The organism is Hoeflea sp. IMCC20628 (genome assembly GCF_001011155.1).
Classification (GTDB): domain Bacteria; phylum Pseudomonadota; class Alphaproteobacteria; order Rhizobiales; family Rhizobiaceae; genus Hoeflea.
On the sequence record NZ_CP011479.1, the window covers coordinates 3,112,075 to 3,169,745 of the forward strand.

At 59.2% G+C, this 57,671-nt stretch carries 51 protein-coding genes and 1 pseudogene (2 of these 52 only partly in view); 26 read left to right on the forward strand and 26 right to left on the reverse strand.

Annotated elements, in window-relative coordinates; genetic code table 11:
* Positions 1-697, reverse strand: the 5' portion of a protein-coding gene (locus tag IMCC20628_RS14750) for a sugar ABC transporter permease (protein WP_047032606.1). Its footprint begins 575 nt before the window's first position; only the first 697 of its 1,272 coding nucleotides appear in the window; the start codon lies at positions 695-697; its stop codon lies off the left edge, out of view.
* Between the two features lie 211 nt (positions 698-908).
* Positions 909-1,937 carry a substrate-binding domain-containing protein gene (locus tag IMCC20628_RS14755; RefSeq protein WP_047030853.1) on the reverse strand — a complete coding sequence of 343 codons (1,029 nt, stop codon included), beginning with the start codon at positions 1,935-1,937 and terminating at the stop codon, positions 909-911.
* 351 nt (positions 1,938-2,288) lie between these two features.
* Here IMCC20628_RS14755 and IMCC20628_RS14760 point away from each other — a divergent pair, with 351 nt between their 5' ends.
* The 5 genes from IMCC20628_RS14760 to IMCC20628_RS14780 all read left to right on the forward strand — a co-directional run bounded on the left by IMCC20628_RS14760 (position 2,289) and on the right by IMCC20628_RS14780 (position 8,929).
* On the forward strand, positions 2,289-2,714 hold the full coding sequence (locus tag IMCC20628_RS14760) for a hypothetical protein (protein ID WP_047030854.1): 426 nt from the start codon (positions 2,289-2,291) through the stop codon (positions 2,712-2,714).
* A 103-nt stretch (positions 2,715-2,817) separates the two neighbouring features.
* Complete coding sequence (locus tag IMCC20628_RS14765; protein ID WP_047030855.1) at positions 2,818-4,050, forward strand: ROK family protein; 1,233 nt, start codon at positions 2,818-2,820, stop codon at positions 4,048-4,050.
* Positions 4,047-5,498, forward strand: a complete 1,452-nt coding sequence (locus IMCC20628_RS14770) for a di-heme oxidoredictase family protein (protein ID WP_156174525.1) — start codon at positions 4,047-4,049, stop codon at positions 5,496-5,498. The genes IMCC20628_RS14765 and IMCC20628_RS14770 overlap by 4 nt, the downstream gene beginning before the upstream one ends.
* Positions 5,495-7,138 carry an ASPIC/UnbV domain-containing protein gene (locus IMCC20628_RS14775; protein ID WP_082128151.1) on the forward strand — a complete coding sequence of 548 codons (1,644 nt, stop codon included), beginning with the start codon at positions 5,495-5,497 and terminating at the stop codon, positions 7,136-7,138. Before IMCC20628_RS14770 ends, IMCC20628_RS14775 begins: the two co-directional genes overlap by 4 nt.
* A gap of 162 nt (positions 7,139-7,300) precedes the next feature.
* Positions 7,301-8,929, forward strand: coding sequence for a long-chain-fatty-acid--CoA ligase (locus IMCC20628_RS14780; protein WP_047030857.1), 1,629 nt, complete (start codon positions 7,301-7,303; stop codon positions 8,927-8,929).
* 74 nt (positions 8,930-9,003) lie between these two features.
* Here the strand turns inward: IMCC20628_RS14780 and ugpC are convergent, their stop codons facing one another.
* Together ugpC and IMCC20628_RS14790 are read right to left on the reverse strand one after the other, a co-directional pair.
* Positions 9,004-10,089, reverse strand: a complete 1,086-nt coding sequence (gene ugpC, locus IMCC20628_RS14785; protein ID WP_047030858.1) for a sn-glycerol-3-phosphate ABC transporter ATP-binding protein UgpC — start codon at positions 10,087-10,089, stop codon at positions 9,004-9,006.
* Between the two features lie 65 nt (positions 10,090-10,154).
* A complete protein-coding gene (locus IMCC20628_RS14790) occupies positions 10,155-10,925 on the reverse strand; it encodes an IclR family transcriptional regulator (RefSeq protein WP_047032608.1) in 771 nt (256 codons plus the stop codon).
* A gap of 432 nt (positions 10,926-11,357) precedes the next feature.
* Here IMCC20628_RS14790 and IMCC20628_RS14795 point away from each other — a divergent pair, with 432 nt between their 5' ends.
* From IMCC20628_RS14795 to IMCC20628_RS14835, 9 genes are all read left to right on the forward strand, one after another.
* Entirely contained in the window at positions 11,358-12,548 is a 1,191-nt protein-coding gene (locus IMCC20628_RS14795) for an extracellular solute-binding protein (RefSeq protein ID WP_245307949.1), read from the forward strand.
* Between the two features lie 109 nt (positions 12,549-12,657).
* Positions 12,658-13,590 carry a sugar ABC transporter permease gene (locus IMCC20628_RS14800; RefSeq protein ID WP_245307785.1) on the forward strand — a complete coding sequence of 311 codons (933 nt, stop codon included), beginning with the start codon at positions 12,658-12,660 and terminating at the stop codon, positions 13,588-13,590.
* Positions 13,590-14,438 carry a carbohydrate ABC transporter permease gene (locus IMCC20628_RS14805; RefSeq protein WP_047030860.1) on the forward strand — a complete coding sequence of 283 codons (849 nt, stop codon included), beginning with the start codon at positions 13,590-13,592 and terminating at the stop codon, positions 14,436-14,438. Before IMCC20628_RS14800 ends, IMCC20628_RS14805 begins: the two co-directional genes overlap by 1 nt.
* A 1-nt stretch (position 14,439) precedes the next feature.
* Positions 14,440-16,584: an alpha-galactosidase gene (locus IMCC20628_RS14810; RefSeq protein ID WP_197078307.1), complete on the forward strand. Its 2,145-nt coding sequence runs from the start codon at positions 14,440-14,442 to the stop codon at positions 16,582-16,584.
* A 1-nt stretch (position 16,585) separates the two neighbouring features.
* Positions 16,586-17,356 (forward strand): SDR family oxidoreductase, encoded by a 771-nt coding sequence (locus IMCC20628_RS14815; RefSeq protein WP_047030861.1) that lies wholly within the window; start codon positions 16,586-16,588, stop codon positions 17,354-17,356.
* Positions 17,353-18,285 (forward strand): 2-dehydro-3-deoxygalactonokinase, encoded by a 933-nt coding sequence (locus IMCC20628_RS14820; RefSeq protein WP_280949418.1) that lies wholly within the window; start codon positions 17,353-17,355, stop codon positions 18,283-18,285. Before IMCC20628_RS14815 ends, IMCC20628_RS14820 begins: the two co-directional genes overlap by 4 nt.
* Positions 18,282-18,920 carry a 2-dehydro-3-deoxy-6-phosphogalactonate aldolase gene (locus IMCC20628_RS14825; RefSeq protein ID WP_047030863.1) on the forward strand — a complete coding sequence of 213 codons (639 nt, stop codon included), beginning with the start codon at positions 18,282-18,284 and terminating at the stop codon, positions 18,918-18,920. The genes IMCC20628_RS14820 and IMCC20628_RS14825 overlap by 4 nt, the downstream gene beginning before the upstream one ends.
* A complete protein-coding gene (locus tag IMCC20628_RS14830) occupies positions 18,917-19,807 on the forward strand; it encodes an SMP-30/gluconolactonase/LRE family protein (protein ID WP_156174526.1) in 891 nt (296 codons plus the stop codon). Before IMCC20628_RS14825 ends, IMCC20628_RS14830 begins: the two co-directional genes overlap by 4 nt.
* A gap of 19 nt (positions 19,808-19,826) precedes the next feature.
* Complete coding sequence (locus IMCC20628_RS14835) at positions 19,827-21,800, forward strand: beta-galactosidase (RefSeq protein WP_047030864.1); 1,974 nt, start codon at positions 19,827-19,829, stop codon at positions 21,798-21,800.
* A gap of 26 nt (positions 21,801-21,826) precedes the next feature.
* On the opposite strand, the gene IMCC20628_RS14840 is transcribed toward IMCC20628_RS14835, so the two are convergent.
* From IMCC20628_RS14840 to IMCC20628_RS14850, 3 genes are all read right to left on the reverse strand, one after another.
* A complete protein-coding gene (locus IMCC20628_RS14840; protein ID WP_047030865.1) occupies positions 21,827-23,893 on the reverse strand; it encodes an NADH:flavin oxidoreductase in 2,067 nt (688 codons plus the stop codon).
* A gap of 66 nt (positions 23,894-23,959) precedes the next feature.
* Positions 23,960-24,400, reverse strand: coding sequence for a hypothetical protein (locus IMCC20628_RS14845; RefSeq protein WP_052766441.1), 441 nt, complete (start codon positions 24,398-24,400; stop codon positions 23,960-23,962).
* A 30-nt stretch (positions 24,401-24,430) separates the two neighbouring features.
* Positions 24,431-26,002 carry a trimethylamine methyltransferase family protein gene (locus IMCC20628_RS14850; protein ID WP_047030866.1) on the reverse strand — a complete coding sequence of 524 codons (1,572 nt, stop codon included), beginning with the start codon at positions 26,000-26,002 and terminating at the stop codon, positions 24,431-24,433.
* A gap of 85 nt (positions 26,003-26,087) precedes the next feature.
* On the opposite strand from IMCC20628_RS14850, the gene IMCC20628_RS14855 reads away from it, so the two are divergent.
* Positions 26,088-27,005 carry a LysR substrate-binding domain-containing protein gene (locus IMCC20628_RS14855; RefSeq protein WP_047030867.1) on the forward strand — a complete coding sequence of 306 codons (918 nt, stop codon included), beginning with the start codon at positions 26,088-26,090 and terminating at the stop codon, positions 27,003-27,005.
* Here the strand turns inward: IMCC20628_RS14855 and IMCC20628_RS14860 are convergent.
* Positions 26,995-28,362 (reverse strand): EAL domain-containing protein, encoded by a 1,368-nt coding sequence (locus IMCC20628_RS14860; RefSeq protein ID WP_047030868.1) that lies wholly within the window; start codon positions 28,360-28,362, stop codon positions 26,995-26,997. The two genes, IMCC20628_RS14855 and IMCC20628_RS14860, sit on opposite strands and share 11 nt — an antisense overlap.
* 115 nt (positions 28,363-28,477) lie before the next feature.
* On the reverse strand, positions 28,478-30,196 hold the full coding sequence (locus IMCC20628_RS14865) for a response regulator (RefSeq protein ID WP_047030869.1): 1,719 nt from the start codon (positions 30,194-30,196) through the stop codon (positions 28,478-28,480).
* 282 nt (positions 30,197-30,478) lie between these two features.
* Between IMCC20628_RS14865 and mutL the strand changes: the two genes are divergently transcribed.
* Both mutL and IMCC20628_RS14875 read left to right on the forward strand, forming a co-directional pair.
* A complete protein-coding gene (gene mutL / locus IMCC20628_RS14870; protein WP_047030870.1) occupies positions 30,479-32,320 on the forward strand; it encodes a DNA mismatch repair endonuclease MutL in 1,842 nt (613 codons plus the stop codon).
* Between the two features lie 104 nt (positions 32,321-32,424).
* Positions 32,425-32,652, forward strand: a complete 228-nt coding sequence (locus tag IMCC20628_RS14875) for a DUF2093 domain-containing protein (protein WP_047030871.1) — start codon at positions 32,425-32,427, stop codon at positions 32,650-32,652.
* A 5-nt stretch (positions 32,653-32,657) separates the two neighbouring features.
* Here the strand turns inward: IMCC20628_RS14875 and lpxK are convergent, their stop codons facing one another.
* The 6 genes from lpxK to IMCC20628_RS14905 all read right to left on the reverse strand — a co-directional run bounded on the left by lpxK (position 32,658) and on the right by IMCC20628_RS14905 (position 38,249).
* On the reverse strand, positions 32,658-33,686 hold the full coding sequence (lpxK, locus tag IMCC20628_RS14880) for a tetraacyldisaccharide 4'-kinase (protein ID WP_047030872.1): 1,029 nt from the start codon (positions 33,684-33,686) through the stop codon (positions 32,658-32,660).
* Complete coding sequence (gene waaA, locus IMCC20628_RS14885; protein ID WP_047030873.1) at positions 33,680-35,023, reverse strand: lipid IV(A) 3-deoxy-D-manno-octulosonic acid transferase; 1,344 nt, start codon at positions 35,021-35,023, stop codon at positions 33,680-33,682. Before waaA ends, lpxK begins: the two co-directional genes overlap by 7 nt.
* On the reverse strand, positions 35,020-35,733 hold the full coding sequence (locus IMCC20628_RS14890) for a lysophospholipid acyltransferase family protein (protein WP_245307786.1): 714 nt from the start codon (positions 35,731-35,733) through the stop codon (positions 35,020-35,022). The genes waaA and IMCC20628_RS14890 overlap by 4 nt, the downstream gene beginning before the upstream one ends.
* Before the next feature lie 73 nt (positions 35,734-35,806).
* Positions 35,807-36,055: a DUF4170 domain-containing protein gene (locus IMCC20628_RS14895; RefSeq protein ID WP_047030875.1), complete on the reverse strand. Its 249-nt coding sequence runs from the start codon at positions 36,053-36,055 to the stop codon at positions 35,807-35,809.
* 66 nt (positions 36,056-36,121) lie between these two features.
* Positions 36,122-36,928 carry a 3'(2'),5'-bisphosphate nucleotidase CysQ gene (locus IMCC20628_RS14900; protein WP_052766442.1) on the reverse strand — a complete coding sequence of 269 codons (807 nt, stop codon included), beginning with the start codon at positions 36,926-36,928 and terminating at the stop codon, positions 36,122-36,124.
* The gene (locus tag IMCC20628_RS14905; RefSeq protein ID WP_047030877.1) at positions 36,915-38,249 is read right to left on the reverse strand and encodes a TldD/PmbA family protein; all 1,335 of its coding nucleotides are present in this window, start codon (positions 38,247-38,249) and stop codon (positions 36,915-36,917) included. The genes IMCC20628_RS14900 and IMCC20628_RS14905 overlap by 14 nt, the downstream gene beginning before the upstream one ends.
* Positions 38,250-38,350: 101 nt before the next feature.
* On the opposite strand from IMCC20628_RS14905, the gene IMCC20628_RS14910 reads away from it, so the two are divergent.
* From IMCC20628_RS14910 to IMCC20628_RS14920, 3 genes are read left to right on the forward strand one after another with little or no spacing between them, the layout of a single operon-like run.
* On the forward strand, positions 38,351-40,168 hold the full coding sequence (locus IMCC20628_RS14910; protein ID WP_047030878.1) for a monovalent cation:proton antiporter-2 (CPA2) family protein: 1,818 nt from the start codon (positions 38,351-38,353) through the stop codon (positions 40,166-40,168).
* A 25-nt stretch (positions 40,169-40,193) separates the two neighbouring features.
* Complete coding sequence (locus tag IMCC20628_RS14915; RefSeq protein ID WP_047030879.1) at positions 40,194-40,613, forward strand: VOC family protein; 420 nt, start codon at positions 40,194-40,196, stop codon at positions 40,611-40,613.
* A gap of 23 nt (positions 40,614-40,636) precedes the next feature.
* Positions 40,637-42,061 (forward strand): MATE family efflux transporter, encoded by a 1,425-nt coding sequence (locus IMCC20628_RS14920; protein ID WP_047032613.1) that lies wholly within the window; start codon positions 40,637-40,639, stop codon positions 42,059-42,061.
* A gap of 11 nt (positions 42,062-42,072) precedes the next feature.
* On the opposite strand, the gene IMCC20628_RS14925 is transcribed toward IMCC20628_RS14920, so the two are convergent.
* The 3 genes and pseudogenes from IMCC20628_RS14925 to IMCC20628_RS14935 all read right to left on the reverse strand — a co-directional run bounded on the left by IMCC20628_RS14925 (position 42,073) and on the right by IMCC20628_RS14935 (position 45,101).
* A complete protein-coding gene (locus IMCC20628_RS14925) occupies positions 42,073-42,957 on the reverse strand; it encodes a patatin-like phospholipase family protein (RefSeq protein ID WP_047032614.1) in 885 nt (294 codons plus the stop codon).
* A 79-nt stretch (positions 42,958-43,036) separates the two neighbouring features.
* Positions 43,037-43,570, reverse strand: a pseudogene (rsmD, locus tag IMCC20628_RS14930) (16S rRNA (guanine(966)-N(2))-methyltransferase RsmD); the annotation flags it as partial.
* The gene (locus IMCC20628_RS14935) at positions 43,551-45,101 is read right to left on the reverse strand and encodes a pseudouridine synthase (protein ID WP_047030880.1); all 1,551 of its coding nucleotides are present in this window, start codon (positions 45,099-45,101) and stop codon (positions 43,551-43,553) included. The pseudogene rsmD and the gene IMCC20628_RS14935, both read right to left, overlap by 20 nt.
* Positions 45,102-45,272: 171 nt before the next feature.
* On the opposite strand from IMCC20628_RS14935, the gene IMCC20628_RS14940 reads away from it, so the two are divergent.
* Positions 45,273-45,749 carry a nucleoside deaminase gene (locus IMCC20628_RS14940; RefSeq protein WP_047030881.1) on the forward strand — a complete coding sequence of 159 codons (477 nt, stop codon included), beginning with the start codon at positions 45,273-45,275 and terminating at the stop codon, positions 45,747-45,749.
* Between the two features lie 9 nt (positions 45,750-45,758).
* Here IMCC20628_RS14940 and IMCC20628_RS14945 read toward each other — a convergent pair whose 3' ends face one another.
* The 6 genes from IMCC20628_RS14945 to IMCC20628_RS14970 form a co-directional block, all read right to left on the reverse strand.
* Entirely contained in the window at positions 45,759-46,412 is a 654-nt protein-coding gene (locus IMCC20628_RS14945; protein ID WP_052766443.1) for a hypothetical protein, read from the reverse strand.
* A 192-nt stretch (positions 46,413-46,604) separates the two neighbouring features.
* A complete protein-coding gene (ileS, locus tag IMCC20628_RS14950; protein WP_047030883.1) occupies positions 46,605-49,538 on the reverse strand; it encodes an isoleucine--tRNA ligase in 2,934 nt (977 codons plus the stop codon).
* A 253-nt stretch (positions 49,539-49,791) separates the two neighbouring features.
* Complete coding sequence (locus IMCC20628_RS14955) at positions 49,792-50,544, reverse strand: SDR family NAD(P)-dependent oxidoreductase (protein ID WP_047030884.1); 753 nt, start codon at positions 50,542-50,544, stop codon at positions 49,792-49,794.
* Complete coding sequence (locus IMCC20628_RS14960) at positions 50,541-51,260, reverse strand: SDR family oxidoreductase (protein ID WP_047030885.1); 720 nt, start codon at positions 51,258-51,260, stop codon at positions 50,541-50,543. The genes IMCC20628_RS14955 and IMCC20628_RS14960 overlap by 4 nt, the downstream gene beginning before the upstream one ends.
* Complete coding sequence (locus IMCC20628_RS14965; RefSeq protein WP_047030886.1) at positions 51,257-52,246, reverse strand: bifunctional riboflavin kinase/FAD synthetase; 990 nt, start codon at positions 52,244-52,246, stop codon at positions 51,257-51,259. The genes IMCC20628_RS14960 and IMCC20628_RS14965 overlap by 4 nt, the downstream gene beginning before the upstream one ends.
* A gap of 22 nt (positions 52,247-52,268) precedes the next feature.
* Positions 52,269-53,117, reverse strand: a complete 849-nt coding sequence (locus IMCC20628_RS14970; protein WP_047030887.1) for a TIGR01459 family HAD-type hydrolase — start codon at positions 53,115-53,117, stop codon at positions 52,269-52,271.
* A 246-nt stretch (positions 53,118-53,363) separates the two neighbouring features.
* On the opposite strand from IMCC20628_RS14970, the gene groES reads away from it, so the two are divergent.
* The 5 genes from groES (at position 53,364) to IMCC20628_RS14990 (ending at position 56,951) form a co-directional block, all read left to right on the forward strand.
* The gene (gene groES, locus IMCC20628_RS14975; protein WP_047030888.1) at positions 53,364-53,660 is read left to right on the forward strand and encodes a co-chaperone GroES; all 297 of its coding nucleotides are present in this window, start codon (positions 53,364-53,366) and stop codon (positions 53,658-53,660) included.
* A gap of 70 nt (positions 53,661-53,730) precedes the next feature.
* Positions 53,731-55,377, forward strand: coding sequence for a chaperonin GroEL (gene groL / locus IMCC20628_RS14980; protein WP_047030889.1), 1,647 nt, complete (start codon positions 53,731-53,733; stop codon positions 55,375-55,377).
* 85 nt (positions 55,378-55,462) lie between these two features.
* On the forward strand, positions 55,463-55,639 hold the full coding sequence (locus IMCC20628_RS25150) for a hypothetical protein (protein WP_156174527.1): 177 nt from the start codon (positions 55,463-55,465) through the stop codon (positions 55,637-55,639).
* A 235-nt stretch (positions 55,640-55,874) separates the two neighbouring features.
* Positions 55,875-56,321, forward strand: a complete 447-nt coding sequence (locus IMCC20628_RS14985; protein ID WP_052766444.1) for a hypothetical protein — start codon at positions 55,875-55,877, stop codon at positions 56,319-56,321.
* A gap of 201 nt (positions 56,322-56,522) precedes the next feature.
* Positions 56,523-56,951: a DoxX family protein gene (locus IMCC20628_RS14990; RefSeq protein WP_047030890.1), complete on the forward strand. Its 429-nt coding sequence runs from the start codon at positions 56,523-56,525 to the stop codon at positions 56,949-56,951.
* Between the two features lie 64 nt (positions 56,952-57,015).
* Here the strand turns inward: IMCC20628_RS14990 and IMCC20628_RS14995 are convergent, their stop codons facing one another.
* Both IMCC20628_RS14995 and hisG read right to left on the reverse strand, forming a co-directional pair.
* A complete protein-coding gene (locus tag IMCC20628_RS14995; RefSeq protein WP_047030891.1) occupies positions 57,016-57,333 on the reverse strand; it encodes a hypothetical protein in 318 nt (105 codons plus the stop codon).
* 266 nt (positions 57,334-57,599) lie between these two features.
* Positions 57,600-57,671: the end of an ATP phosphoribosyltransferase gene (gene hisG / locus IMCC20628_RS15000; protein ID WP_047030892.1), read on the reverse strand. Its footprint extends 627 nt past the window's final position; the window shows 72 of its 699 coding nt (coding positions 628-699); its start codon lies beyond the right edge, outside the window; the stop codon is at positions 57,600-57,602.

Here is a 57,671-nt window from a genome sequence, read left to right on the forward strand (position 1 = left end):
CGATGGTGACGCCACAGCCGACCAGTCCCAGAAAGACTTCTGCCCACATCGGTCGCAGCGGAAAGGCGTAGTGATTGCGCTGACGCCGACCAACAACCAACAGGGCGATGATGCCAATACAAATCAGAATGCCGACAACCCAGCTGCCTGTCGATCCGATGGCGCCATAGGGGCCACCACCCAGCAGCGTAAAGGTGCTGTCTACCGGTGAAATTGTTTCGCCGCGGGCCAGCAAAAAGGCGGCGCCGCGCCAGACCAGCAAACCACCGAGAGTGACGATGAAGGCCGGTATGCCAAGATAGGCAATCAGGTAGCCGTGAAATGCGCCGATTGCAGCGCCGATGAGCAATCCGCAGATCACCGTGATGATCCAGATCATCGGATGCCCGAGACCGAGATATTCCGGCAGGATCCAGACCTGGATGATGGCCATCATCATGGCACAGAATCCAAGGATCGAACCGACGGAAAGGTCAATGTGGCGTGTGACAATCACCAGCACCATGCCGGTCGCCATCACGCCGATGGACGCTGTTTGAACCGAGAGATTCCAGAGGTTTCGTGCCGAAAGAAAGGATCCACGTCCGAGAACGATCTCGCCATAGAGATGAAATCCAACCCAGATCGTGATCAAGGCCGCTATCATGCCAAGCAGCCGCACATCGACTTCGGTGGCACGCAGGAACTTGGAAAAAATCCCCTCGTTCTCAACGCGACCGGCGCCTACAGTTGTCTTTGTCGTTGATTGGCTCACCGGGACTCCCCCATCCTCAAGCAATTGTTCTCCCGCGGGCGGCTAAAATACCCATCCGACGCGGTCAACTCCCCTGCCCCAAACCTTGCCGGTAAAGAGCAACCTGCGCCGGCGAAGCTCGCCGACGCAGGACAGTGTCAGTACTGATGATTGATCAGCAGCCGTTTACGCCGTCCATGGCGCCTTCGCAGACCTTGTCCTTGGCAATATGTCCGGCTTCGATGACAACGTTGATGTTGTCCTTGGTGACCGGTGTTGGCGCAAGGAAGATGGCGTTCATCTCAACGCCATTGGCGCCGCCGGACCACTTAACAGCACCCGGAATTTCGGTCATGGACTTGCCCTCAGCAAGCATGCCTGCGATGTCGCCAGCGGCTTTGCCGAGTGCGCGTGCATCCTTCCAGACCGAAACGGTCTGAGTGCCACGGGCAACGCGGTTGAGCGCAGCATGGTCACCATCCTGGCCACCGACCGGGATGTTGAGACCCTGTGCGGCAAGCGCTGCGATAACGCCACCGGCCATGCCGTCGTTTTCCGACAGAACCGCGTCAACATTGTTGTCGGCTGCGGTCAGGATCTGCTCCATGTTCTTCTGAGCATTGTCCGGCTTCCAGCCATCGGTGAAAGCTTCTCCGACGATCTTGATCTTGCCGGCTTCGACATCCGCGCCAATGACTTCCATCATGCCTTCAAGCAAGAAGAGTGCGTTCGGATCACCCTTGTCGCCCTTGATGATGGCATAGTTGCCTTCAGGCTGCTGAGCCTTGACGGTTTCGGCAATGATGCGGCCGACGCCCTTGTTGTCGAAAGTCAGGTAGAAAGCGCGATCATCTTCGATCAGACGGTCGTAGCCAAGCACCGGGATACCTTCGGCATCGGCTTTGTCGACAGCAGCGCCAACGGCGCCGGAGTCAACGGACAAGATCACGAGGGCGTTTGCGCCCTGGGCGATGAGGCTTTCCACATCGGTCAACTGCTTGGCGGCCGAAGCCTGCGCATCAGCAGAGATATAGGTGTCGCCATTGGCTTCGATAGCTGCCTTCATGGCGCCTTCGTCAGTCTTCCAACGCTCTTCCTGGAAGTTCGACCAGGAAACGCCGATTACCATATCCTTGGCAAAAGTTGCCGTCGACATGGTGAGCGCGATAGCCGATCCGGCCATCAGATAAATAATGGATTTCATGTTGTCCTCCCAAGGAAAATACCTGCCGGACGGAGCCTCCCCTGCCCGGTCAATGCTCAACTGCACGAGCGCCAAACAAAAGGCAAGCTTTTTCTCGACACTCGAGAAAATAAGTGGCAGGGTTTTTCTGCGCTGTCAACTTGACTCGATGGAGGTGAGCAACGAGACGCAACAGTGCAAGGGAGAGAGGTGGCGAGACAGCATGGTACATGCGCTCGCCCGAGGGAGAAGGCATGGTGGAATTCCTCAATCTGGAAAACGCCGTGACAAAACGGGACACCACTTATGTGTAGTGCGTCGACGCACATGTCAGGCAGCAAAGAGCCAGGCAAACGATCTGCAATTGGTTGCATGGCAGCCGTAGTTTCGTGCCTGACCCTTTGTGCCGGCGCAACGGCGGGCCATGCACAAACCGGGTTGAATGAATATGCGGACAGACCAGGTCTCGCCGGGCCAGAGATGCGCCCGGATGATGTTGCGACCTGTCGGACCCTCGGTGCATCCCTGGAAGGATTTGATACACCGGAAACGCGCACGGACCTCTGGGTATCGGGACCGCTGACCCTGATCCAGACCGATGAGGTATTATGGTATCTCGTTATCTGTGATGAGCCTGGCATCCGGGTTATGTGCGTAACCTACTCCGACAACGACATGCAGCTTGGCGACACGGTGGTGCTCGCCGGCGCGCTGGAAATCCAGGATGAAACCCACGTCGTTCTCGATCCCTGCCTTGCCTCACCAGGCACGGGCGAGCACGGAACGGCAGAACAATGAGGCTGCTGTCTGCGCCTTGCCGCGAATGCCCGAGCGCACAATGGCGGGGATGGGGGCATTGGAGTCCCCGGATTGAAAGCAATGACGATCGAGTTCGCCACCAATGCTGACCAAGTCCAGCACCGAGCTCATACGCCAGCAGAACCGTGCACTCGTACTGGAAGCTCTGCGCCGGCAGAGCGGACAGGCCCACACTGATCTGGCACTTGCGACGGGGCTCGCCTCCGCGACTGTCTCGGCGATAACCCAGGGGCTCGAGAACGAGCGCGTGATCGAGCGGTCCGAGGCGCCGCCCGCCGGCGGGCGCGGACGGCCGCGCATTCTGTTCCGGCAGCGCCGCGCCGCAGCCTTTGCCGCCTTTGTCCGGATTTCCTCGGATATGTTTCAGTATTCCATGGTGGACTATTCGGGGACGCTGATCGACCGGATCGAGGAAAAACGCGACGAGACCGGTCAGAGCGTGGAAGCCTTTGCTGACGACATTCGCGCAGCCCTTCAGCGTCTGACCAAACGAACCGGGGTTTCGCGCGACGACCTGAAAGCCATATCGGTGTCATCAAAAGGCCTGGTGGCGGACGACAATACCTCCTTGCTGTGGTCACCGGTGCTCGGCGGTCAACAGGTCGACATGCGCAAAATGCTGGAAACCGATTGGCGCGCCAAGATCACGCTAAGCCACGAGAGCCTGTTGGTGGCCAGTGCCCTGCACACTTCGCTGAGCCAGGAAGCCAGCCATCCGATCCCGCGTCTCGCCGCATTGTCGCTGGGTCACTCCATCGGCCTTGGTGTCGTGCACGCCGAGACGTCCGTGGCGCCGCTGACCCGAGCCCCAGGATTTGGCCACATGATCCACACCCATGGCGGCGCACTGTGCCGCTGCGGATCGCTCGGCTGCATCGAGGCCTATGCCGGATTCTACGCGATACTGCGGACCGCGTTCGAGGTGCCGCCCAATACCATCCCGGCGAGCTTCGTGCCGTTCAGCGAAGTCCAGAAAATTGCCGTGCTGGCCCGCCGGGGCGACCGGATGGCGGAATTCGCCTTCCGTCAGGCAGGGACCGCGCTCGGCAATGGACTGGCCCGGCTGATCAGCCTTCACGGCAAGATGCCGATTGTGTTCACAGGTCCTGGAATACGCTTTCTCGACCTGATGCGACCGGGCATTGATCTGGGTCTGTCGGCATCTCTGGGGGTGCGGATTGAAGGTCCGCCCGAGATTTCAGTTTCAGCCGACGAAGAGCGACTGGTCTTCGAAGGCCATCTTAATCACACAATGGCGGCGATTGACCGCGATGTAATTGCGCCCAAAATATCGGGGCAAGGGGGAGCCGAATGACGAATTCGAGAATGCGAGGACGATGGGGAGGTCAGCTTGCTGGGGTCCTGGCGTTGAATATCGGTCTGATCGGGGCCTCAATCGCGCCAGCGCCTGCAAACGAGCCGTGGGCTGAACGGACTCAGGCACTCGGCGTGATCGGGGACATGCCGACCGGCGTCCTCTCAGAACAGGATCTGACAGCGCTCAGAACAGCTGGCGAAGCGCTGTTTGGCGCGCACTTCACCACGCTGGACGGCGTCGGCCGACCACAGGCGACCCAGGCAATCGACCCCACCCGAAGAAAGCACCCGCGCGAACAGATCTTCATGCGCACGGCCGGTCCTGATGCCGGATCCTGCTTCTCGTGCCACAACCAGCCCGCGATTGGCGGCGCCGGTGATTTCGTTGCCAATGTCTTTGCTTCGGAAGGTTTTGAGAGCGCCGATTTCGATTCGCTTGACCCTCAATTCTCCAGCGAACGCGGCACCAACCATATTTTTGGCGCCGGACTGGTGGAACTGCTGGCGCGCGAAATGAGCCTCGAACTTCAGTCCGCCCGCAATGAGGCGCTTTCGCAAGCGCGTGCAGGCGGCACCACTGTGCGGCTTCAACTGGTTTCCAAAGGGGTGGAGTTCGGCTTCATTTCCGCGGACGCGGATGGCTCCGTCAACCTCGATGAACTCGATGGCGTCGACACCGATCTGGTCATTCGCCCCTTCAGCCAGAAGGGCGTGATGACCTCGCTGAGGCAATTCACCATCAATGCGCTCAACCAGCATCACGGCATGCAATCTGACGAACGCTTCGGTGCGCGCTGGACCGGGTCGGATGATTTCGATGGCGACAACAAAACCTCCGAAATTTCCGCCGCCGATGTTTCGGCGCTGGTGGCCTGGCAGGCGACACTGCCGGTCCCGGTCCGCAAGCTTCCCGAAGTGGATGGCTGGGCCGAGGCCGCAGCCCATGGCGAAGCTGTCTTCGATGATCTGAGCTGCACCACCTGCCACCGCCCTGCCCTGCCGCTGGAAAACCTTTCATTTGCTGACCCGGGACCGTTTGATCTGGCAGGCACGCTGAACGACCGGCAGGTAGGTGCAGCAGCGGTCTACGATATTGCCTTGATGGATTGGGCCGAGGGCCTGCCCCGCGACGATCAAGGCCGCGTCCTTGTACCCTTGTTCGGCGACCTCAAGCGCCACGTCATGACCGACAACCAGATCGATGCGCTTGGCAATGAAATTCTGTCGCAACGTTTTGTCGACAGGAATATTTTCCAGACCGCTGAACTGTGGGGGATCGGTTCAACCCAGCCCTACGGGCACCGAAATGATTTCAGCAGTCTCGCTGACATCATTCTCGCCCATGGTGGATCCGGACGGGTTGCCCGCGATGCCTATGCTGCCGCCCCCGACGCCGACAAATCGGCACTGATCGCGTTTTTGAAAACCCTGGTGATTGTCCCATGATGCACACACGCACACTCCTGACCCTGGGCCTCCTCTGGCTCTCGGCCTCACCGGTTTTGGCGGGCGCCAGCTTTACCGCCGATGTGCCGATCCTGCACGAGGAAGCCGCCGCCGCTGGCATCATCCACAGCTACACCGGAGGCTGGGAATTCTTCGTCGGCGGTGGCGCCGCCAGTTTTGACTGCAATGGCGACCGCCTTCCCGACCTGGTGTTGGCCGGCGGAGCCAGCCCGGCCCAGTTTTTTGTCAATGAGAGCAAAGCCGGCGGGGCGCTGGCCTTCAAGCCGATCGAGACCGGGCTGGAGCCGGAAGACCTCACCGGCGTGCTCGGCACCTATCCGCTGGATATCGACAATGACCGGCACATGGACCTGGTGCTGCTGCGGCTGGGTCGCAATCTGGTACTCAAGGGCGGCGCTGATTGCCACTTCGAAAAGGCCAACCGTGCGTTCGGATTTGACGGCGGGCGGGCATGGTCGACGGGGTTGGCGGCGACATGGGAAAAAGACAGCACGTTCCCCACAATCGCCATCGGTAATTATGTCGACCGGTCGGCCCCGGGAACACCGTTTGGAACCTGCGAACCCAACCAGTTGCTGCGTCCTCGGCCGGTTGCCGAGCCCGACTATTCAGAGCCGTTGCGTCTGGAGCCGGGCTATTGTGCCTTGTCAGTGCTGTTTACCGACTGGAACCGCACCGGGCGGCCTGATCTGAGGATCACCAATGACAGGCAATATTACCGTGGCGGCGAAGAGCAATTGTGGGAGATGACCGAGGGACGGCCGCCCCGGCTTTACACCGCATCTCAAGGCTGGCAACGGCTGACAATCTGGGGAATGGGAATCGCCGAAACCGATTTCGACGCCGATGGCCTGCCAGAATATGCGCTGACATCCATGGGTGACACCAAGCTTCAGAAGCTGGATGACGAGGGCGGCGAGGACCGCCCGACCTATCGCGACATCGCCTTTGAAATGGGCGCCACTGCACAGCGGCCCTACACCGGCGGAGATCCGAAACCATCGACCGGCTGGCACAGCCAGTTCGCCGACATCAACAATGACACCATCACGGATCTGTTCATCGCCAAGGGCAATGTGCAGGCGATGCCGGATTTCGCCCAGTTCGATCCGGACAATCTGCTAATGGGCGGATTTGACGGCGTCTTTCACGAAAAGGGCGCGGAAGCCGGAATCGCGCTCGATACCCGTGGGCGCGGTGCGGTTGTGGATGATTTCAACATGGACGGCATGCTTGATCTGCTGGTTGTCAACCGCGAGCACCCGGCAAGCCTGTTCCGCAACCTCGGCGCCAAAACGGCTTGGGGCAACCGGTCCATGGGCAATTGGGTGAAAATCGAGCTGGACAACGGCAAGATCAATCCATCCGCAGTCGGATCGCTGATCTCCGTGCGCACCGGAACGCGCACCCAGACCCGCCGCATTCAGATCGGTGGCGGCCATGCCTCGGGCCAGGCCGGCTTCACTCATGTCGGGCTTGGCGTCGCCGAACGCGCAACCATCCGGGTGCAATGGCCGGACGGTGAGTGGAGCCATCCCTACCGGGTGTTCGCCGACCAGCATGTCCGAATAATCCGTGGCGAAGCCAATGCCCGCTACTGGTACCCGGCGCCACAATGACGCCGGTCGCTTTTGCAACTCGACAATCACCCGGAGAAGAGTTGCCCGGCCGCGCCGGGCAAACATCAAAACCCGCCTGTCCTATAGTTTCGAGTTGTCGCAGCCCTTGATAAAGCCCTATTGTTTCAGACGAGGAAGAGGACGAAATCAAAGGGGAGTAATATGCTTGGAATGATGCAGGACTGGCCGCTGCTTTGCCACAAGGTGATCGACCATGCCGCAACCTATCACGGCCAGAGGGAGGTTGTGTCGCGTTCGGTGGAAGGTCCCTTCCACAGGACCAATTATGCAGAGGTTCGCGGCCGCTCGCTGAAACTTGCGCAACGGCTGGACCGGGATGGCTACGGCGTCGGCGACCGAATTGCGACGATGGCCTGGAACACCTGGCGGCATCTGGAGAGCTGGTACGGAATCCTGGGAATCGGGGCGATCTATCACACGCTCAATCCAAGGCTTTTTCCCGATCAGATCGCCTGGATCATGAACGACGCCGAAGACAAGATGCTGTTTGTCGATCTCACCTTTGTCAAACTGGTCGAGATGATCGCACCGAAAGTGCCGAGCCTTGAGCGGATTGTGATCCTGACGGATGATGCGCATATGCCGGAAACCTCGCTCAAGAACGTGGTGTCTTACGAGAGCTACATTGCCGAGGCAGACGGCGATTTCGCCTGGGTGGACTTCGACGAGAGGACCGCTGCAGGCATGTGCTATACATCCGGCACCACCGGCGATCCAAAGGGCGTGGTCTATACCCACCGGTCCAATGTGCTGCATGCCATGGCAGCGCTTCAGCCCGACATGCTGAACCTGTCGTCGCGTGACCGGCTGATGCCGGTTGTCCCGCTGTTTCACGCCAATGGCTGGTCCACGGCCTTCTCCGCTCCGATGGCCGGCTGTGCAATGGTGATGCCGGGCGCCGGGATGGACGGGGCCTCGATCTACGAAATTCTCACCAAAGAGAAAGTCACGATCACCGCAGCGGTGCCCACCATCTGGCTCATGCTGCTCCAGCACATGGAAAAACATGGCGGTGACCTGCCTGATCTGACTCGCGTGGTGATTGGCGGCTCGGCTTGTCCGCGCGCGATCACCCAGGCGTTCCAGGATACCTACGGGGTTGAGGTGATCCACGCCTGGGGTATGACGGAAATGAGTCCGCTTGGAACAGTATGCTCGGTAAAGCCGGACTATGCCCATCTTGAAGGCGAAGACAAACTTGACCTTCAGGCCAAGCAGGGCCATCCGCCGTTCACTGTCGAGATGAAGATCACCGATGACGAGAACCAGGAACTGCCTTGGGACGCAAAGACCTTCGGCCGGCTCAAGGTTCGCGGCCCGGCGGTCTCATCAGCCTACTACAAGGGACGCGGGGCCGAGCAGTTTGACGCGGACAACTGGTTTGATACTGGCGATGTTGCCCATGTTGACCAGCATGGCTACATGCAGATCACCGATCGGGCCAAGGACGTGATCAAGTCAGGCGGCGAATGGATTTCCTCCATCGAAATCGAGAACCACGCGGTCGGACACCCCGAGGTGGCCGAAGCCGCCGTCATTGGCGTGGCTCACCCGAAATGGGATGAACGTCCGCTGCTGGTAATCGTGGTCAAGGAGGGGCTGTCTCCCTCCAAACAATCGCTTCTGGACTTTCTTGAGGGAAAAATCGCCAAATGGTGGATGCCCAACGACGTGGTGTTCGTGGATGAAATCCCGCACACCGCCACCGGCAAGATTTTGAAGACTGCGCTGCGCGATCAGCTCAAGGGCTACGCTCTGCCGATAGATTGACCGGAACAAGTTACAACGAACTGGGCCCGAGAGCAGTTGTGCTTTCGGGCCTTTGTTGTGTGGAACCGGAGCGCTCAGCGCAGACGCAGGCCTGTTCCGGCTTCGAAAAGAAAAGCGCGCGCCGGATCAAAGCCGGTCTTGAGCACCTCACCTTCGCGCGCATCGCGGTTCTCGCGGATTTCGATGGTCAGCGGCTGCTCGAGGTGCGACCGCGAATAGGCAAAGGATGATCCGCCAAGATGCTCGATGACATCAATCGGCATCGACACCTGGACGCTGGCTGCAGCGTCAAAATGCTCCGGACGGATGCCGAGTTGCAACGCGGCCCCCACTTTCGGGTGTGTGTCGCGAACCGTCATCGGTACGTCAATCGCATCGAGATCATCAAGCCGTACGGTCAGCGTTTCATCGTTTGAACCGGTAACGGTGGCGGGCAGGAAATTCATCCGCGGCGAGCCGATGAAACCGGCCACAAAGGCATTGTCGGGATCATCATACAGTGCCAGAGGCGAGCCTGTCTGCTCGATGATACCGGCGCGCAGCACGACGATCTTGTCGGCCAGCGTCATGGCTTCGACCTGGTCATGGGTCACGTAGATCATGGTGGCGCCGAGCTCCTTGTGCAGCTTGGCGATTTCAAGCCGCATCTGCACGCGGAGTTCGGCATCGAGATTGGACAGAGGCTCATCGAACAGGAACACTTCCGGCTGGCGGACGATGGCGCGACCGATGGCGACGCGCTGGCGCTGACCGCCGGACAAGGCCTTGGGCTTGCGCTTGAGCAACTCGTCGAGATGCAGAATGGATGAGGCGCGACTGACGCGCTCCTTGATCTCTGCTGCCGGATGGCCGGTCATCTTCAGGCCGAAGCCCATGTTCTCCTCGACCGTCATGTGCGGGTAGAGTGCATAGGACTGGAACACCATGGCCACGCCGCGATCAGCCGGTTCGACATGGGTGACGTCCTTGCCGCCGATCGACAGATTTCCACCGGTCGTTGCCTCCAGTCCCGCCACTAGCCGCAGCAAGGTCGACTTGCCGCAGCCCGAGGGGCCGACAAAGACGGTGAATTCGCCGTCCTCGATGGTCAGATCCACACCGTGGATGACATCGACATTGCCGAAGGATTTCTTCACCTGATGCAGTTCAAGTCCAGCCATGACACTCCCTTTCACAACCCCGGCATGTGCCGGCTCCCGCGACCATTCGGCCGCCCATTCAATAATCAGGTACGCGGTCCCAACCGCGCGCCCATATCGTCCATGATCGCCCCGGCGGCATCGCGCACCAGAACGGCCCAGCTTTCGAGCAAATCCGTGGAAATCCGGTAAGCCGGACCGGTGACCGACAGGCCACCGACGAAACTTCTGTCGGCCGAATAAATTGGCGCGGCCACACAGCGGATGCCGGGCTCGTGCTCTTCGCGGTCATAGGCGTTGCCACTGGCGCGAATTTCCTCGATCTCGCTCAACAGCGCTTCCGGTGTGACCAGGGTCGATTCGGTGAAGCGGCGAAACTTTATGGTGGCGACGACGGCGCGCAGATCGGCGTCAGGCAAAGCCGACAGCCCCGCCTTGCCGACGCCGGTGCAAAAGACCGGTGAAGCGTTGCCGATCTGCGAATACATGCGCACTGCCTGGCGGCTTTCGACCTTGTCGAGATAGATCACCTCGCTGCCGCGCAGCACGCCCAGATGGACGGTCTCGCCAGTGAGTTCGTGCAGCACACGCAGATGCGGTTCGGCGATGACGCGGAACTGGTTACCGGCCCAGGCCTTGGCGGCAAATTTCAAAAGTCGGATGCCGACGGAATAGGAATGATCGCGGCCGAGTGACAGCAAGCCCTCTTCGACCAGATTGGAGAGCTGGCGGTGCAGGGTGCCGCGGGGCTGGTTCGACACGGCAAGAATGTCGGTGAAGCGCATCGGCTCATCAGCGGACGCGACAATGTCGAGCACATCGATGGCTTTGCCGAGCGTGCCGGTATCGACACGAATCCGGACCGGATCACCATCGGTGGTACCGGCGACGCCTCTGTGTGTGCTCTGTTCCACGTGCTTCACGCCCTCCCGGCTTTGTGCGGCCCGCCCTGCGAGTGCGGATTTACGCCTTTTGCCAAATTCCCGACTCCTCCACCGGGCTTTCGCCTGTCCAAACCTGAGGCCAGCTGATGTGGCAGCCGGTTTTTCCACCTTGACAAGCTCTACACCATAAGATGATAATTCTAAATAGTCAAATTGAGTTCCGAATATTGGAACTTATATTGACGCTGTCGGGGCGATCTTGGAGGATTGCCTACCCGGCGGGTGCAGCGGCCGGTGTTCACACCCCGCCACCAAGGGAACGGCAGTCTGGTCAACACTTGGGAGGTTATTCATATGAAGCATTCACTCAAAACAACGCTGCTGTGCTCAGCCGCGATCGCCTTGATGGCGACGCAGGCAATGGCCGAACAGCGCACGCTGAAATATTACGCCGATTTCGATCCGGCGCCGCTGGCTGCCTTCGAAGCCGTGATCGCGGAATTCGAAGCTGCCAATCCCGACGTCGATGTGGTGCTGCAGAATTTCGACCACGAGGGCTACAAGACCTCGATCCGCAACTTCCTGTCGGCTGATTCACCGGATCTGGCCAACTGGTATGCCGGCAACCGCATGGCGCCCTTCGTCAATTCCGGCCAGTTTCAGGACGTTTCCGATGTCTGGGCCGACAACAATCTCGGCGAGAGCCTGGCTTCGGCCAAGGGCTCGATGACCATCGACGGCAAGCAGTGGGGCGTGCCCTACACCTATTACCAGTGGGGCATCTACTACAACAAGGACGTCTACAAGCAGGTCGGCGTTGACGTTCCCGCAACCTGGGCCGAGTTCCTCGACAACTGCGCCAAGTTCAAGGAAGCCGGTATCGACTGCGTGACCACAGGCACCAAGGCGTTGTGGCCTGGAGCCGGCATCTTCGACTACATGAACCTGCGCACCAACGGCTATGACTTCCACATGGAACTCACCGCAGGCAAGGTTGCCTGGACCGATGACCGGGTGAAGAACACGTTTGCCGAATGGGCCAAGCTGGTCGAACCTGGTTACCTGACTGCCAACCACGCCGCACTCGAGTGGCAGGATGCAGCATCGCTGCTAGTACAGGGCAAGGCTGCCAACTACGTCATGGGCAACTTTGCCGTGGCCGTGTTCAAGGACGGCGGCATGACCAATGACACCCTGGGCTTCATGACCTTCCCGGAAATCACCCCTGGCATTCCGCGCGGCGAAGAAGCACCGACCGACACCATCCATATCCCGGCCGGTGCCAAGAATGTCGATGACGCCAAGAAGTTCCTGGCTTATGTCGCCACTGCGGACGTGCAGACCAAGCTCAACGAAGCACTCGGCCAGTTGCCGATCAACAACCAGTCGAAGGTCGGCGACGATCCGTTCCTGCAGGCCGGTTTCGAGATGCTTTCGACGGCTGACGGCGGCATCGCCCAGTTCTTCGACCGTGACGCCCCTGCCGAAATGGCCAAGATGGGCATGGAAGGCTTCCAGGAATTCATGGTCAAGCCAGAGAATGTCGATGCGATCCTCGCGCGCCTCGAAAAGGCACGCGCACGCATCTACAAGTAAGCCAATCGACCGGGCGGCATCATCTCTGCCGCCCGGTTTCACTGTTACCGCCTGAGACGTCCGGCAACGCCGGTATTGTTGTGAAGGCGGGCGGCACTGGGAGGCAGCCATGACAGGTTCAGCGACACCGGCATTCGCCGGACCGCAAAGCGACACGCGCGGATTTTGGAAACGAAACCAGCGCGCACTGGCACCGTGGATCTTTCTCGCTCCCGGCATCGCGATGTTCTCGCTCTATGTCGTCTATCCGATCATCGCCTCGATGTGGCTGAGCTTCTACGACTGGGATGGCCTTGGCACCAAGGCCTGGCTCGGCTTTCAAAATTACATCGAACTCTTCGATGACGACGCTTTCTACACCTCGCTCTACAACAACATCATCTGGCTGGTTCTCTACATGCTGGCGGTTCCGGCGGGGCTGTTCGTGGCGCTGTTTCTCAACCAGACCGTCACCGGCATACGCATCTACAAATCGCTGTTCTTCTTTCCCTTCGTCATCAGCCAGGTCGTAGTAGGTCTGATCTTCTCTTGGTTTTATGCGCCTAATTTCGGCCTGTTCTACAATCTGATCGAATGGATCACAGGCACCGGCCTCGCCGTGCTCGCCGACGACCGCTACGTCACCTACGGCATCATCGCCGCCGGTCTGTGGCCGCAGATCGCCTATTGCATGATCCTGTATCTGACAGGCCTCAACACTGTTGCGCCCGACCAGGTGGAGGCCGCACGGCTCGACGGCGCCAGGGGTTGGAAAATGCTCTGGCATGTCATCCTGCCGCAACTCAGGCCCGCCACTTTCATTGCTGTCGTCGTCACCGTCATCGGTGCGCTCAGGTCCTTCGACCTCGTGTCGATCATGACCGATGGCGGTCCCTATGGCTCATCCCGCGTGCTCTCGTTCTACATGTATGAACAGGCGCTGTCGGAATATGGCTACCGGATGGGCTACGGCGCCGCGATCGCGGTCATTCTCTTTGCCATCATGATGATCTTCATCTCTGGTTTCATCTGGAAGATGGTCCGCGACGAAAGGGGCGTGTGATGTTTCCCATTGCCATCGAAAAGGCCTCCCCCGCCACGCAAATTCTCTACAAGCTGGCATTGCCTGTCGCGCTGATCCTCTGGCTGTTGCCGCTGCTGGGTGTCGCCATGACCTCGCTGAAACCGTCGAGCGACCTGGCTGCGGGCAATTATTTCGGGCTGCCGAGCTATCTCGCCTTCTCCAACTATGCCGACGTGTTCACCAATTCGCCGATCGCCAGCTACATCCTCAATTCCTTCAAGGTGACGATCCCGACCGTGATCGGCGCGGTGGCCATCGCCTGCCTGTCTGGCTTCGCGCTGGCCGTCTACCGCTTCAAGATGAACCTGGTGATCTTCTTCCTGTTCGTGGCCGGAAATTTCGTGCCGTTCCAGATCCTGATGGTGCCGGTGCGAGATCTCACGGTGTCGACAGGGCTCTACAACACCATCACCGGCCTGGCACTGTTCCACATCGCCTTTCAGTCGGGATTCTGCACGCTGTTCATGCGCAATTTCATCAAGGGGCTGCCTTTCGAGCTGATCGAATCCGCCCGTGTGGAAGGCGTCTCCGAATTCCGGATATTCTGGTACATCGTGCTGCCGCTGATGCGGCCTGCCATCGCTGCCTTGTCGGTTCTGGTCTTCACCTTCATCTGGAACGATTATTTCTGGGCCACGGTGCTGACCACCAGCGCCGAAACGCAGCCTGTCACTGCCGGGCTCTATTCGCTCAATGGGCAATGGATCGCGCAATGGCAACTGGTTTCGGCCGGCTCGATCATCGCCGCGATGCCGCCGGTGCTGATGTTCTTTCTGATGCAGAAGCATTTTATTGCCGGGCTGACGCTCGGGGCGACAAAGGGATAAAATGAGCAGCGCAGACATGCCAGGCTTCGCGGTCACTCAGGTGTACCGGCTAGATGGACGCGACCGCACGGCCGCCTTCGCCAGCTTTGACAACGGCGTGCCGTGCCTTGTGCATTTCGGCGCGGCGCTGCCGGAGCGCGATGACATCGCTTCGCTGGCGATTGCCACCATCCCCAATGTCGGCGCCGGACAGATCGATCCGTTCCAGCCGCTGACGCTGTGCCCGCTGGCGATCACCGGCTGGCAGGGCCATCCCGGCATGATCCTGCAGAACGCCGATGGTCGTGACTACCTGGCCAATCCGAAGCTGGTTTCGACAGAAGCCGACGGCAGCCATGGAGTTCGTTTCACGCTTGCCGATCGCGGCAAGGCCGCCGGTGTGAAGCTTGTGATCTCGGCCCGGCTCGATCCTGGGACCGGCATTCTGCATCTGCAACAGACGCTGAGCCTGCCGGAAGGGATGAGCTGCAGCTGGCTGGCGGCCCCTGCAGTCCCCGCCCCCACCGGCATGGGGCGCATCATCGATCATTCCGGACGCTGGTGCGGCGAGTTCCAGCGTCAGGAAACCCAATTCCGCACCGGAGCGCATAGCCGTGAAAGCCGCGAGGGCCGTACCGGCCACGCGCATTTTCCCGGCGTCACTCTGGCCTCTACCGCTACCGGCGAAAATGCGGGGGCCTGCCTTGCGGCAACGCTAGCCTGGAGCGGTGGCCACAGGATGCTGGCCGAGGAACTGCCCGACGGGCGCAGACAGGTGCAGTTCGGTGTGCTCGACGATGCTCTGGCGTGCGGCGAAATCATCTCGCCTGAACTGATGCTGGCCTGGTCAGGTGACGGTCTGAACGAGGTCTCCCGGTCATTCCACCGGCATCTGCGCGCCATCCAGGCTCCGGTCAATGCGCGGCGCGGACGTGAACCGCATCCAGTGCATTACAATTGCTGGGAGGCTGTCTATTTCCGCCATTACCTCAGCGAACTCAAAGCCATCGCCTCGCTGGCTGCTGGTCTCGGCGCCGAACGTTTCGTGCTCGATGACGGCTGGTTCCGGGGCCGCAACGACGACACCTCTAGCCTGGGCGACTGGGAGATTGACCGAACAAAATTCCCCGACGGGCTTACCCCGCTGATCGATCATGTTCACAGTGAAGGCATGCGCTTCGGTCTGTGGTTCGAACCCGAAATGGTCAATCGTGACAGCGATCTGTTCCGCGCCTATCCTGGCTACATGCTCGGCCCCGACGACCAGCCCAGCGGCCGCAACCAGCATGTGCTCGACATGGCCAATCCGGCCGTGCGGGCGCATCTGTTTGGCCAGATCGATGCGATCCTGTCGTCGCACGCCATCGACTATGTCAAATGGGACCACAATCGGCCACTGACCGGTGGCGGACCGGAGCAGGCGCGCGGATTCCTCACATTGCTTGGCGATCTGGTCCGCGCCCACCCGGATGTCGATTTCGAAAGCTGCTCCTCTGGCGGTGGTCGCATCGATTTCGGCGTGCTGGAGTTCGCCAGCCGGGTCTGGCTGTCGGATTCCAACGACGCGCTGGAACGGCTTCGCATGCAGCATGAGGCGAGCCGCTGGATTGCACCGGAGGTACAAGGTTCGCATGTCGGCCCGCGCCATTGCCATACTTCAGGTCGGGTGCTGTCGATGTCGTTTAGGGCCTGGGTGGCGGCGCAACGCCACATGGGCTTCGAGATGGACCCGCGCGAATTGACGCCCGAGGAGGCGGCGACCCTCGCGCGCGTCACCGCATGGTGGAAGCTGAACCGCGACTTTCTGTTTTCGGGAGCCCTGTACCGGCTTGAAAGCGACGAGGTGGAAGTGTTCGCGGAGATGACGGTGGACGCTGGCGCGGACCGGTTCATCCTGTTTGCAGGACAGGCGGGAGCATCGGCGCAGATATTCCAGCGGCCATTGATTGCTGCAGGGCTTGACCCGGACGCGGTCTACGAGATCAAACTGGTCAATCCCGAGGATGTGAGCCGCCGCGCCAACCGTCGCATTGTCAACGCTCTACCGGATGGTGGAACAGTGCAGCTGTCTGGCGCATTCCTGATGAACCAGGGGCTCCGCTTGCCAAATGCACAACCAGCCTCGATGACCGTGATTGAAGGCCACCGGATTGGCGCAGGAGATTGAAATGACTGAACAGACGACGGTATATCCCGACCTGAAGGGCGCCTCGGTGCTGATCACCGGCGGCGGCTCCGGCATCGGTGCGGCGCTGACCGAGGGCTTTGCCCGGCAGGGTGCGCGCGTCGCCTTTATCGACATCGCTAGTGAAGTCAGCCAGGCGCTGGTGGAACGGCTCGCCGGTCAGGTCGACCACGCGCCGCTGTTCCTCCACGCCGACCTTAGCGACCTCGACCAGTTGCGCAATGCCTGCGCCAAGGCCGACGAAGCCCATGGTGCGGTCACCGTGCTGGTGTCCAATGCCGCACTCGACGACCGCCATGATCTCCTGGAGATGAGCGGCGACTATTGGGACGCCAACCAGGCGATCAATCTCAGGCCCGCAGCCTTTGCCGCCCAGGCGGTGGCGCCGGGGATGATTGCAGCCGGTAACGGTGCCATCGTCAATTTCACCTCGACGTCCTACATGCTCAATATCGGCGCCATGCCGTCTTACACCGCGGCAAAGGCGGGTATTGTCGGGTTGACCAAGGGACTTGCCGGCCGGCTTGGCCCGCACGGCATCCGCGTCAACGCGATTGCGCCGGGCTGGGTGATGACCGAGCGGCAGAAGAAACTGTGGGTGACCGAGGAAGGTCTGAACGCGATGATCGACCGCCAGTGCCTGAAGGAAGCTATCCAGCCCGAAGACATGGTCGGCCCCTGCCTCTTCCTTTCCTCCAATGCCGCACGCATGATCACCGCCCAGGTGCTGATTGCCGACGGGGGTATGATGTGAGCACATCACCCTGCCTTGTTGCCGTTGACTGGGGAACCTCGAGTTTCCGGCTCTGGCTGATGTCCCGGGACGGCACGGTTCTGGCCGAACATCGAAGTAAAGAGGGCATGAGTGAGGTTGCGGAACGCGGCTTTGAACTGGTTCTGGAAAGCCATTTGAGCACTTTGGCCGTTCCCCAGGATATTCCCGTTGTGATTTGCGGCATGGCCGGATCCCGGCAGGGATGGGTCGAAGCCGGTTACATCGACATCCCGGCAGACCTCACCATCATCGGCCAGAATGCGACGATTGTGCCCGGTACAGCGCGCCGGATCATCATTCTTCCGGGCCTGGCGGTGCGCAGCCTGAGCGAGCCAGATGTGATGCGCGGCGAGGAAACGCAGTTGCTTGGCGCTCACTTCGAGATGCCGAGTGGGACCTGCTACTGCATGCCGGGGACGCACTCGAAATGGGTCAGCATGGACGGGGCAACAGTCTCCGGATTTGAGACCTTCATGACCGGCGAGCTGTTTGCCACCATCAACGCCAAAACAATTCTGGCTCATTCGACCGGCGGCAAAGGCGATGTCGACGCTCATGATCCGGCCTTCCTCACAGGTGTGCGCGATGGCTGGACCCGGCCTGAGAAAACCACACATCATCTGTTTTCGATCCGGGCCGGACAATTGCTGTACGGTCACGGCCTTGATGAGAGTCGGGCGCGGCTTTCCGGATTGCTGATCGGTGCAGAACTTGCTGGCGCAGGCATAAATGGCGGTGAACAGATAGGCCTGGTGGCAAGCGGCGTGCTGCAACGGCTTTATCACGCAGCACTGTCGGAATGCGGCGTCAATGTTCGCGACATCGATGCAGATGTTGCAGTTCGACGCGGCCTGATCGAATCCTGGCAGCATTTTTCCAACACGAGCGGAGATCAAAAACGCCCATGATACGGATCAAATTTCCCTCCATGAAACGCAGCCTTGTGGCGATCCTGCGCGGCATCAAGCCAGAAGAAACCGCCGATATCGTCGACGGTCTGATGGCCGCCGGGTTCACGGCTATCGAGATTCCGCTCAATTCGCCAGACCCATTCCGCTCCATCGAGATCGCCGTCAAACGCGCTCCGAAAGATGTGCTGATCGGCGCGGGGACCGTGCTGAGCGTCGAAGACGTCGAACGGCTCAACAGCGTCGGCGGCCGGCTGATGGTCAGTCCGAATGTCGACAGGGAGGTGATTGCACATGCCGCCTCGCACGGGATGGTGACGATGCCGGGCGTTTTCACGCCGACCGAAGCGTTGGCCGCCTGCGCTGCCGGGGCCTCGGCGCTCAAATTCTTTCCGGCAAGTGTGCTTGGGCCATCAGGCATCAACGCCATCAGGGCGATCCTGCCGAAGGATGTTCCTGTTGGCGCTGTGGGCGGCGTGTCCAATGATGATTTTGCCGCTTACGCCAAGGTCGGCGTCAAGACTTTCGGCCTCGGCTCGAGCCTTTACAAAGCCGGGATGGATGCAGCAGAAGTGTCGCGGCGCGGCCAAGCTGCGATTACGGCCTTTGACGCGCTGGCGGAGGCTGGGCTGTGACCGTGGAGACCGTAGCCTATTCGGGGGCCATCTTGAACACGCCGGCCTGCATTCTGGGCGAAGGCCCTACCTACGATCCGCACACCGGCACGGCGTGGTGGTTTGATATCCTTGGGTGCAAGCTTGTTGAATATGTGCTCGCATCGGATACCGCCACAATCCACGATCTGCCGGAGATGGGCAGCGTTCTGGCGCGGGTTGATGGCGAGCGGCAGGTCATAGCCACTGAGACCGGCCTGCATCTGCGCGATATCGCGTCGGGTAAACTGGAGCTGATCACGCCGATTGAGGCGGACAACACCATCACCAGGTCCAATGACGGGCGGGTTCACGCCTGCGGGGCTCTCTGGTTCGGTACCATGGGCAAGAAAGCCGAACCCGGCGCAGGCGCGATCTATCATGTGGCGCGCGGCGTGGTGGCGACGCTGTTCCCGGATATCTCCATCCCCAACGCGATCTGCTTCTCGCCAGACGGCAGCATCGCCTATTTCACGGACACGGCTGATGGCAGGCTGATGCGCGTGGCCATCGACCCGGCAACCGCACTGCCCGTGAGCGAGCCAATGGTGTTTTTTGATCATCGCGGTGGTGACGGTGGGCTTGATGGTGCGGTGTGCGACCAGGACGGCGTGATCTGGAACGCCCGCTGGGGTCCTGGCTGCGTCGATGCCTATTCGCCCGAGGGCAAGCGGATCATCTCGCTTAAAGTACCTGCCGGCAAGACAACCTGCCCTGCCTTTGTCGGTCCGAATGCTGATCGTCTGCTTGTCACATCCGCCAGTGAGGGTATGTCCGCAGAACAACTCGCCTCAGATCCCGGTGCCGGCTCGACGTTCCTGCTTGAGCATCCGGTCAAGGGCCGCTTCGAGCCTGACTATATCCTCTGATCCTGAAGAGAGTGCCGCGATGCAACGCACACTTGGTGTTTGCTATTACCCTGAACATTGGCCCGAAACACAGTGGGCTGAAGACGCAGCGCGCATGGCGGCGCTCGGCCTGACTTTCGTGCGCATCGGTGAATTCGCCTGGTCGCGGCTTGAGCCTAAACGCGGCGCCTATGATTTCGACTGGCTGGAGCGTTCCATCAACACGCTGCATGCGGCAGGTTTGAAGGTAGTTCTGGGAACGCCGACGGCGACGCCACCGAAATGGCTGGTGGATGAAATGCCCGACATGCTGCCGGTTGGCGCTGACGGGCTGGTGCGGAAATTCGGCTCACGCCGTCATTATGATTTTTCCCATGACGGCTATCTTGAAGAATGCAAGCGGATCACGCTGGCACTGGCCAAGGCATTTGGCGCGCATCCGGGCGTGGCCGCCTGGCAGACCGACAATGAGTATGATTGCCACAACACCACGCTGTCCTATTCGCCTGCTGCCCGCGCCGGATTCCAAGCTTGGCTGCAGCAGAAATACCAATCCCCGAATGCGCTCAACCGCGCCTGGGGCAATGTGTTCTGGTCGATGGAGTTGTCGGACTTTGGCGAAATCGACCTGCCCAACCTGACCGTCACCGAGGCCAATCCGGCCCATGTGATGGATTTCCGGCGGTATGCGTCAGATATGGTGGTGCGCTTCAACAAGGCGCAGGCCGATATCATCCGGACGCATTCGCCGGGCCGGGATGTGATCCACAACTTCATGGGCCGGACACTGGCTTTCGATCATTTCGCCGTCGGCGCGGATCTCGACATTTCCAGCTGGGATTCCTATCCGCTCGGATTTCTGGAAGACCGGTCCGATCAGGGTGATGCGTGGAAGCAGACATTCGCCCGTGCAGGCGATCCGGATTTTCAGGCCTTCCATCATGATCTCTACCGCGCCACCTCGAAGGGCCGCTGGTGGGTGATGGAGCAGCAGCCCGGGCCAGTGAACTGGGCGCCGCACAACCCCGCCCCGCGCGACGGCATGGTGCGGCTGTGGAGCTGGGAGGCTTTCGCGCACGGTGCGGAAACCGTGAGTTATTTCCGCTGGCGGCAGGCACCGTTTGCGCAGGAGCAGATGCATGCCGGCCTACTGAGGCCGGATTCGAGCGAGGCTGAGGGGTATGACGAGGCGGCACAGGTGGCAGCGGATCTCGGGGCCCTGGATGCTGTGCTCGATGTGCAGCCCGGCAAGGCCGATGTGGCAATCGTCTTTGACTATCCCTCCGGCTGGGCGTGGGAGATCCAGCCGCAGGGCCGTGAGTTTGACTACTTCCGGCTGGTGTTCGATTTCTACAGATCCCTACGAAAGCTGGGACTTTCCGTGGATATCGTCCCGGCCAGTGCGCCGCAGTTTGCCGGATACCCTCTCGTTGTCATACCCGGCCTATTCAGCTGGTCTGCGGAGCTGATTGCGGCGCTCCGTGCGTATGAAGGGGCTCTGCTGATAGGCCCGCGGTCGGGCTCGAAAACCGTTGACTTTGCCATTCCAGATGGCCTGCCACCGGCCCTGCCGCGCGACATCCTCGATATGCGCGTCACCCGCATCGAGACTTTGCGGGCGGATACACCGGTGCAAGTGACCGAAGACGGAATGCTTCAGTTCTGGCGGGAATTTATTGAGACCGGAAGCGGTGCGAAAACCATTTTCAGTGCCGATGACGGCATCCCGGCCTTGGTCAAACAAGGCAACCTGCACTATCTCGGCGGCTGGCCCGATCAGCCTCTGATGCATGACATCCTGCAGAAGCTGGCCAATGGCGCTGGCCTGCTCACCAACAAATTGAATGATGGCGTCCGCCTGCGCCGACACGGGAACCACATCTTCGCGTTCAATTACGGTGCATCTTCTTTTGACCTGTCCCAGCTTGGTTGGACCAACGAACCGTTGCTGGGCAAGCTCGTGCTCGAGCCTTCGGGCGTCGCCGTAGCGCCGCTTCAATTCGCGGGGTATTGATTACCCCGCGACCGAACCACCAGATTCTAGATATCCTTCATAAGCCTCAGCGCGTCATAGATTGCCGCGTGGGTATTTCTCGCCGCCACCGCATCGCCGATGCGGAACAGCTGGAAACCGTTAGAGCCTGACTCCTCCGCAGCGGATGCCGGACCACCGTTCAATGTTTGCGGGTTACCGGCAATAAATGCCTCGTAATCGACCTGACCAAGATTACTCGAGTGCGGCTTCAGGTCAAAATAGAGATTATCAAGCGGCAATGTGCCGTGATTGATGACGATCTGATCGAAGTGCTGTTCCTTGGCGAGCGGCATGTAATCGCTGCCGATGGTGGCTTTGAGGCGGTTGCCATCGCGTTCGACCGAGGTCAGCCGGTAGGTGACGGTGAAGGTTACATCCTTGTCCTGCAGCGAACGCATATAGGGCACCAGGTTCATCGCCATGACATCCGGTGCAAAGCTGCGGTCCGGCGTCATGATCTCGACCGCAGCTCCGTCCATGGCCGCCACTTCCGCGGCCTGCAGTCCGGCATGATCGCCGGCGTCATCATAGACCAGAACTGACTTGCCCGGCTTCACGTCACCCGAGATCAGATCCCAGCTTGAAACCACCAACTCGTTGCCCGATTCCAGCACCTCGGTGTGCGGCAGACCGCCGGTGGCGATGATCACCACGTCAGGCTCTTCAGCTATCACATCTTCGACTTCAGCCCAGGTATTGAAGCGGAACTCGACGTCACGCGCTGCGCATTGCGCCATGCGCCACTCGATGATGCCGATCATCTCCTTGCGGCGCTTATTTTGAGCGGTGAGGCGGATCTGGCCGCCCGGATCAGGCTGCGCCTCAAACACTGTGACCTGATGTCCGCGTTCAGCGGCAACACGAGCCGCTTCCAAGCCCGCAGGCCCTGCCCCGATGATCACCACCCGCTTTTTCGTAACCGCCGGCTCAATTGTGTGCGGCATTGTCAGTTCGCGACCGGTAGCCGGGTTGTGGATGCAGAGCGCGTCCCCGGCCTGGTAGATCCGGTCAAGACAATAGGTGGCGCCAACGCAGGGTCGGATGTCGTGCTCGCGGCCTTCCATGATCTTTCTGACCAAATGGGGGTCCGCCATGTGGGCGCGGGTCATGCCGACCATGTCGAGCTTGCCATCGGCGATGGCATGACGTGCAGTGGCCACATCCGGAATTCGGGCGGCATGGAAGGTCGGCATGCCGACCTCGGCGCGAATGCGTCCGGCGAAATCGAGATGCGGCGCCGATTTCATCCCCTGCACCGGGATCACATCGGTCATCGCCGGATCGGTGTGGATCTGGCCACGGATGACATTGAGAAAGTCCACATGGCCCGAAGCTTTGAACAGGTGGCCGATGGCAACGCCTTCGTCTTCGCTGATGCCGCCTTTGGCGGTCTCGTCGGCGGTATAGCGAACGCCGACCAGCAGCTTGTCGCCGACCCGCGCCTTGATTGCGGCAACCACATCGAGCGCAAAGCGGGCGCGGTTTTCAAGGCTCCCTCCATAGGGGCCGTCCAGTTCATTGGTCAGTGGCGACATGAACTGGTCCATCAAATGGCCGTAGCATTCGAGCTCGACACCATCTAGGCCGGCTGCGGCCATGCGCTCGGCAGCATCGGCATAATCGGCGATCACCCGGGCGATGTCCCAGTCTTCCATCTTCTTGGGGAAGGCGCGGTGGGAGGGTTCACGGCGGTGGCTGGGTGAGATGGCCGGCAACCAGTCGCCCTTGTTCCAATGGGTGCGACGGCCGAGATGGGTCAGCTGGATCATCACTGCGCAGCCATGGTCGTGGCATTCGTCGGTGAGTTGCTTCATCCAGCCGACAACCTCGTCCTTGTAGGCGAGCACATTGTTGAACACCGGCGGGCTGTCTTTCGATACAGCCGCAGAACCAGCCGTCATGGTCATGGCGATGCCGGCCTTGGCGCGCTCGACATGATAGGCGCGGTAGCGATCCTTGGGCATGCCGTCTTCGGGATAGGCCGGTTCGTGGCTGGTGGTCATGATGCGATTTTTCAGCGTCAGATGTTTGAGCTGATAGGGCTGCAGCAGCGGATCATTGACTTGCACCATCGGTGGCGGCTCCTGGGATTTGGGTTATCCGGAAATGGCAAAAGCCGTCCCCGGATCGTTGTCAGTTCATTTGCAGCTCATGGCCGAGACACGCCAGTCGTTGGTGTCGGAGGCAATGTCACTAACCTGCCATCCCGCAGCACTTTGTGAAAGCATCCATTCCACCACGGTGGACAGACCGAAATTGTTGAATTGCGCGACCACATGGGCAGTGTCGCCATCGACCGTCTCATCCAGTTTAAGGGTTCTGGCGATTTCCGCCTCATCGAAATCCTGGGCGTCGATCGCGAAACCGAATTCGATGCAGTTGGTTTCATCGCGGATCCAGGCAGCGTCTGCAGCATTGAGGAAATCGAGTGCCGGGCCAGTGAACCGGCCGCGGTTTTCAAACTCGGATTCCGCACCAAGATGATCATAGAAATATCTGACTGCGTCGGACGGAGTACCGGCAAAGGCAGGCGTTGAGGAAAGCGCAAGCGCAGACAAAAAGACAAGATGCTTCAGCATCGGATGACTCCGTTTTTAAGGTACGGATTCTCAATACCATGCGTCGGCCAATTTGGCTTTGGTCTGGTCGACAAATTCCACCAACGCCTCGTCAGTCGCTTCATCCATCTGCGGCGGCTGATAATCTGCCAGCATCTGCTTCCAGCGCAGGTTGGCGCGTGTCGCTGCATCGGTCTGTCCGGCTATTTCCCATTTCTCGAATGGTTCATTGTCGGCGACCCCGGAATCCCAAAATGCTGTCTGGTAGTTCTCCATTGTGTGGGCGCAGCCGAGAAAATGCTTGCCGACGCCGACTTCACGAAACGCATCCAGGGCGAGCGAGTTGTCGTCAACCACGACACCGGCAAGATAGGAGTGCAGCGCGCCGCAGAAATCCGCGTCCATGATGAATTTCTCGTAGGACATAGACAACAACCCATCGAGGAACCCTGCCGAATGGAGAATGAAATTGGCTCCTGAATGCACAGCCGACAGCATCGACATGGTGCCTTCGTTCATTGCCTGGGCGTCCGGCAGTTTCGAATTGGAGAAGTTGCCGGCGCATCTAAGCGGCAGATTGAGTCGTCGCGCCAATTGTCCAATCACCATCGAGCCGATGGCAGGCTCCGGCGTTCCAAAGGTCGGTGAGCCTGTCCGCAATGACATCGACGACAGGAAGTTGCCGAAGATCACTGGCGCGCCCTTGCGTTCCAGCTGGGTCAGCGCACAGCCGGCCATGGTTTCAGCCAGCGATTGCGCAATGGCGCCGGCATTTGTCACCGGTCCCATGGCGCCGCCAAGGATGAAAGGCACGATGATTGCCGCCTGGTTGGCTCGGGCATAAGTGCGCAGCACATTGGTCATGGTGCCATCCCAGACCAGTGGCGAGTTGACGTTGACATTGCCGAGTATGACGCAGTTTTGGTCGACGAAATCGCGGCCAAAGACGATCCGCGCCATTTCGATGGATTCCTCGGCACGGCTTTCCGCCGTCACCGAGCCCATGAAGGCCCGATCGGAGTATTTGAGATGCGAATAGACCATGTCGAGATGGCGCTTGTTGACCGGCACATCGACCGGCTCGCAAATGGTGCCACCGGAATGGTGCAGCCAGGGGCTGGATTGGGCCAGCTTGATGAAGTTGCGAAAATCCTCGATCGTGCCGTAACGGCGCCCCTTGTCGAGATCCATCACGAAAGGCGAACCGTAAGCCGGAGCAAACACAACGCTTTTGCCGCCAATTTCGACACTGTTTGCGGGATTGCGCGCATGCTGGGTAAAGCTGGACGGCGCGGATTTCAGAATTTCGCGCAGCATTCCGGGCTCGAACTTTACCAGAAGGCCATCAACATCGGCTCCTGCCCGTTTCCAGTGCTGCAACGCCACAGCGTCATCGCGGAACTCAATTCCAACCTCGGCCAAGATCCGGTCGGCTGTGACCTCGATCTTGAGGAGGTTTTCCTCTCCGAGGATATCGTAAGTCGGAATGTTGCGGATGATATAGGGCGCCGTTCGGTGCGGTGGCTCCGCCCCCTGTCCCGCGCGGCGGCCATCGCGCCCGCCAGCCCTTTCCCGTTTACGTCCCTGTGAAACCTTTGGTTCGGCGAAATCTGCAGTGTCCATGGCCAATCCTCCGACGTGGAAGTCTAGGAGGATCCCCAGGCGATGTAATGCTGGAAAATTCCATTGCATTGGATAAGGTGAGCTTATGGGAAATCTCCGCCACCTCCTGCCCTCGGCAGGCAATCTGATCGTTTTTGAAGCCGCCGGACGGCAGCTAAGCTTCACCAAGGCCGGGTATGAACTGGGGATGACACAGGCCGCAGTCAGTTACGCGATTCGGTCTCTGGAAACCCAACTTGGCGCAGCGCTTTTTCATCGTGCGCATCGTGCGGTGTCGCTGACCGAAGCTGGCCGGCGGTTTCACGCCGATGTCACGCTTGGCTTGAGCCACATTCGCAAATCTGCCGAGGATATTAGGTCCCGTGGCCGCTCAAACAGCGTCACGCTGGCTGCATCGACAGCTTTCGCCTCCCTCTGGATGCTGCCAAGGCTGCACCGGCTGCGTGACGAATTGCCTGATGTTGATCTGCGAATCCAGACAGCCGACCGGGATCTCGACATCCACAACGAGTCCATAGAACTGGGCGTGCGTGGCGGCCGCCCGGAGGATTGGCCTGACTATGACAGCGCGCTGATCGCGCCTGAAGTGATTGAAGCCGTGGCCAGCGCCGCCTATCTAGAGAAGCACGGTGTACCCGAGAGCGTCGCCCACCTCACGCAACACAGACTGATCCATCTCGAGGAACCGATTCGCAGTGCGTGTGACTGGCGGCAATGGTTCCTGAGCGCCGGCGTCAACGGAATCATGGCGAACCGCGGGCTCGCAATCAATGACTACGTGCTGGTGATTCAGGCTGTGATGGAAGGCCAAGGCGTAGCACTAAGCTGGCGGCATTTGACCGAACGGCTGGTCAAGTCCGGGCTGTTGCAAAAGGTCACGGACCACAGGCTGGAAACCGGGGCTGCGTTTCATGTGATCTGGCCAAAAGCACGGCCGTTGTCGCCGCAGGCCGAAATGGTTCTGGATTGGCTGACAAAGGAAGGACGCGAGATCAGCGATTGACACCGAAGGGATTGGCCGGATTTCCGTTGGCCAATTCCTGGGCTTCGATGAGAGCCATGGCAGCGGCCGCGTCGACGGCCTTGCCATAGAGCCAGCCCTGCCCGGTCTTGCACCCAAGCTCCCTGAGTTTGGCTGCCTGCTCTTCGGTTTCGATGCCTTCCGCGATAACCTTGAGATTGAGCCCTTCGCACATCGCCAGGATGGCACGCACAATATGCTCGGCTGATTTGTCTATGGTGATTTCGCTGACAAAACTCTGGTCGATCTTGACCTTGTTGAAAGCGAAATCGCGCAAACGTCCCAGACTTGACTGGCCGGTGCCGAAATCGTCCAGCGAAACCCGGATGCCGACACTGCGCAACTCGCTGACAACCTTGGCGGCAACTTCCGGGTCGGTCATCATCGCGGTTTCGGTGATTTCCAGCTCGAGGCGGCGAGGATCAAGGCCGACACGATTGATAACTGCCAGGACATTGAAAGCCGTTGCCGGATCAACCAATTGCGCGGAGGAAAGGTTGAATGACAGGAACAGGTCTGCCGGCCAATGCTTGGCTGTTTCCGCAGCTTTCTTGAGCAAGGTCTCGGTCAGCGAATCGATGAAGCCGCGTTCCTCGGCCAGCGGAATGAAGACGGCAGGAGAAATGAAACCCAATTCCTTATCCGTCCAACGCGCCAAGGCTTCAAATCCCTGAATAGCCCCATCAGCCAGGTTGACGATCGGCTGGAAGTGGACCGCCACTTCGTCGGCGATGATGGCTCTGCGCAGGGCCTGTTCGACCTGCGTACCGCGGCGCATTTCTTCGGCGATTTCCTCGGAATAGACGGTGATCTGTCCGCGACCGCGGCGTTTTGATCTATACAGCGCCGTATCAGCGCTTTTGAGCAACTCGGCGAATTGCTCACCGGCGAAGGGATAGACAGCAAACCCGAAGGACGCGGAAAGCCGCACATTCCTGTCGCCAAGATCATAGGGGGCTGACAACACGTCCTTGAACATCCGGCCTATTTTTTCAGCACCCTTTTTCTCGAATACCAGCGGCAGTACAAATGCAAATTCGTCGCTTTCGATGCGGGCAACAAAGCCGCCATCCGGCAAGCAGGCGCGTAATCTGTGCGCCACCTGGCAAAGTATCTCATCCCCGGCTGCGTGGCCGAAAAGATCGTTGATCGGCTTGAAACCGTCGATATTGGCAATGCCGATGGTAAATGGAGCCGGATCGTCAGCACGTTCGGCGGCCAATTTGCGGATCTTGTCCATAAGGCGGCGGCGATTACCCAGACCAGTCAAAGGGTCTGTGTAAGCAATCGCTTTTGGATTGGTTTGCACCATATCGATGTTTTCAGTTTCTGAGGTCATCAAAAAAAGCTGTTCCGCCCGTATGATAGTGCCCCGAAGATGCCGCAGATATCTTAATATTGTCCTATTGTAGGACAGGTGAGAAACCAATGGTGGTTTTAAAGCCAGCCGTTACTCAACCCACAGCCAAAACCGTTTCGGAATTGCCAAGCCATTTCTCGATGACAGATTCCAATTTCTCCGGGCTCACCGGTTTGGACAAATAGTCGTCCATTCCAGCGGCGAAACAGCGCTCTTTGTCACCATTCATGGCGTGAGCAGTTACCGCAATGATGGGAACATGAGCGCCAGGCTTGTTTCCGACCGATTCAGCGTCGCGAATAGCCTGTGTGGCCTGCAATCCGTTCATTCCCGGCATGGAAATATCCATCAGAATAAGATCGGGCACCGCAGCCTCCCAGGCGGCGACGGCTTCGTGACCATTGGTCACGATGCGAAAATCCACTCCGATTGCTTCAAGAATTTGCTCGAAAACTATCTGATTGACGTCATTGTCCTCCGCAACGAGCACCCGGGTGCGTCCCCTTGGCGGGCTGACGCCCTTATGCTTGTCGGACCCGGTCAAGCCTTCGGCTGCTTGTTGTGCTGGTTCCAGGGTCGCAACCGGATCGGCAACTTCGACAGCAAGCTTGGGCTGTTCGGCTGAAACCGTTGGCCGTGTGGTTCCTTCTGCGATCCTTCGTTCGACCGCATGTTTGAGCAAGCTGTGACGAGCGGAGAACGCCATGCCTGACAGCTTTATCGCCATCCCCGTTGATATTTCCACATCACTGATGTCGAGATTGGCGGACCTGACCGCGTCGAGGAAAGCGACGATTTCTTCCGCATTGGCAATAGCCACCGCGTCGGAGCCTGCCGACTTCAATTCCGCCACGCGGATCGCTGACCGATGGCGATTTTCGTCGAGTACCAGTACCCGTTCCGTTGGACCAGATTGCGAAGCAGACGAAACCTGCTTATGCGGTGACCTGGCTGTCGCAGGCATATCCTTGTCATACCTTGATATGGACTTTGGTTGGAACATTCCACTTTCCACAAAGGCGCTGACATCATCGAATGAAATCGTGACGTAGTAATTCCCGGGCGTGCCTGAACGGCGCACGCGGGTGATGGCGTGCATAACGGAGCCATCAGCACGGTAAATGTCCTCGACGACTTCATAAGGCACTCCGGTCTCAAGCACCTCGCCTTCGATTCTCTCAAATCGGGCCGCGAGTTCGGGCTCCACCAGTTCGCCTGCGGTCCGGCCCAGGACCTGCTTGGGGTGCAACCCGGGAATCCGGCAAAAGGCATCATTGACGACAACGTAACGCAGCTGGGAATCCTTGACCATCACAGGGTTGGCGAGGTTATCCAGAATGTGCTGGGCGAGTTCGGCTTGGTGCCGTATCCGCGAAAGCTCCGCCTCCTGGTGCTTGTGATTGGTGACATCGGCAATTGTGCTGATCAGGACGCCATCGGACATCCGACGTTTGCACAGCCGGACCCAACGCCCATCAACGAGCTTTTCGATACTTTCATAGCGTTCGCGCCAATGAACCGCGATCCGTTCGGCAATCCAGTCTTCACGGGAAATATTGCGGGGCTTGCCGTTCGATGAACCGAGAACCCCGGCACCGACATCATAGGTGGCGCTGAAAAGATCCCGAAGCCGGGCACCGGGTGCGAGGACTTCAGGAGGAACATCAAAAAACCGCCGAACCTGAGAGCTTGCGGCGGTCAGCGTATCGTTTCGATCATAAATCAGGATGCCGATATCGAGGGCCAGGGCCAGTCCCTCGATGGTTTTGGCTTCGCAGGAGCGTTGTTGATGTCCGCTTTCGCTCAATGCCATGTCACTTCTATCCGATGCAGGAACAGGTGGCCGGGATACTCATTTTTTTGACTGACCCAGCCGGTTTCGAAACACGTTTCCCTTCGAACAAGCACCCAGATAACGTCGCCCGACTATCGCATTGGAGGGTTAATCCATATTTAACCACGACAACCAAAAATTCCTTGGTGGAATGTGGTGTGCCTGCCCGCAGGAACCAGCACAGACGACTGGAAACAGGTTTTTCCAGTCCGCAACGCCGTCAATCATTGCGTTGCACGGCGAATCCCTCAACATGGCCCTATGCGCATTCATCAACTGCCAGAGACCCTGATCAACCAGATCGCCGCCGGTGAAGTCATCGAGCGGCCCGCGAGCGTTGTGAAGGAGCTTGTCGAAAACGCTATCGACGCCGGCGCGCACAGGGTTGAAATTGCCACGGCGGTCGGCGGCAAGGCGCTTGTGCGGGTTGTCGACGATGGCCTTGGCATGGACGCCGACGATCTCGCGCTCGCCGTGCGCCGCCATTGCACCTCGAAGCTTGACCAGCGGCTTGACGACATTCGCACGCTCGGATTTCGGGGCGAAGCACTGCCGTCGATCGGTTCGGTTGCGCGGCTGACACTCAGATCCCGTCCAAAGGACGCACCGCACGCCAATGAAGTCTCGCTGGCGGGCGGCGTTCCGACACCACTCAAACCAGCAGCCGCCAATCAGGGAACGACTGTGGAAGTGCGGGATTTGTTTTTCGCAACACCTGCACGGTTGAAATTTCTCAAATCCGATCGGGCGGAAACAGCGGCGATCACCGAAGTTGTGCGACGTATCGCCATCGCCTTTCCGTCCGTGCGGTTCACCCTGTCTGGACCGGACCGCTCGACACTCGACCTGCCCGCAACAGGCGAAGACCGGCTGGCCCGCATCGCCCAGGTGCTTGGCACGGAGTTTGCGGCCAACACGATCGCAGTTGACGCCGTGCGCGAGGAGGTTGGCCTGTCCGGCCATGTTGGACTGCCAACCTGGAACAAGGCCAACTCGCTGTCGCAATATGCCTTCGTCAATGGACGCCCGGTTCAGGACAAGCAGATCCTGACAGCCATTCGTGCCGCCTATTCCGACACATTGCCGCGCGGGCGCTATCCGGTCGCGGTGCTGTGGATCACGCTTGATCCCGCGCTGGTGGATGTCAACGTGCATCCGGCAAAGGCCGATGTCAGGTTCAGGGATCCGGGTCTGGTCAGAGGCCTCATTATCGGTGCTATCCGGCAGGCGTTGACCGCAGAAGGCGATCGCGCCTCCCCGTCGGCCAGTGTCAGCCTGGCACAGGCCTTCCGATCGACCGAACCAAGCGCGACAATCCAAACGCAGACTCCCTGGAATCAGAACCGTTTTGGCGGATCAGCCCGTCCGTCCGCCAGTGCCGGGTGGCAGATGGACCATTCCCCCTCCCGGCCGTTGGATGCTCCCGGGCGGGGGTTTGGCGAACAGGACCAATCTGACATCGTCGGCGCGGCCATGCCCTCGGCGCGTCCAGGTGATCTGGAGAGCGACCAATCCGCCATTGGCCATCCGCTGGGTGCTGCGCGGACACAAATTCACGAGAATTATATTGTCGCCCAAACCCTCGACGGGCTGGTGCTGGTTGACCAGCACGCAGCACATGAACGACTGGTCTTCGAGCGGTTCAAGAAAGCGCTTCAGGCAGGGAATGTGCCGTCGCAGATCCTGCTGCTGCCTGAGATTGTCGACCTGCCTGAAGACGATTGCGACCGCCTGGCCGACCGCGCTGCGGATCTGGCGGAATTCGGTCTGGTTCTCGAACGATTTGGACCAGGAGCAATTGCCGTGCGCGAAACGCCGTCGATGCTGGGGGAAACAGATGTTGCTGGATTGGTGCGGGACCTGGCCGATGAAATCGCCGAATGGAACAGTGCTGACGGGTTGCGCGATCGGTTGGAAGCCGTAGCTTCGACGATGGCCTGCCATGGATCGGTGCGATCTGGACGACGGCTGATGCCTGAGGAAATGAACGCGCTGTTGCGAGAAATGGAGCGCACGCCCGGTTCAGGGCAATGCAATCACGGCCGCCCGACCTACATTGAATTGAAGCTCGCCGATATCGAAAAACTGTTTTCTCGCCGCTGACGATCATGTGGTTCAAGACGTGAAAGGCGCAATCTTGCATTTCAGATGACGAGGCCGCATACAGCGGTCTGCGTCTATGTTGAACCAAACGGGAGCAGTCTGGCATGAACCGTTTTGAAGGCCCCGGTGATCGACCGGCGAAAGTTCGTTATCTCGATGGAGATTTTCAGATCCTCATGCCGGGCAACCACGTGGTGTGCGCTGTCACCGGCGAAATCATTCCGATCGAGGAGCTGAAATACTGGAGTGTGGCGCGACAGGAAGCCTATGTTGACGTCCATGCATCCGTGACCGCAGACCAGCGCGCCGGGTTGCTGCCAAGCCGGGCGTAACCGCTTCAGGCGCTGGTGCGACGCCGTTTGAATGCAACGACTGCCGCATCAATGATTGCGTCAGGAACCTCCGGACTGTCGAAGATCATATCAATTTTCAGAACGGCGGTCTTTTTGATGAGATCGAGCGCCCGCCCATGGCCCGCTTGCAGGCGGACATGGTCCTTTTCCGTGGTGATCAGATCGAGACCATACAACTCGGATTCCGAGAGAAGATCATTGATCTCATCATCGGTGAAAGGATGATGGTCGGGAAAGCCCTGACATCGCGCCAATAGGACATGCGCCTGTTCAAGCGTTGCAAAGAATTTTTCAGGATCGCCGATGGCGGCGAAGGCAAGACAATTCCGGTTTAAGAATTGAGCCGCATTTCGCGGCTGGAGACGGGCCAGATGGATCGGCTTGGCTGCACGAGCCGCGAGCCGGATCATCGCATCAGCGCCCTTCCCCTCACCCACGACAATCAACGCATTAGCATGACGCACCTGATCAATGATCGGTGCGCGAACAGGGCCGGCGGGAAACACGCAACCATTGCCGACTCCGCGGCGCGCGTCCACCACCAGCAAAGCCTGATCGAAAACCAGCCTGGCGCTTTGAAAGCCGTCATCCATGATGATCAGGTCCGCGCCGCTTTCAACCAGCAGCTCGGCGCCTTCCACCCGATTGGCCGACACCACCGTCATTGCCTTGGCAGCGAGCAGCATCGGTTCGTCCCCGACAAGCCGTGCAGTGTCCCTGGCCGGATCAACGACTGTTGCGTGGCGCACTCCGCCGCCATATCCCCGCGATAGAAATCCAGGCTTGAACCCGCGTGCAATCGCTGTGTCGGCCAGTGCCAACGCAGTTGGCGTCTTGCCCGATCCGCCAACCGTGAAATTGCCAACACAGATGACCGGCACAGGGACGGCCTTGCGCTCACGGTGATCCATGATGCGGCGCGCCACACGGCCATAAACCCAGCCGAAAGGCGACAACAGCGCGGACTGGACACCGGCAGGTTCCCACCAGAATGGAGGAGCTTCACTTACCATTGGCCGCCCGCCCGGTTCTCCGCATTCTCGTTTTCGCGCGGCAAGAGCCGGGCTTTGACGGTTAAAGGGTTTATGTAAGGCTCAAGCGCACGAATAGTGGCCTTGAGCGCGCCGCGCATGTCGCGCAGGGTTTTCTCGCCGCCCTCAGCCATGGTCTGGCGCGCCTGCGGATTGGACAACAGAAAATGCACACCCTTGGCCAGCATTTCGCCGTCGCGAACAAACCGTGCGCCACCATTCTTGATCAGCTTGGCATAACTTTCCCGGAAATTTTCCACATTGCTGCCCGACAGCACCGAACAACCGAGCATGGCGGGTTCAAGAGGATTCTGGCCGCCTCCGCCCTTGAGAGACTTTCCGACAAAGGCAACCTCGGTCAAGTTCAGATACAGTCCCATCTCGCCGATCGTATCGCCAAGAAACACATCGGTCGAAGCCTCGATCGTGTCTCCGCGCGACCGGCGGACAACTGTCAGCCCCCGTGCCACCAGCATGGCTTCGATGGCGTCGGCGCGATCAGGGTGCCGGGGAACAAGAATGGTCAGCTGTTTGTGACGCGGTTTGAGCGCACGATGAACCGCCGCGACGATCTCGTCCTCTCCCTCAAATGTTGAAATTGCCGCCCATGTGGGCCGATTGCCTATTTGCGCCGTGAGCCTGGCCAATTCATCAACGTCCCATGGCGGCGCAGTCGTATCCACCTTGAGGTTGCCTGATACACTGACCGGTCTTGCTCCCAGCGCCAGAAAGCGCTCCGCATCGAGGTCCGACTGGGCAATGACGTGGGAAAGGTTTTCAAACAGGGCGTCGGCGAGACTGGGCCGTTTGCTCCAGCGTGCAAAAGATCGATCCGACAAACGGCCGTTGACCAGCACCTGCGGCGTTCTTCGCACACCCAGTTCAAGGATGGTCATCGGCCAGATTTCGGACTCTGCAATGATTGCCAGATCAGGCAGCCAATGATCGAGGAATCGCGAAACAGCAGGCTTCAGATCAAGCGGCACATACTGGTGAATGACGGTATCACCAAGCCGCTCGCGCGCCAGGCCTGCCGAGGTCACGGTTCCGGTGGTCAAGACCACCGAGATGCCGCGCCGCCGCACTTCCTTGATCAAGGGAATAACCGCCGAGGTTTCGCCGACACTGGCGGCGTGAAACCAGACAAGCGGTCCAACGGGCCTTTCGATGTCGGAGCGGCCGTACCGCTCCTTGCGGCGGGTTCGCTCTTCCTTGCCCTTGGCTGCGCGGATGGCAAGATAAGGTCCAAGCAGGGGATACAGGCCGGCACCGAACCAGCGGTAGCCGACCAGCGCCGCGCGTGCCCAGCCGCGGCTCATGAATTGGCCTCGACGGCGCGCATCGCTTCTTCGGTGATGCGATTGAGTTCAGCGGTTACCTGCATGCGTTTCTCAGCCAGTTCTTCTTTTCCGGCCTTGGCGGGAACGAAAATGGGTGGAGCAAGCCGAACGCTACGGGTGCCGAAAGGCAAATTGATGGTGGTCTTGTCCCAGGTTTTTTCAAGCACATGACGGCGGCTTGTTGCCAATGCCACCGGAACAATCGGCCGTCCCGAAATTCGTGCCAACGCGATAATTCCCTCGCCGGCCAGACGTGCCTCGCCCTTGGAAATATCGGCAATCATGACGACATTGACTCCGTTCCGGAGCGCGTCACGCATGCCGAAGAGAGCCTTGACGCCGCCTTTTTCGGTTACCATACGCGTCTCGCGTCCGCCCGAACCACGGATCACCTCTATCCCGGCGCGCGTGAGCACCCGCGCATTGATCTCTGCGTCAGCGCTGCGCGATACCAGCGAGGTGAATTTCCGGTCACGTGGCGCAGCATAGGGAACCAGCAGATGCTGGCCATGCCAAAGCGCGAAGATCGCCGGCCATTCACCCTCAATCAAAGCTTCCCAATCGGTGGAGGTCTTGTTGTCGCGGTTGCTCCGCCAGATCGCACCCAGCGTCCAGTGGATCAAAGCCGATCCAGCGCGCTGAACCCATTCGGACTGCAACAGTTTCTTGCCCAGACGACGCCGGTTCATCTTCTCGCTAAGCTTATGAAGCCTAGGCGCTGCCTCAGCGTCCGGTTTGGTCATCTTGTCTTTCGTCCGAGCCCTAAGACGCGGTTTTGCTATCGTCATGCGGATCAAGCATCCGATGCATATGCACGATGAAATACCGCATATGGGCGTTGTCCACGGTCATTTGCGCCTTGGACTTCCAAGCATCGAGAGCTTTGGCATAGTTGGGGAATATCCCGACGATGTCGAGCGCATCCAGATCCCTGAAGTCCATGGACTCGAGATCCTTGAGTTCGCCGCCAAATACAAGATGTAAAAGTTGCTTCTTTTCGCCATCGGCCATGGTGTCACTCCACGAATAAACGGTGCTGCCTATCAAAGCGCGGTTTGCGGCAATTCCCAAGAAAGGTCAATGCCCGTTTGCAGGCTTCAACAAGCCCAGCAGACCCGGTGTCTGTTCAAACGACGCAGCAACCAGCAGACCGCGCGATGGATCTGGTGCATTGTAGACCATGCGCGCGCCATCCCTGTCGACAAGAACATGACCGGTTTCAGCCAGCATGACATCGGCAGCGGCCAGATCCCATTCACTGGATCGCGGACGAATGAAAAGCCCGTCAAGGCCGCCTTGCGCCACCGCAGCCACACGAAGCGCCAGGGAGGGCCCCCCAGCGACTTTTTCCAGACTTTCCTCTGCACCAGGATAAATTTCCTTGGCGACCACGTCGGGAACCGCAATACGCAAAGGGGCCTGCGACAGGCCTGTATCATTTGCTGCGAGTTGAACCCCATTGAGGAATGCGCCGCCGCCCAGGTGAGCACGCCAGACTTCGCCGCGCGCCGGTGCCGCGAGCACGCCGGCGACCGGTATTCCATCCTCGACAAGTCCGATGCTGACACACCAGTCGGGCCGGCCGGAAACATAGGCGCGGGTGCCGTCGATCGGATCGATGATGAAAACGCGCCGGTGCGAGAGCCGCTCCTCGGTATCCACAGCCTCCTCGGAAAGCCAGCCATAGTCCGGTCTGGCATCAATCAGCATTTTGCGAAGCAACAGGTCGATGGCAATGTCGGCTTCGCTGACCGGTGAGCGGCCCTCGTTCTTGTACCAGACCTCCGGATCCTTGCGGAAATGGGACATGGCGATATCCGCCGCCAGACGCGACGCTGCGAGCATCAGGGCCAGGTCGTCGGCATGTTCCCTAGTCGCCTGCAAGCGTCATACCTTCCACCGCAATGGTCGGCGCCGCCACCGAATATTTGGGATCAATGTCATTGGCCAGAACCATGCGCTTGAACATGTCCTTGAGATTGGACGCTATGGTGACTTCCGACACTGCAAATGTCAGTTCACCATTCTCGATCCAGAAGCCCGAAGCGCCACGGCTGTATTCGCCGGTGATGGCGTTGACGCCCTGTCCGATCAGTTCGGTGACGTAAAAACCATTGCCGACAGACGCAATAAGTTCCTTCGCGGACTGAGGACCCGGATTGACGATGACATTGCTTGATGACGGTCCGCCCCGGCCAGCACGGCCGTTGCTTTTCAAGCCCAATTCACGCGCAACCGACGTCGTCAGATACCACTGCTGCAGCACGCCATCCTCGACCATGGTCAAGGGGCCTTCCGAAACGCCTTCGCCATCAAAGGGACGGGAACCCGATCCACGGAGAACGAAGGGATCATCGACAAGAGTCAGTCCCTTTATCGCCACCTGCTTGCCCATCATGTCACGGAGAAAACTGGTTTTCCGTGCAACTGACGCACCGTTGATGGCCGACACAAGATGCCCGATAAAGCCGCGTGCCACCCGCGGATCAAAAACCACGGTCACATTGGATGCGGTCTTGACCTTGCGCGGGTTGACCTTGGCAACCGTTCGTTCCCCAGCGCGCCGGCCGATGGTTGCGGCGTCGTCGAGATCGGCCAGGAAAACACGGCTGTCAAAATCGTAATCGCGTTCCATCTTGACGCCTTCGCCAGCGATCACGCTGACCGACGTCGAGAACCCGGACCTCTCAAAGGCGCCCGAAAAGCCATGCGAAGTGGCCAGCACCATGCCGAAGAGCCCTGTTCCCGCACCGGCACCAATGGAACTAGCCACCCCAGACACACCTAGGGCGGCGGCTTCAGCGGCAATTGCAGCTTCCACCAGGGATTCGGCCGGAGGCTCTGTGGGATCAAACAGATCCAGATCAGGCCAGGTTTTGGCGAGCCTGTCAGCGTCAGCAAGGCAGGCATAGGGGTCTTCAGGCGACACACGCGCCATGGCGACAGCACGAGTAGCAAGAGCCTCCTCGTCTGCGCCCTGCCCGGCTTGGACAGTTGCGACTTTCTGGCCAACGAAAACCCGGAGACTGAAATCATCCGATTCGGACGATTCGGTGTTTTCCACCTGGCCGTTGCGCACGGAAGCAGACCGTGACCGGCGGCGGACCACCACTGCGTCCGCCTGATCGGCGCCTGCGGCGCGAGCGCGCTCGATTAATCGCTCAGCTGTCGCCAGCAAGCCTTCAGATTGTTTGGAATCGCTCATGTTTTTTGGCCTTTCGCTTGGCTCTCATGTATTGTCCCGACCGTCAAGCATCAAGCCCATCATGGTCCGGGCGGACCGGATTCGAAAACGGAGCATCTGGAATGGTCGCAGGCGAAGCCAACCTTTACACTGAAGGTCTTATCCTGCTGTGCGGAGCCACCATCGCTGCTCCCCTGTTCAAGAAGATAGGGCTTGGCACCGTGCTCGGCTACCTTTCTGCCGGAATCGTGATTGGCCCGCTGCTGCGTATCATCACCGATGGCGAGGGAATCCTGCATTTTGCCGAGCTTGGCGTGGTGTTGCTGCTGTTCATCATCGGGCTGGAACTCAAGCCGTCGCGGCTGTGGCAATTGCGCCGTGATATTTTCGGTCTCGGGCTGGTGCAGGTCATGGTGTCGGCTCTCGCGCTGTTTGCGGCAACCTTTGCATTCGGCGGGGAATCCTGGGCCGCGGCAACCGTGATCGGGTTCGGTCTGGCGCTGTCCTCCACTGCTTTTGGCATCCAGATCCTGGAAGAGCGCGGCGATCTCAACACCAGATACGGCCAGCAATCGTTCTCGATCCTGTTGTTTCAGGATCTGGCCATCGTGCCGATTCTGGCGCTGGTGCCACTTGTCACGCCGACGACGGCTGATCATGGCGGATCAATCCTGAGCGACATCGCCATCACCGTCGGTGCCATCGCCGCTCTGCTTGTCGCAGGGCGATATCTGCTTAATCCTTTGTTCCAGCTGATTGCAGGAACCGGCGCCAAGGAAGCCATGATTGCAGCAGCCCTGTTTGTTGTGCTTGGCTCGGGAACGCTGATGCAGGTCGCAGGCCTGTCGATGGCGCTCGGCGCCTTTATCGCTGGTGTGATGCTGGCAGAATCGTCCTACAGGCATGAACTCGAAGCCGATATCGAGCCCTTTCGCGGCATCCTGCTCGGTTTGTTTTTCATGGCGGTGGGGCTGTCGCTGGATCTTGCGGTGATCGCAGACAACATCCTCATCATACTGATTGCCGTGCCGGTTCTGATGATCATCAAGGCGCTAGTGATCTATGGTGCATGCCGGATCTTTGGCTCAAGCCACAATACCAGCGTCGAAATCGCGGGATTGTTGCCGCAGGGCGGAGAATTCGGGTTTGTCATTTTCAGTGCCGCTGCGGCTGCTGGCGTATTCGCCCAGGCTACCGCTTCGCTGCTGGTGGCGATCGTCACCATATCGATGGCGTTGACGCCGCTGGCGGCGCTACTGGCAAAGCGGCTGATGCAGACTGAGACTGACGAGCAAATGGACGAGGATTTTGCTGGTGCAGGCTCCGACGTTCTGATGATCGGATTTTCTCGCTTTGGTCAGATTGCGTCTCAGATTCTGCTTGCTGGCGGGTCGGACGTCACCATCATCGACCAGTCCCCGGAGCGGATCCGCTCGGCTTCCAAATTCGGATTCAGGATTTATTTTGGCGATGGCACCCGCAAGGATGTTCTGGTCGCTGCCGGCATCAAGCGGGCAAAGATTGTGGCCGTCTGCACGCACAAGCAGGAGATCACCGACAAGATTGTCGATTTGATTCAGGCCGAGTTTCCCACCGCCCGCATATTTGCCCGCGCTTATGACAGGACACACACCTTGTCGTTGCGGGCCCGAGGCGTTGACTATGAGGCGCGAGAAACTTTTGAATCCGGCATGTTGTTTGGACGAAAGACCTTGGAATCACTTGGCACATCGGAAGATCAGGCGCTCGAGATCAGCCTTGACGTGCGCCGTCTCGACGAGGAACGGCTGGCGATGCAGGCCGTGGAGGGGCTTTTGGCCGGGCAGGACAAATTGCATACCCGCCCCGTGACACCGGAACCGCTGATCAGACCGAAACGCGAATCCGAACGTCTGGACAAACCACTCAAACCGGATCACACATTGTCAGATCCCGCCTGACCATCGACAGCCAGAAAGACAAATCATGACACCGTTTCACCTTGCCTTTCCGATCCGCGACATTGAAGAGACCCGCCATTTTTATGGTGAGCTGCTTGGCTGTCCGATGGGTCGTTTTACCGACAGCTGGATCGATTTCGATCTATTCGGCCACCAGATGTCGGGCCATGTCCGCCCGGATGCGGGCAAAGCGGCTGAGTCCGGCGCGGTGGATGGTCATTCAGTGCCGATCCCGCATTTTGGCGCGGTCCTTCGGATGGAAGACTGGAAAGCGCTCGCCGAAAAGCTTGAGATGACCGAAGAGAAGATAGACTGGATCATGAAGCCGACCTTGCGGTTTGAAGGACAACCCGGCGAGCAGGCTACCTTGTTTATTCGCGATCCGTCCGGAAACGCTCTGGAATTCAAGGGGTTTGCGGATCTGGGACAAGTCTTCGCCTCGTGAACGGCGCCAAACCAAAGCCATCCATGACTGCTGCGGTACGCGGCGATTCGGCGAAATTTGTCACCGGCTCAACCATGCGTCACGTGGTGACCATGACCGCGACCGGATCGGTTGGGCTGGTGGCGATCTTTATCGTCGATGCGCTCAACCTGTTTTACATTTCGCTGCTCGGGCAACAGGAACTTGCCGCCGCGATTGGCTACGCCGGGACGCTGTTGTTCTTCAGCACGTCAATTGCCATCGGCCTTTCCATTGCTGCAACCGCATTGACGTCACGCGCGCTCGGTCGGGGCGCCCGGGCCGAGGCCCGGGAAATCGCCGGCGCGTCGATCGCCTATATGCTGATCCTGATGATAGCCACTGTCGCTGTAACCTACCCGTTTTTGGGCAAGCTTGTACGGATGATGGGAGCTCAGGGCCAGACAGCGGAGCTGGCAACGGAATTCATGCAGATCGTGCTGCCGTCATTGCCGGTCCTGGGCACCGGCATGTGCCTTGGCGCCTTGCTCCGGGCCGTCGGTGACGCCAAACGATCAATGTATGTCACTCTCGGGGCCGGCGCGCTGACTGCGATGCTTGATCCTATCTTCATCTTCTGGTTTGACCTTGGCATCCATGGCGCGGCCATTGCCACGGTGATTTCCCGTTTCGCGCTGGTCGGCATCGGTCTGTATGCGCTTATCCGGGTGCACAATCTCATTGCCATGCCGTCAAGAGCAGTGATTTCGCGGGAAATCACCCCGTTTCTCGCAATCGGGCTGCCCGCATTGATGACGCAGATCGCCACCCCTGTGGGCAACACCTTCGTGACCACGACCATGGCACAACACGGCGATGCGGCTGTCGCCGGCTGGGCTGTGGTCGGGCGGCTGATCCCGGTGGCATTCGGCGCCCTGTTCGCGCTGTCAGGTGCTGTGGGCCCGATCCTCGGGCAGAATTTCGGTGCGAAGCGCTATGACCGACTGACCTCGACCATGCGTGACAGCCTCGTCTTCATCATCATTTACACCCTGGCTGCCTGGGCACTGTTGGCGTTGTTTCGCAATCAGATTGCCGATCTTTTTGGCGCGGTTGGTGATGCCCGCGAGGTCATCGTGTTTTTCTGCCTGTTTGTCGCCGGCAGCTTCATTTTCAACGCCATGCTGTTTGTCGCCAATGCCGCGTTCAACAATCTCGGCTTCGCGCTTTATTCCACCGTGTTCAACTGGAGCCGCTCAACGCTTGGCGTGATACCGTTCGTCTGGCTAGGATCAAGCTGGTACGGCGCCACCGGCGCGCTGGCCGGCTATGGCCTGGGCGCGGTGGTGTTCGGCATTGCCGCCGTCATCGTCAGTTTCAGGGTGGTTGCGAATATTGGCGATAAGGATGGCGGCGGTCCCGACATGATCCCGGTTGCAGTGCCACCGGCGGGACAATCCGCATTCACCAGCGGCAAGGCGTCCATTTAAGGATTGTCACTCTACCCGACTTTGAAAAATGCGAACGCAGCATCAAGGTCACGCTTGAGCTGTTCGGCAACATTTTGTGATTCCGCGAGGATTTCCTTGGCCTTGAGGAAATCCAGAACGCGAAATTGGTGTACTTCGGGTCTGAGAAGAATGTGTGGTGGATGGGCCTGGCGCTTCATCTCGATGATGGATTGCATCATCAGCTGGCTTGCACCGAACATCATGTCGACGGTGGACGGCACCTGACCTGGCGTTCCCGAAGGCAGCCCCACCACGTCAACGCCGATGACAATGTCGGCCAACCCGTTCAATTGATCGAATGGCACCGGATTGAAGATGCCGCCGTCGATCATGATCCTGTCGCCAATCGTCACGGGGCGGAAGACTGCCGGGATTGCGGCGGAGGCGGCAAGTGCCGGGCGCAAATCACCTTCCGTGCATACCACTTCACAATGCCCGTAATAATCGGTGACCATGATTTTGGTCGGAATCTTGAGATCTTCGAACCGATGCGCCACGGTGTCGGGCAGGAAAGCTTCGAGAATGCGTTCAATATTGAACTGACCCAACCGAAGCCCGCCTTCCATGGCGTCCTTGACGCCGCGTGGGCGGGCCGCTTTCCATATCCGGCCAATCGCGTTTGAAGGCTTTCCGATCGTGGCCAGAGTGTGAGCGCGGATTTCCTCACCGGATAACCCTGAGGCCATCGACGCGCCCATGATGGCGCCAATTGACGATCCCGAAATCGCCACGGGTTGAATGCCCATGGCGTTGAGGGTTTCGATAATGTGGATATGGGCAATCCCGCGCGCACCGCCGCCGCCAAATGCGATTGCGACAGTCGGGTCGGAAGATCGAACCGGATGATCCGGAATGGCGGTTATTGCGTCACTCATTGTCGAGACCATTGTTGGCGATGGCCGGGTTCAGATTTTCAGCACCGGACCGGCCGGCTGCATTATAGCGAAAAATGCGCATGATCGTGTCACCAAATGCGCGGCTCTCCAACAATTCGAACGCCGCTCCGGGATCAGGAGAGGCAGCAGCCTCTTCTTCGAGAACAATCAGCGCGCCGTCGCCCAGCCAGCCGCCTCGGGCGGCCGACGTGAGCGCATCATCGCCCAGACCCCGGCCATAGGGCGGATCGGCGAAAACCAGATCAAACTGTCCCATTGTGCCGCAGGGCCCGAGTTTGGTGGCATCGCGGCGATACAATCGGGCGCGACCCTGCAACCCGAGGGTCTCGATGTTTTGCTGGATGATCCCGCGGCCTTCGACGCCATTTTCCACAAACAGCGCAGAGCGGCAGCCGCGCGACAAGGCTTCCAGCCCCAGCGCGCCGGTGCCTGCGAACAGGTCAAGCACGCGGGTTCCATCGAGCGCCTCGGCATAGCCATGGCTCAGGATATTGAACAGGCTTTCGCGGCTCCGGTCCGTGGTGGGGCGGATTGACTGGGTTTTGGGTGCGGCAAGGTTTCTGCCGCGAAACTCACCGCCGACGATCCGCACCGGGTCCACGTCCCTTGCCGGAAGCTGGCTTGCCACCGCGATCGCCTGAAGGTCTGCCTTCCGGCGCCTTGCCGGGACCCTTGCTGAAACTCTTGCCCGGGCCCTTCGAAGGACCATCGAACGATTTGCCGCCGCCTGGTTTGCCGGACGGCTTCATTCCGGGCTTGCCGCCGGGCTTCTTGAAGTCCCGCTCTGGCCTGGCTTCAGCGCCTTCGGCTGCGGGACGGGGTTTGGATCGACCCTTGGGAAAGCTGCCGCGGCGGGTATCTGCACGCTGATCGGCGCGGGCGGGCTTGCCGGAGCTGCGTTCGCCGTCGCCCTTTTTCTCGTCCGCGACCGGACGTGCGCCCGGCGCCATCCAGACATTGGTGGCGCGGCTGCGCTGGACAAAGCTGCGCTTGGCAGGCTTGCCACCAGGCTCCTCGTTACGTCCGCCGCCTGGCCGTTCTCCTTTCGGAGCGCCAAAAGGCTTGCGGTCTCCGCGATCACGGTCCGGGGCACGGTCGCGATCCTTGCCAAACGATTTTCCGTCGCGCTCGGGCCGTCCGGGCTTGGTGTCCAGACGGGCCCGTGCGCGCTCAGTCTTTTCCGAAGCTGAGATCCATTCGCGCTGCGCCGGTTTGGCGGGCGCCTTGGGCTTGGCTTCAGGTTTCGGCGGCGGAAGATGCTCGCTCAGCGGCGCCTCGAAATTGGCGCCAGATTCCTCGATCATGCGCTCGCCGAGCTGTTCGCGCAGGATCCGGCTCTTGATTTCGAAAACTTCGCCTTCGCGAATATCGCCAAGCTGAAAGGGTCCGAAGGAAATGCGGATCAGGCGATTGACGTCGAGACCGAGGGCGCCGAGCACATTCTTGATCTCGCGGTTCTTGCCTTCGCGCAAGCCCATGGTGATCCAGACATTGTGGCCCTGCTTGCGATCCAGCGTCGCCTCGATGGCGCCATAAAGCACGCCCTCGACGGCAATGCCGTCTTTCAGCTCATCAAGCCGGGCCTGATCAATATCGCCATAGGCGCGGACGCGGTAGCGTCGCAGCCAGCCGGTCTGAGGCAGTTCCAGCGTCCGGGCCAAGCCGCCATCATTGGTCAGCAGCAACAGCCCTTCTGTATTGATGTCGAGCCGGCCGACGGTCAGGACGCGCGGCAGATGATTAGGCAATCTGTCGAAAACGGTTTCGCGGCCCTCGGGATCCTTGTTGGTCGTCACCAGGCCCGCAGGCTTGTTGTAAACCCAAAGCCGGGTGCGCTCGATCCCGTCAATTACCTCGTTATCAACCTCTATCCGGTCGGACATGGAAACAACGATGGCCGGACTTTCAAGGACCTTGCCGTTGACCTTGACTCGTCCCTCGGCGACCATCCGCTCGATATCGCGGCGCGACGCCACGCCGGCACGGGCCAGGATCTTGGCGATACGGCCGCTATCGGCGGCGGGCTCTGTTGTTTCCGGCGGGGCCTTACGGGGCGATGCCTTGTCTGGCGTCGCCGTATCGGAGTGCGGTTTGCCGGGTTTGGGCTTGTCTTGTTCTGTCATTTGTTGTCTGCCTGCCTCTACAGCGCGTTCTTCGATCTTTCCAGATTGCAAGGGCACTGTAACATGTTTGGTTTGGCGATACGTCGTTCGACAGATCGGTTCTGTTGTCATGGGGGTATGGCCGCTTAGATCGCTGTCTATCAGGTTGAACGAGCCGGGTTAAGGGGTTTCATGCATGGTCTTACTGCAGCAGGACGTTTCGTGATCAGCAAGGGCTTTATGGACCTGGCGCTTGACGAGGCGCGGGCGGCGGCCTCGCGCGGTGAAGTGCCGGTGGGCGCGGTGGTGGTTCGCGACGGTGTGGTGGTATCGCGTGCAGGCAACCGGACCCGCGAGCTCAACGACGTGACCGCCCATGCTGAAATTCTAGCCATCAGACAAGCTGCAGAAAGCCTCGGAACCGAGCGGCTGACCGACGCCGACCTCTATGTCACGCTTGAACCCTGCACCATGTGCGCAGCGGCGATCTCGTTTGCCAGATTGCGGCGGTTGTATTTCGGGGCTGAAGACCAAAAGGGCGGCGCCGTAACAAGCGGCGTGCGGTTCTTCAACCAACCCACCTGCCACCACAGCCCCGATATCTATCCCGGCATGGCATCCAGTGACGCCACGCATCTGCTCAAGGGATTTTTCAAGGATCGTCGCTAAATCAAGCGCTTACCAAGGCCACCAGGTTCTTTTCCCAGTGCCAGCTTTTTTGGCTTCGGAAATGCGCCGCCGTTCCTTGACGCGCTCGGGCTCGCCAAGTTCGCCCGCCGGGGCAGAGGCAGCCGGCTGGCGATAGGTCAGCGGCGGATCGGACAAAAAGCGGCGGCGGTCGGAATAAGCACCTTGCTGGATCTTCCTTGCCTGCTGATAGTTCTCACGCTGTTTCTGCAGCTTGAGAATTTCAGACGGGCTCGGTGGCCCATCACCTGCACCGCCAGAATTCGGCATACTGCCTCCTGAAGACGCAACCCGCTTGGCCAAGGGAGAGCTGTAATTCGCGCCACCGGAGTCAGCCTCTGCAATCAACCGCTTGCGGGTATCCTCAGGTGATTCAACCCATGCAGGGTTGTTTTCGGCAAGATTTTGCTGAGGCGCCGGAAGGCTTGCAGTATCACCCGGCTTCACAATTGCAGGGCGCGGCTTGTACTCGATACCCGCTCCCTTGTTGCTCTTGCCGATCGACGCAATGTTGCCAATGTCATCAATAAGTTGCGCGGTCGCCGTCTTGTCAGTGCCATAGGTTGGACCAAGACAGCCCGACACGGTCAGGCTGGCTGCAATGAGGGCGCCGATGGTCACGCAGGCGCGATACTCTGTCTTCATTGTCATACGCGGGGTCCCGTCTCAGACAGTCACTTGGAATTCAAACTGCTTGTCGTCGCACAATCCGGCCATTTTCAGGCAGACCGGACGTATTCAGCGGAGGTTTTATCGGATCGGCGCAGCAAGGGCAATTGACCCCGCGAATTTTGCTCCAGAACAATACAGCGCCAGGCTCCGGAGCCTGGCGCTTTTTTACAGTCGGCCCAGCTTTTTGAGTTCCTGCAGGGCAGCGGCATCCCGGGCCGACACATCCGGAAATGCCGGATCGGAGCCGACATCGTCGGTAATGCGCCATGAACGGGCACATTTCACCCCTTCTGCAAGCGCAGGCACAACAGCGACGGCGCTGACATCGTCAATCCGGAACGCGGAGTCAGGCCCTGGAGTCGTCTCAACCTTCACACCCGAGGTGATGCAGATTTCGGCAAAATCGCAATCTCCGATCGCCTCCACCAGTGCCGAGTCGGTGATATGGACCACAGGCGCGGCCTCCAGCGACGAGCCGATGCGCTTTTCACGCCGCTCGATTTCAAGCGCACCGGTGACGACACGCCGTACGGTGCGGATTTTTTTCCACTTGGCCGCCAGAGCGTCGTCGCGCCATTCACCTGGCACCTCGGGGAACTGTTCGAGATGAACCGATTCGGCATCCGGCTTGTTGGAAAGCCATGCCTCTTCCATGGTGAAGGGCAGCATTGGCGCCAGCCATGTCACCAGGCAATCGAAGATGGTGCGAATCACCTGAAGCGACGCGTGTCGGCGCTGGCTCGATGGTGCATCGCAGTAGAGCGCGTCCTTGCGGATATCGAAGTAGAACGCGGAAAGCTCGATATTGGCAAAATCGGTGAGTGCGCGGGAGATGCGCTTGAAATCGAAATTGTCGTAACCGGTGCGCACCAGCACATCCAGCTCGGCAAGCCGATGCAGCATCAGCCGCTCCAGTTCTGGCATATCAGCTGGCGCAACCGTGTCACCCGCGTCGTGGGACAGGGTGCCCAGCATCCAGCGGATGGAATTGCGCAGCTTGCGATAGGCATCGATATTGGTCTGGATGACCGTCTTGCCGAGACGCTGATCCTCCCAATAATCGGTGTTCATCACCCACAAGCGCAAAATGTCAGCGCCGGACTTGTTCATGATGTCCTGCGGGAACACCTGATTGTTCAGCGATTTTGACATCTTGCGGCCGTCTTCGGCCATGGTGAAGCCATGGGTGATGACCGCATCATAGGGTGCGCGGCCGCGGGTGGCGCAGCTTTCGAGCAGCGAGGAATGGAACCAGCCGCGGTGCTGATCGGAACCTTCCAAATAGACATCTGCCGGCCATTTGAGATCCGGGCGATCCTCCAGCGTGAACACATGGGTACAACCCGAATCAAACCAGACATCGAGAATGTCAGTGACCTGGAGCCATTTCGGATCGCTGGCCTTGTCGCCGAGGAAGCGCTCGCGGGCGCCCTGTGCAAACCAAGCGTCCGAGCCTTCAGCTTCAAAAGCTTCGAGAATGCGGGCATTGACCGCATCATCGTCGAGCACGACGCCATCAACATCGGCGAAGACGCAGATCGGCACGCCCCAGGCGCGCTGGCGCGACAGCACCCAGTCGGGCCGGTCCTCGATCATGCCGCGCAGGCGGTTCTGTCCGGCGGCCGGCACGAAACGGGTGTCCTCGATGCCTTTCAGCGCACGCGACCGAAGCGTGGTGCCGTCGCCGAAATCCTTGTCCATGTAGACAAACCATTGCGGCGTGTTGCGGAAGATGATCGGCTTCTTTGACCGCCAGGAATGCGGATAGTCATGCTTGATACGGCCTCGAGCAAACAGATTGCCGGCCTCGATCAGCGCAGTGATCACGGCCTGATTGGCGTCGCCCTTCTTGCCCTTGTCATCGATCACCCGTGCCGGCCCGCCTTCGCGGTCCGGTCCCAGACCCGGTACATCCTTGGTGTAGAAGCCGGCGTCATCGACGGTGAACGGGATAGCTGACGAGATGCCGCGGGCCTCGATGTCACGCGCGGCATCCATCCAGGCTTCAAAGTCTTCGCGACCATGGCCGGGCGCGGTGTGGACAAAGCCGGTACCAGCATCATCGGTGACGTGATCACCGGCGATCAGCGGAACGCCAAACTCGTAGCCGCCGCCGAGGCCCTTGAGCGGGTGAGCGCAGACCATGCCTTCCAGATCGCTGGAGTTGACGTCGGAGAAGCGTTTGTACTGAAGCTTGGCCTTGGCGAAACATTCTTCAGCCAGTGCATCGGCAAAGATCAGTCTCTCGCCCGCTTGCGGACCGAAATCATTCTCCGCTGCAGTGACCTCATAAAGGCCGTAGCCGATGCGGGTGGAGAATGAGACAGCACGGTTGCCGGGGATGGTCCAGGGGGTCGTCGTCCAGATAACCACGGCGGCGTCGGCAAATTCGCTCGAACCACCAGACGCAATCGGGAACTTCACCCAGATCGTGTCACTCTCAACCACTTGATACTCGACCTCGGCCTCGGCCAAAGCCGTGCGTTCGACCACCGACCACATGATCGGCTTGGAACCGCGATAAAGCTGGCCTGATTTGGCGATCTTCAGCAGTTCACCGGCGATCCGCGCTTCGGCGTGGAAATCCATGGTCTTGTAGGGATTGTCGAAATCGCCCTCGATGCCGAGACGCTTGAACTCCTCGGACTGCACATCAACCCAATGCTGGGCCCAGTTGCGGCATTCCTTGCGGAATTCCAGCATCGCAGCAGGATCTTTCAGGTCCGGCTTTTCCTTGCCCTTGGAGCGGTAGTTCTCTTCCTCGATCTTCCATTCGATCGGCAGACCGTGGCAATCCCATCCCGGCACATAATTGGAATCAAATCCGCGCATCTGGAACGAGCGGGTGATGACGTCCTTGAGGATCTTGTTGAGCGCATGGCCGATATGGATGTTGCCGTTGGCGTAGGGCGGGCCGTCATGCAGCACGTATTTGGGACGTCCGGCGGAGGTTTCACGCAGCTTGTCGTAAAGCCGCATTTCCTGCCAACGGGCAACCAGTTCGGGCTCCATCTTGGGAAGGCCGCCGCGCATCGGGAATTCGGTTTCAGGCAGATTGAGCGTCTTGGAGTAATCGAGCTTGTCGTTGGTGTCGGTCATGGTGTCGCAATCTTTTGGGCCAATGGCCCGTGGTGGACATAGTATCGAAGAATTCGGAAGCGGACGCGGAGTTCACGCCAAAATGCCCGGTCTCCTGCGAGCTCTGCTCAGCGGGAAACCGGGACCATAATTCGTATCGGCGGCGAGCCTGTGATCGGGACAACCGTGGTCATGGGTCGGGTTCATACTGGTTTTTGCGCTGCATGAAAAGAACATTGCGTGCCGCAAATGCTTCATGTTCAGGTTCCTGCCCTCAAGACTTGAGCCGATCATAAATCAATCGTCGCATCAAAGCCGTCACCGGCTTGGGTAAAATCCTGCCCGTGAATGCAATAGCCCGGTTTGGCAAACCGGGAATTGATGTCTTCCTGCCCGCAAGCACGTCAGCCATGATGAGGCTTGCCGCCAGGTCCGGAGCCATGCGTTTGCTGGCATCTGCGCCTTGCGGCGCGTGCGTTTCGGCATGATCGGTGCGCAGGGGACCCGGAAATGCCACAGTAATCGTCACGCCTTTGGTTTTGGCCAGTTTGCGCATGCTCTTGGCATAGATCGCCAGCGCATCTTTGGAGGCGGCATAGCTGGCAGCACCCGGATAGCCTGTGAAATGCGACAGCGACGAGACAAAGACCATTGCCGCACCGGGTGCAAGTGCGTCGGCCGCGAACAGACTGGCCGTGATCACCATTGGTGCTTCGGTGTTGACGCGCAGCAGATCAATATGCGCCTGAGCGGACAATGTCTCGAACCGGCCAGTGGCGTTGATTCCGGCATTGAGGACAACCAGATCATAGGGACCGGAATCCACAAGTCTGGGCATGATCCGGTCAAGCTGGTCGCGGCTGGTCAGATCACACTGAACGAAATCAACCGGTCCACTGGTCAATTGCGGCGTATCGCGATCCAGCACGACCGCATCATAGCCGTTGGCCAACAGCCAGCCGACAGTTGCTGCACCCAGCCCGGAACTGCCTCCGGTAACAAGCGCACGCTTTGAAGCCCGGATCACAGCCGCCTCCCCGTAAAGGCGCCACCATTGAGATAGCGCACCCAGGACAAATTGACGGGAGACCGGCGCGCGGCAATGGCCGAAGCCATCATCGCCGCCACATCATCGGCTTCGAGAAACACCGACCGCATGCGGCCGGGATCATAACCGGCCTTGTCATGCATGTCAGTTTTCGCCGCACCAGGATGCAGAACCTGAACCGACACCTGCCCCTTCCACTCCGACCGCAGTGCGCGGGCCAGTCCGTGCAAGCCTGCCTTGGAGGCGGCATAGACTGGAATCGTCGCCGAGCCGGAACGGGCAACAGAACCGATCAATGTCAGGGTTCCCTTGGATTTCTTGAGCAAAGGAAAAAGAGCCCGCGCCTGCAGGATGGCCGAAAGAAGATTGACATCGAGGGTCTGGCGAATTGCCTCGGTGCTGTCGATGCCGTTGAGTGGCGCTATTCCGGTACCGGCATTAAGCACCACATTGTCGAGACCGTCCCAGCCGTGATCGCGAATACCATTGACCAGTGCCTGAGCCGAAAGCTGCGGATCATTCTGGTCGGCAACGACATATCCGGCGCCCTGCGGCAGCATGTCCGCGACGTCGGCTTGAGATTTGCGCCCGGACAGAAGCAGACTGTGGCGACGTGACAATTTCTTTGCCAGCGCCAGCCCCAGGCCGGTATTTCCGCCGGTAATCAGAATGCGGCGCGGCTTGGCGCCGATCATCCTGCGGGCTCAAATGTCATGGCCCGATCCAGCGGAGACAGCGGCGTCAGGTGCCCCAGAACAGCACGCGCTTCGGCCTCGTCGATCTTCATCTGCGCCACCAACTCATCCAGTCCATCGAACTTTTCCTCGCCACGAAGCCTCGAGACAAACGAGACCGTGCATGTCTCGCCGTAGAGATCGCCGGAAAAATCGAACAGCACCGTTTCAAGAACCAATGCAGCGTTGTCATCGTCAACGGTTGGTCGACGGCCAAAACTTGCCACGCCGTCGTAAACTGTTCCGTCAGCCTTGCGGAACCGGACTGCGTAGATTCCGGGCAGCAAGGTCGTTTCCGGCGGCAACGACATATTCGCGGTCGGATAGCCCAGTGTGCGGCCCAGTTTCTTGCCGTGAAGCACTTCGGAGGAGATTGCATAGCGATAGCCGAGCAATCCGGCAGCTTCAGCGACATCGCCAAGCGCCAGCGCCGCGCGGATGCGGCTCGACGAAACCACCTCGGCGTTTTCATCCTGGAATTGCTCAATCAGGGTGACATCAAATCCATGTCTGTCTCCGGCCTTCATCAGAAAGTCCGGATTGCCTTCACGCCCCTTGCCGAAATGAAAATCATAGCCGGTGAAGACATGACGTACGCCAAGCTGGTTGCACAGGATGGCGGTGACAAACTCTTCCGCGCTTTGGGCGGAAAAGGCCTTGTCGAAGGGCTGCTCCACCACGGCATCAAAGCCGAGCTGCCCGAGGATGGCGGCTTTCATTGGCGCTGGGGTCAAGCGGAAGACCGGTTGCTCTGGACGAAAGACTGTTCGCGGATGCGGCTCGAAGGTGAGCACGACCGCCGAAACGCCCAATGCTTGCGATGCTTCGGTGGCGCGCGCCAGAACCGCCTGATGTCCACGATGCACGCCGTCAAAATTGCCGATAGCCACGACGCCGCCCTTAAGTTCGTCCGGGAAGCTTTCGACATCATGGAACCGTTGCGCCATCGTGTTCCTCACCTGGCGCCGCTCAGGCAAGCCATTCCATCCAGTAAGCCGGGGCAACTCCTGCTGTGTCCAGGAAGGAATTCAGCCGCGCCTCGTCGGTACTGCGGCCGTCGATATATTGGCGCGCGTGGATCCCGCGGGCAATGAATATAGCGTCGATGCCATTGTCCAGTGCGCCCCGAATATCGGTGGTGACACCATCGCCTATGGCCAGGGTGCGCCCCAGATCGACGTCGCCGCGCAAGGCGCGCGCCCGCGCCATGGCTTCAATATAAATAGGCGCATGTGGTTTGCCGGCGATCCGGGTTTGGCCGCCGAGCTTTACATAAAGATCAGCCAGGGCTCCGGCGCAAGGAACCAGACGGTCGCCGCGCTCGACTTCACGATCAGGATTGGCGCAGATAAACGGCAGGCCACGGGCCTGAAACCCTGCCAGCAAGGCCCGGTAATCGTCGGCAGTCTCTTCCTCGTCATTGAGAAGTCCGGTGCACAGCACGGCGTCGGCGGCACCAGCCTCAACCAGATCGATATCCAGTCCATCGACCAATGGCATATCCCGCTCAGGTCCGAGAAAATAGATGGCGCGCGGCGCATCCTGAACCAGTCGACGGGTCACGTCGCCTGACGTCACAATGTCATCCCAGCAGTCCGGATCGACACCGATGGTATCAAACTGACGGATCACATCGTTCGCAGGCCGTGGTGAATTGGTGATCAGAATGACCGTCTGGCCGCGGGCGCGGGCGGACTTCAAGGCCTCCACTGACAAAAGAAACGGATTGACGCCATTATGGATGACACCCCATACATCGCACAACAGAACGTCGGCGCGATCGGTCAACTGATCAAGGTCGGTAATTCTGCGTGGCATTGCGGCTGGTTCCTTTTCAGCCCACCGATGTCGCCCAGCTTGCCTCCGAATACAAGTCCCCGCCGGAAAATTGCGCCCTGGGCGCAAAAACATCAAGCTGCAATGCTCTCCAATATCTTGACTCTTGGTCTCTGCGCTCTTATCTCGGCTTCGCTAGCACTCGACAGAGGTGAGTGCCAGCTTCATCTCCGTGAGGCCCAAATGAGGCCTCAGTTGCTTCTGTCATTCGATCAAGGAATATAGACAATGGCAAAAACCACGTTCCGTCCCCTCCACGACCGCGTTGTCGTTCGTCGTGTTGAGTCCGAAGAAAAAACAAAGGGTGGCATCATCATTCCTGATACCGCCAAGGAAAAGCCGCAGGAAGGCGAAATCATCGCCATCGGTTCCGGCATCCGCGACGAAGCCGGCAAACTTGTGCCGCTCGACGTCAAGTCCGGCGACCGCGTGCTGTTCGGCAAATGGTCCGGCACTGAAATCAAGCTTGATGGCGAAGACCTTCTGATCATGAAGGAAAGCGACATCATGGGCGTCCTCGGCTAAGCCGAAATTCCGCCTGAACAAATCCAATCTGCCTCAACACGATGGGCCTCAGGCCCGGGAGTTAAGTTAAATGGCTGCTAAAGAAGTAAAATTCGGTCGTACCGCCCGCGAGAAAATGCTGCGCGGCGTCGACATTCTGGCTGATGCCGTCAAGGTAACGCTGGGCCCCAAGGGCCGTAACGTCATCATCGACAAGTCCTTCGGCTCACCCCGCATCACCAAGGACGGCGTCACCGTCGCCAAGGAAATCGAACTGGAAGACAAGTTCGAGAACATGGGCGCACAGATGGTGCGTGAAGTCGCATCGAAGACCAACGACATCGCCGGCGACGGCACCACCACGGCAACCGTGCTGGCCCAGGCTATTGTCCGCGAAGGCGGCAAGGCTGTTGCTGCCGGCATGAACCCGATGGACCTCAAGCGCGGCATCGATATGGCTGTGACTGAAGTCATCGCCGACCTTCAGAAGAAGGCCAAGAAGATCAAGACCTCGGCTGAAGTCGAACAGGTCGGAACGATCTCCGCCAACGGCGAATCCCAGATCGGCAAGGACATTGCCGAAGCTATGCAGAAGGTCGGCAACGAGGGTGTCATCACCGTCGAAGAAGCCAAGACCGCTGAAAGCGAACTCGAAGTTGTCGAAGGCATGCAGTTCGACCGCGGCTACCTGTCGCCTTACTTCGTGACCAACCCAGACAAGATGCTGGCCGAACTTGAAGACGTCTACATCCTTCTCCATGAGAAGAAGCTTTCGAACCTTCAGGCCATGCTGCCTGTGCTCGAAGCTGTTGTGCAGACTTCCAAGCCACTGCTCATCATCTCGGAAGACGTTGAAGGCGAAGCTCTTGCTACGCTCGTGGTCAACAAGCTGCGTGGCGGCCTGAAGATTGCTGCCGTCAAGGCTCCTGGCTTCGGTGATCGCCGCAAGGCAATGCTCGAAGACATCGCCATCCTGACCGGCGGTCAGGTGATTTCCGAAGACATCGGCATCAAGCTCGAAAACGTTACCCTGGAAATGCTGGGCCGCGCCAAGAAGGTGTCGATCACCAAGGAAACCACCACCATCGTTGATGGCGCTGGCAAGAAGACTGAAATCGAAGGCCGGATCACACAGATCAAGGCTCAGATCGAAGAAACTACGTCTGACTACGACAAGGAAAAGTTGCAGGAACGCCTTGCCAAGCTGGCTGGTGGCGTTGCCATCATCCGCGTCGGTGGTGCAACTGAAACGGAAGTCAAGGAACGCAAGGACCGCGTCGACGACGCGCTCAACGCTACCCGCGCTGCCGTTCAGGAAGGCATCGTTGCCGGCGGCGGCACCGCGCTGCTGCGTTCGTCCGTGAAGATCACCTCCAAGGGTGCAAATCAGGACCAGGAAGCTGGCATCAACATCGTTCGCCGTGCCCTGCAGTCGCTGGTTCGCCAGATTGCTGAAAACGCAGGCGACGAAGCTTCGATCGTGGTTGGCAAGATCCTTGAAAAGGACGAAGAAAACTGGGGTTACAACGCCCAGACGTCCGAATATGGCGACATGATTGCCATGGGTATCGTCGATCCGGTCAAGGTTGTTCGCACAGCCCTGCAGAATGCAGCTTCGGTTGCTTCGCTGCTGATCACCACCGAAGCCATGATTGCCGAAATCCCGAAGAAGGATTCCGGCGGCGGCGGCGGCATGCCTGACATGGGCGGCATGGGCGGAATGGGCGGCATGATGTAATAAGGCTTCTGCCTTATTGCACCGACCACAACGCTTCGCCATGAACCACAAAACTTCAGGCCGGCAAACGGCCTGAAGCAGTGGTATGAGCGGTATCATGCAATGCGGCTTTGGCCGTAGTGCAAACAATCAAGGCGGTCATTTGACCGCCTTTTTTGTTATTCCGGGACCTGATGAAATTGTCGCAGAACCGTTCCGACGTTTGATGTCTAAAGTAAATTTGCTAAACTTGGTTAATGAATTTGCCATTAACCGAAAATAGAGGATAGGTTTGATTAAATGACTTATTGAACCTAATTGATAGCCAGCGAAAGCCTGTACCTGCATGACGTCCCAATGATGCGGCATGCTGATCACCGGATATTTCCCGACCTCCAGCCGTTGGTCAGATCAGTTAATGCTTTATTCATAGTCTACCCGAGTGGCGCTAGAAGCTCAGCTCGGGCGGACATGAAATTGCAGGCACACGAATTCATCACGTATCGCCGAGGCCGACATTGTTTAAGATTACAAAAGCGGACAGCATATCAAGGTTTGGCGCGCAGCCGCAGGGCTTCATCGCACCTGATCACGAACTCCTCTCACATTATTGCCAGATTGAGAGCTGGACCGCCGACCTTTCAACGGGCGTATTCCATCTCGGCCCGGCCGCCCGTCACCATCACGGCCTTTCCGAAGACGGTGATTTCGGGCTGTTCAATCTGATGCAGTGTTATGATTCCCAATACCGGCAGCATGTGCTGGAACTTTACGAGGTGGCAGCCATGAGCCCCTCCTCGTTCTGCTTCTCCACAACGATCGTTCACAGCGATGGAAGCCAGGTCCCGGTGATGTGCATCGGCGAATCCTCGAATTTCTCCGATGACGGCAGTGGCGCCATCAATGGCGTCTTCGTATTCCCTACATTCAGACTGAATGACAAGGCGCAGCCTTACAGCCAGTGACGACAGTCACCGGCGAACATCCCTCGGCCAGACGTCCTGACATTGTAACGGACCGCAGCCAAACACCCCTATAGCCACCTGACTGATCGACTGCCTCGTCAATCGCCACCAAAATGTGAACAATTCGTCCACCATTGTTCATCTATTTGCGCGACCCAAATACCGGTATGGCTGATGGCAGATTGAAATCAGGAAACAACCATGTCAACGAATCTCACACTTCTCATCGCCCGCATCCTGCTCAGCTTCATGTTCATCATGTCCGGTTTTGGCAAGCTGGCTGATCCTGCCGCGACCGCCGGCATGATTTCCGGTGCTGGCCTGCCGGCCGCATCTCTGCTTGCCTATCTTGCAGGTGCATTCGAGCTCATCGCCGGTCTTGCCGTTCTTGTTGGTTTTCAGACCAAGATCGTCGGCTGGGCACTGGCTGCATTCTGCATTTTCACCGGTGCCGTCTTTCACTCCGGCACAGTCGCCATTGACGGCTGGCCTGAAGCTGCTCTTGGCTGGATCAACACGCTGAACATGATCATGATGATGAAGAACTTCACTCTGGCAGGCGGTTACATCCTGCTCGCCACGACGGGCGCTGGCGCATGGTCGATCGACGCGCGCCGCAAGGCGGCCTGAGTTAAAACCACAAGCCTTTTGGCTCAATCCATAGCCCGGCGTGTCACCACGCCGGGCTTTTTTGCTATTCGGTCTGCACATGGTCCGTGAACTGACCAGCCGGCATACGGTTGACCAGCTTGCGGATGCCCCAGAAGGCGACAATGCCAAAACCGACGATCACCAGCATCTCGACCAGGCGGGATGCCATATAGCTTTCGCCGCCAAAGACCATCGCTAAAAGCCCGATCACCAAGCCACCGGTCACCAGCACTGACAACAATGCAGGTAACAGATCCCCCCGAAGCACCGCCGCATTAGGATTGCTGGCGGCCAGCCGCGCCAGGATGGCAAGCAAGAGCATCGACGACAGAAAGATCACTGCACCAACAGAAAATTGCATGGGAATCACCAAAATCCAAAACCATCCCGAAGCCTGGGACGAGGCTGAACCGGTGGAGAAACGGCTTTGTGGTTGGCGGAGCCGTTCGCCCGGATCAGTGCCAACTGGTCAAGGACGAAGGACGCGTGCAGGCCGGGTCTGTCCCGGGTTCCGTCATCTTGGCTCAGTTTACGGAAAACGCAAGATCCCGGCTGATCGCGCGAACACTATTTCCGTCTTGACCTAAATATAACCAGACGCAGATGGCGCACGGACCGGCAAACCGCTCAGGCGACGGCGCCGCGTACGGCTTTGAGGATCGCGGCCATGCGCGGATCCTGATCATGTTCGGGCTTGCG

Coding starts and splice junctions, on each gene's coding strand:
- IMCC20628_RS14755 (WP_047030853.1), bottom strand. CDS start 1,937: ATGAAATCCATTATTTATCTGATGGCCGGATCGGCTATCGCGCTCACC.
- IMCC20628_RS14760 (WP_047030854.1), top strand. CDS start 2,289: ATGGCAGCCGTAGTTTCGTGCCTGACCCTTTGTGCCGGCGCAACGGCG.
- IMCC20628_RS14765 (WP_047030855.1), top strand. CDS start 2,818: ATGCTGACCAAGTCCAGCACCGAGCTCATACGCCAGCAGAACCGTGCA.
- IMCC20628_RS14770 (WP_156174525.1), top strand. CDS start 4,047: ATGACGAATTCGAGAATGCGAGGACGATGGGGAGGTCAGCTTGCTGGG.
- IMCC20628_RS14775 (WP_082128151.1), top strand. CDS start 5,495: ATGATGCACACACGCACACTCCTGACCCTGGGCCTCCTCTGGCTCTCG.
- IMCC20628_RS14780 (WP_047030857.1), top strand. CDS start 7,301: ATGCTTGGAATGATGCAGGACTGGCCGCTGCTTTGCCACAAGGTGATC.
- ugpC (WP_047030858.1), bottom strand. CDS start 10,089: ATGGCTGGACTTGAACTGCATCAGGTGAAGAAATCCTTCGGCAATGTC.
- IMCC20628_RS14795 (WP_245307949.1), top strand. CDS start 11,358: ATGGCGACGCAGGCAATGGCCGAACAGCGCACGCTGAAATATTACGCC.
- IMCC20628_RS14800 (WP_245307785.1), top strand. CDS start 12,658: ATGACAGGTTCAGCGACACCGGCATTCGCCGGACCGCAAAGCGACACG.
- IMCC20628_RS14805 (WP_047030860.1), top strand. CDS start 13,590: ATGTTTCCCATTGCCATCGAAAAGGCCTCCCCCGCCACGCAAATTCTC.
- IMCC20628_RS14810 (WP_197078307.1), top strand. CDS start 14,440: ATGAGCAGCGCAGACATGCCAGGCTTCGCGGTCACTCAGGTGTACCGG.
- IMCC20628_RS14815 (WP_047030861.1), top strand. CDS start 16,586: ATGACTGAACAGACGACGGTATATCCCGACCTGAAGGGCGCCTCGGTG.
- IMCC20628_RS14825 (WP_047030863.1), top strand. CDS start 18,282: ATGATACGGATCAAATTTCCCTCCATGAAACGCAGCCTTGTGGCGATC.
- IMCC20628_RS14835 (WP_047030864.1), top strand. CDS start 19,827: ATGCAACGCACACTTGGTGTTTGCTATTACCCTGAACATTGGCCCGAA.
- IMCC20628_RS14840 (WP_047030865.1), bottom strand. CDS start 23,893: ATGGTGCAAGTCAATGATCCGCTGCTGCAGCCCTATCAGCTCAAACAT.
- IMCC20628_RS14845 (WP_052766441.1), bottom strand. CDS start 24,400: ATGCTGAAGCATCTTGTCTTTTTGTCTGCGCTTGCGCTTTCCTCAACG.
- IMCC20628_RS14850 (WP_047030866.1), bottom strand. CDS start 26,002: ATGGACACTGCAGATTTCGCCGAACCAAAGGTTTCACAGGGACGTAAA.
- IMCC20628_RS14855 (WP_047030867.1), top strand. CDS start 26,088: ATGGGAAATCTCCGCCACCTCCTGCCCTCGGCAGGCAATCTGATCGTT.
- IMCC20628_RS14860 (WP_047030868.1), bottom strand. CDS start 28,362: ATGACCTCAGAAACTGAAAACATCGATATGGTGCAAACCAATCCAAAA.
- IMCC20628_RS14865 (WP_047030869.1), bottom strand. CDS start 30,196: ATGGCATTGAGCGAAAGCGGACATCAACAACGCTCCTGCGAAGCCAAA.
- mutL (WP_047030870.1), top strand. CDS start 30,479: ATGCGCATTCATCAACTGCCAGAGACCCTGATCAACCAGATCGCCGCC.
- IMCC20628_RS14875 (WP_047030871.1), top strand. CDS start 32,425: ATGAACCGTTTTGAAGGCCCCGGTGATCGACCGGCGAAAGTTCGTTAT.
- lpxK (WP_047030872.1), bottom strand. CDS start 33,686: ATGGTAAGTGAAGCTCCTCCATTCTGGTGGGAACCTGCCGGTGTCCAG.
- waaA (WP_047030873.1), bottom strand. CDS start 35,023: ATGAGCCGCGGCTGGGCACGCGCGGCGCTGGTCGGCTACCGCTGGTTC.
- IMCC20628_RS14890 (WP_245307786.1), bottom strand. CDS start 35,733: ATGAACCGGCGTCGTCTGGGCAAGAAACTGTTGCAGTCCGAATGGGTT.
- IMCC20628_RS14895 (WP_047030875.1), bottom strand. CDS start 36,055: ATGGCCGATGGCGAAAAGAAGCAACTTTTACATCTTGTATTTGGCGGC.
- IMCC20628_RS14905 (WP_047030877.1), bottom strand. CDS start 38,249: ATGAGCGATTCCAAACAATCTGAAGGCTTGCTGGCGACAGCTGAGCGA.
- IMCC20628_RS14910 (WP_047030878.1), top strand. CDS start 38,351: ATGGTCGCAGGCGAAGCCAACCTTTACACTGAAGGTCTTATCCTGCTG.
- IMCC20628_RS14915 (WP_047030879.1), top strand. CDS start 40,194: ATGACACCGTTTCACCTTGCCTTTCCGATCCGCGACATTGAAGAGACC.
- IMCC20628_RS14920 (WP_047032613.1), top strand. CDS start 40,637: ATGACTGCTGCGGTACGCGGCGATTCGGCGAAATTTGTCACCGGCTCA.
- IMCC20628_RS14925 (WP_047032614.1), bottom strand. CDS start 42,957: ATGAGTGACGCAATAACCGCCATTCCGGATCATCCGGTTCGATCTTCC.
- IMCC20628_RS14935 (WP_047030880.1), bottom strand. CDS start 45,101: ATGACAGAACAAGACAAGCCCAAACCCGGCAAACCGCACTCCGATACG.
- IMCC20628_RS14940 (WP_047030881.1), top strand. CDS start 45,273: ATGCATGGTCTTACTGCAGCAGGACGTTTCGTGATCAGCAAGGGCTTT.
- IMCC20628_RS14945 (WP_052766443.1), bottom strand. CDS start 46,412: ATGAAGACAGAGTATCGCGCCTGCGTGACCATCGGCGCCCTCATTGCA.
- ileS (WP_047030883.1), bottom strand. CDS start 49,538: ATGACCGACACCAACGACAAGCTCGATTACTCCAAGACGCTCAATCTG.
- IMCC20628_RS14960 (WP_047030885.1), bottom strand. CDS start 51,260: ATGATCGGCGCCAAGCCGCGCCGCATTCTGATTACCGGCGGAAATACC.
- IMCC20628_RS14965 (WP_047030886.1), bottom strand. CDS start 52,246: ATGGCGCAACGGTTCCATGATGTCGAAAGCTTCCCGGACGAACTTAAG.
- IMCC20628_RS14970 (WP_047030887.1), bottom strand. CDS start 53,117: ATGCCACGCAGAATTACCGACCTTGATCAGTTGACCGATCGCGCCGAC.
- groES (WP_047030888.1), top strand. CDS start 53,364: ATGGCAAAAACCACGTTCCGTCCCCTCCACGACCGCGTTGTCGTTCGT.
- groL (WP_047030889.1), top strand. CDS start 53,731: ATGGCTGCTAAAGAAGTAAAATTCGGTCGTACCGCCCGCGAGAAAATG.
- IMCC20628_RS25150 (WP_156174527.1), top strand. CDS start 55,463: ATGAGCGGTATCATGCAATGCGGCTTTGGCCGTAGTGCAAACAATCAA.
- IMCC20628_RS14990 (WP_047030890.1), top strand. CDS start 56,523: ATGTCAACGAATCTCACACTTCTCATCGCCCGCATCCTGCTCAGCTTC.
- IMCC20628_RS14995 (WP_047030891.1), bottom strand. CDS start 57,333: ATGCAATTTTCTGTTGGTGCAGTGATCTTTCTGTCGTCGATGCTCTTG.